At 68.9% G+C, this 57,671-nt stretch carries 47 protein-coding genes and 3 pseudogenes (1 of these 50 running past the window's edge); 28 read left to right on the top strand and 22 right to left on the bottom strand.

Features of this window, described 5'->3' with window-relative positions; translation table 11 throughout:
* Together ACFYMC_RS00825 and ACFYMC_RS00820 are read right to left on the bottom strand one after the other, a co-directional pair.
* Positions 1-1,614 carry the 5' portion of a phosphoribosyltransferase gene (locus tag ACFYMC_RS00825; RefSeq protein WP_388516716.1) on the bottom strand. It extends 882 nt beyond the left edge of the window, so the window shows 1,614 of its 2,496 coding nt (coding positions 1-1,614); its start codon is at positions 1,612-1,614; its stop codon lies beyond the left edge, outside the window.
* Entirely contained in the window at positions 1,611-2,774 is a 1,164-nt protein-coding gene (locus ACFYMC_RS00820) for an HpcH/HpaI aldolase/citrate lyase family protein (protein ID WP_388516713.1), read from the bottom strand. The genes ACFYMC_RS00825 and ACFYMC_RS00820 overlap by 4 nt, the downstream gene beginning before the upstream one ends.
* A 186-nt stretch (positions 2,775-2,960) precedes the next feature.
* Between ACFYMC_RS00820 and ACFYMC_RS00815 the strand changes: the two genes are divergently transcribed.
* The 3 genes and pseudogenes from ACFYMC_RS00815 to ACFYMC_RS00805 all read left to right on the top strand — a co-directional run bounded on the left by ACFYMC_RS00815 (position 2,961) and on the right by ACFYMC_RS00805 (position 5,081).
* Positions 2,961-3,737, top strand: a complete 777-nt coding sequence (locus tag ACFYMC_RS00815) for a TerD family protein (RefSeq protein ID WP_388516710.1) — start codon at positions 2,961-2,963, stop codon at positions 3,735-3,737.
* Between the two features lie 109 nt (positions 3,738-3,846).
* The gene (locus ACFYMC_RS00810) at positions 3,847-4,182 is read left to right on the top strand and encodes a hypothetical protein (RefSeq protein WP_388516707.1); all 336 of its coding nucleotides are present in this window, start codon (positions 3,847-3,849) and stop codon (positions 4,180-4,182) included.
* 8 nt (positions 4,183-4,190) lie between these two features.
* A pseudogene (locus tag ACFYMC_RS00805) lies at positions 4,191-5,081 on the top strand (IS5 family transposase).
* 60 nt (positions 5,082-5,141) lie between these two features.
* Here the strand turns inward: ACFYMC_RS00805 and ACFYMC_RS00800 are convergent.
* From ACFYMC_RS00800 to ACFYMC_RS00775, 6 genes are all read right to left on the bottom strand, one after another.
* Positions 5,142-5,882 (bottom strand): Tellurium resistance, encoded by a 741-nt coding sequence (locus ACFYMC_RS00800; protein WP_388516704.1) that lies wholly within the window; start codon positions 5,880-5,882, stop codon positions 5,142-5,144.
* Positions 5,883-6,002: 120 nt separating this feature from the next.
* Positions 6,003-7,139: a DUF475 domain-containing protein gene (locus ACFYMC_RS00795; protein WP_388516701.1), complete on the bottom strand. Its 1,137-nt coding sequence runs from the start codon at positions 7,137-7,139 to the stop codon at positions 6,003-6,005.
* A 51-nt stretch (positions 7,140-7,190) separates the two neighbouring features.
* Positions 7,191-7,766 (bottom strand): TerD family protein, encoded by a 576-nt coding sequence (locus ACFYMC_RS00790; protein ID WP_388516699.1) that lies wholly within the window; start codon positions 7,764-7,766, stop codon positions 7,191-7,193.
* Positions 7,767-7,924: 158 nt separating this feature from the next.
* Entirely contained in the window at positions 7,925-8,500 is a 576-nt protein-coding gene (locus ACFYMC_RS00785) for a TerD family protein (protein WP_388516696.1), read from the bottom strand.
* Between the two features lie 98 nt (positions 8,501-8,598).
* On the bottom strand, positions 8,599-9,057 hold the full coding sequence (locus ACFYMC_RS00780; RefSeq protein WP_388516693.1) for a peroxiredoxin: 459 nt from the start codon (positions 9,055-9,057) through the stop codon (positions 8,599-8,601).
* Positions 9,058-9,398: 341 nt separating this feature from the next.
* On the bottom strand, positions 9,399-9,839 hold the full coding sequence (locus tag ACFYMC_RS00775) for a DUF3052 domain-containing protein (RefSeq protein WP_388516690.1): 441 nt from the start codon (positions 9,837-9,839) through the stop codon (positions 9,399-9,401).
* 516 nt (positions 9,840-10,355) lie between these two features.
* Here ACFYMC_RS00775 and aceE point away from each other — a divergent pair.
* Both aceE and ACFYMC_RS00765 read left to right on the top strand, forming a co-directional pair.
* Positions 10,356-13,088, top strand: a complete 2,733-nt coding sequence (gene aceE, locus ACFYMC_RS00770; RefSeq protein WP_388516687.1) for a pyruvate dehydrogenase (acetyl-transferring), homodimeric type — start codon at positions 10,356-10,358, stop codon at positions 13,086-13,088.
* A 76-nt stretch (positions 13,089-13,164) separates the two neighbouring features.
* The gene (locus tag ACFYMC_RS00765) at positions 13,165-13,962 is read left to right on the top strand and encodes a potassium channel family protein (RefSeq protein WP_388516685.1); all 798 of its coding nucleotides are present in this window, start codon (positions 13,165-13,167) and stop codon (positions 13,960-13,962) included.
* Here ACFYMC_RS00765 and ACFYMC_RS00760 read toward each other — a convergent pair.
* Positions 13,959-14,393: a peptidase inhibitor family I36 protein gene (locus tag ACFYMC_RS00760; RefSeq protein ID WP_388517057.1), complete on the bottom strand. Its 435-nt coding sequence runs from the start codon at positions 14,391-14,393 to the stop codon at positions 13,959-13,961. The genes ACFYMC_RS00765 and ACFYMC_RS00760 overlap by 4 nt on opposite strands.
* Before the next feature lie 250 nt (positions 14,394-14,643).
* Positions 14,644-16,247, bottom strand: a pseudogene (locus ACFYMC_RS00755) (MFS transporter).
* A 90-nt stretch (positions 16,248-16,337) separates the two neighbouring features.
* Here ACFYMC_RS00755 and ACFYMC_RS00750 point away from each other — a divergent pair.
* From ACFYMC_RS00750 to ACFYMC_RS00740, 3 genes are all read left to right on the top strand, one after another.
* Complete coding sequence (locus ACFYMC_RS00750; protein WP_388517054.1) at positions 16,338-17,012, top strand: TetR/AcrR family transcriptional regulator; 675 nt, start codon at positions 16,338-16,340, stop codon at positions 17,010-17,012.
* A gap of 108 nt (positions 17,013-17,120) precedes the next feature.
* Positions 17,121-18,359, top strand: coding sequence for an alpha/beta hydrolase (locus tag ACFYMC_RS00745; protein ID WP_388516683.1), 1,239 nt, complete (start codon positions 17,121-17,123; stop codon positions 18,357-18,359).
* Between the two features lie 73 nt (positions 18,360-18,432).
* Positions 18,433-19,293 (top strand): DUF4429 domain-containing protein, encoded by an 861-nt coding sequence (locus ACFYMC_RS00740; protein ID WP_388516680.1) that lies wholly within the window; start codon positions 18,433-18,435, stop codon positions 19,291-19,293.
* A 20-nt stretch (positions 19,294-19,313) separates the two neighbouring features.
* Here ACFYMC_RS00740 and ACFYMC_RS00735 read toward each other — a convergent pair whose 3' ends face one another.
* Entirely contained in the window at positions 19,314-20,330 is a 1,017-nt protein-coding gene (locus tag ACFYMC_RS00735) for an aldo/keto reductase (RefSeq protein WP_388516678.1), read from the bottom strand.
* Positions 20,327-20,725 (bottom strand): MerR family transcriptional regulator, encoded by a 399-nt coding sequence (locus ACFYMC_RS00730; RefSeq protein ID WP_388516675.1) that lies wholly within the window; start codon positions 20,723-20,725, stop codon positions 20,327-20,329. The genes ACFYMC_RS00735 and ACFYMC_RS00730 overlap by 4 nt, the downstream gene beginning before the upstream one ends.
* 95 nt (positions 20,726-20,820) lie before the next feature.
* Here ACFYMC_RS00730 and ACFYMC_RS00725 point away from each other — a divergent pair, with 95 nt between their 5' ends.
* Both ACFYMC_RS00725 and ACFYMC_RS00720 read left to right on the top strand, forming a co-directional pair.
* Entirely contained in the window at positions 20,821-21,648 is an 828-nt protein-coding gene (locus ACFYMC_RS00725) for a serine hydrolase domain-containing protein (RefSeq protein WP_388516672.1), read from the top strand.
* A gap of 131 nt (positions 21,649-21,779) precedes the next feature.
* Positions 21,780-24,074, top strand: coding sequence for an N-acetylmuramoyl-L-alanine amidase (locus ACFYMC_RS00720; protein WP_388517051.1), 2,295 nt, complete (start codon positions 21,780-21,782; stop codon positions 24,072-24,074).
* 30 nt (positions 24,075-24,104) lie between these two features.
* Here the strand turns inward: ACFYMC_RS00720 and ACFYMC_RS00715 are convergent, their stop codons facing one another.
* On the bottom strand, positions 24,105-24,764 hold the full coding sequence (locus ACFYMC_RS00715) for a pirin family protein (RefSeq protein WP_388516668.1): 660 nt from the start codon (positions 24,762-24,764) through the stop codon (positions 24,105-24,107).
* A 60-nt stretch (positions 24,765-24,824) separates the two neighbouring features.
* Here ACFYMC_RS00715 and ACFYMC_RS00710 point away from each other — a divergent pair, with 60 nt between their 5' ends.
* From ACFYMC_RS00710 to fabF, 5 genes are all read left to right on the top strand, one after another.
* Positions 24,825-26,021 carry a PucR family transcriptional regulator gene (locus ACFYMC_RS00710; protein WP_388516665.1) on the top strand — a complete coding sequence of 399 codons (1,197 nt, stop codon included), beginning with the start codon at positions 24,825-24,827 and terminating at the stop codon, positions 26,019-26,021.
* Between the two features lie 89 nt (positions 26,022-26,110).
* A complete protein-coding gene (locus tag ACFYMC_RS00705) occupies positions 26,111-27,025 on the top strand; it encodes an ACP S-malonyltransferase (RefSeq protein WP_388516662.1) in 915 nt (304 codons plus the stop codon).
* 20 nt (positions 27,026-27,045) lie between these two features.
* On the top strand, positions 27,046-28,047 hold the full coding sequence (locus ACFYMC_RS00700; protein ID WP_388516660.1) for a ketoacyl-ACP synthase III: 1,002 nt from the start codon (positions 27,046-27,048) through the stop codon (positions 28,045-28,047).
* Between the two features lie 94 nt (positions 28,048-28,141).
* Complete coding sequence (locus ACFYMC_RS00695) at positions 28,142-28,390, top strand: acyl carrier protein (RefSeq protein WP_388516657.1); 249 nt, start codon at positions 28,142-28,144, stop codon at positions 28,388-28,390.
* A gap of 76 nt (positions 28,391-28,466) precedes the next feature.
* Entirely contained in the window at positions 28,467-29,729 is a 1,263-nt protein-coding gene (gene fabF / locus ACFYMC_RS00690; protein ID WP_388516654.1) for a beta-ketoacyl-ACP synthase II, read from the top strand.
* An 85-nt stretch (positions 29,730-29,814) separates the two neighbouring features.
* Here fabF and ACFYMC_RS00685 read toward each other — a convergent pair whose 3' ends face one another.
* Positions 29,815-30,309 carry a DUF3145 domain-containing protein gene (locus ACFYMC_RS00685; RefSeq protein WP_388516651.1) on the bottom strand — a complete coding sequence of 165 codons (495 nt, stop codon included), beginning with the start codon at positions 30,307-30,309 and terminating at the stop codon, positions 29,815-29,817.
* 313 nt (positions 30,310-30,622) lie between these two features.
* Between ACFYMC_RS00685 and ACFYMC_RS00680 the strand changes: the two genes are divergently transcribed.
* On the top strand, positions 30,623-31,549 hold the full coding sequence (locus ACFYMC_RS00680) for an SGNH/GDSL hydrolase family protein (protein WP_388516648.1): 927 nt from the start codon (positions 30,623-30,625) through the stop codon (positions 31,547-31,549).
* 41 nt (positions 31,550-31,590) lie between these two features.
* Here the strand turns inward: ACFYMC_RS00680 and ACFYMC_RS00675 are convergent, their stop codons facing one another.
* The 3 genes from ACFYMC_RS00675 to ACFYMC_RS00665 all read right to left on the bottom strand — a co-directional run bounded on the left by ACFYMC_RS00675 (position 31,591) and on the right by ACFYMC_RS00665 (position 34,021).
* A complete protein-coding gene (locus ACFYMC_RS00675; RefSeq protein WP_388516645.1) occupies positions 31,591-32,388 on the bottom strand; it encodes an EI24 domain-containing protein in 798 nt (265 codons plus the stop codon).
* A gap of 117 nt (positions 32,389-32,505) precedes the next feature.
* The gene (locus ACFYMC_RS00670) at positions 32,506-32,928 is read right to left on the bottom strand and encodes an organic hydroperoxide resistance protein (protein WP_388516642.1); all 423 of its coding nucleotides are present in this window, start codon (positions 32,926-32,928) and stop codon (positions 32,506-32,508) included.
* Positions 32,929-32,992: 64 nt separating this feature from the next.
* Positions 32,993-34,021, bottom strand: a complete 1,029-nt coding sequence (locus ACFYMC_RS00665; protein WP_388516639.1) for an NADP-dependent oxidoreductase — start codon at positions 34,019-34,021, stop codon at positions 32,993-32,995.
* A gap of 108 nt (positions 34,022-34,129) precedes the next feature.
* On the opposite strand from ACFYMC_RS00665, the gene ACFYMC_RS00660 reads away from it, so the two are divergent.
* The 4 genes from ACFYMC_RS00660 to ACFYMC_RS00645 all read left to right on the top strand — a co-directional run bounded on the left by ACFYMC_RS00660 (position 34,130) and on the right by ACFYMC_RS00645 (position 39,266).
* Complete coding sequence (locus ACFYMC_RS00660) at positions 34,130-34,549, top strand: MarR family winged helix-turn-helix transcriptional regulator (RefSeq protein WP_388516636.1); 420 nt, start codon at positions 34,130-34,132, stop codon at positions 34,547-34,549.
* 1,061 nt (positions 34,550-35,610) lie between these two features.
* Positions 35,611-36,195 (top strand): hypothetical protein, encoded by a 585-nt coding sequence (locus ACFYMC_RS00655; RefSeq protein ID WP_388516633.1) that lies wholly within the window; start codon positions 35,611-35,613, stop codon positions 36,193-36,195.
* 459 nt (positions 36,196-36,654) lie between these two features.
* A complete protein-coding gene (locus ACFYMC_RS00650) occupies positions 36,655-37,692 on the top strand; it encodes a rod shape-determining protein (RefSeq protein WP_388516630.1) in 1,038 nt (345 codons plus the stop codon).
* Entirely contained in the window at positions 37,689-39,266 is a 1,578-nt protein-coding gene (locus ACFYMC_RS00645) for a GAF domain-containing protein (RefSeq protein WP_388516628.1), read from the top strand. Before ACFYMC_RS00650 ends, ACFYMC_RS00645 begins: the two co-directional genes overlap by 4 nt.
* A 48-nt stretch (positions 39,267-39,314) precedes the next feature.
* Here the strand turns inward: ACFYMC_RS00645 and ACFYMC_RS00640 are convergent.
* Positions 39,315-39,729, bottom strand: a pseudogene (locus ACFYMC_RS00640) (Lrp/AsnC family transcriptional regulator); the annotation flags it as partial.
* Between the two features lie 68 nt (positions 39,730-39,797).
* On the opposite strand from ACFYMC_RS00640, the gene ACFYMC_RS00635 reads away from it, so the two are divergent.
* Genes ACFYMC_RS00635 through ACFYMC_RS00625 form a run of 3 tightly spaced genes read left to right on the top strand, consistent with a single transcriptional unit; the run spans position 39,798 to position 43,346 of the window.
* Entirely contained in the window at positions 39,798-40,454 is a 657-nt protein-coding gene (locus ACFYMC_RS00635) for a hypothetical protein (RefSeq protein WP_388516625.1), read from the top strand.
* A 17-nt stretch (positions 40,455-40,471) separates the two neighbouring features.
* Positions 40,472-41,947 (top strand): acyl-CoA synthetase, encoded by a 1,476-nt coding sequence (locus tag ACFYMC_RS00630; RefSeq protein WP_388516624.1) that lies wholly within the window; start codon positions 40,472-40,474, stop codon positions 41,945-41,947.
* Positions 41,940-43,346, top strand: a complete 1,407-nt coding sequence (locus tag ACFYMC_RS00625) for a carboxyl transferase domain-containing protein (RefSeq protein WP_388516621.1) — start codon at positions 41,940-41,942, stop codon at positions 43,344-43,346. Before ACFYMC_RS00630 ends, ACFYMC_RS00625 begins: the two co-directional genes overlap by 8 nt.
* A gap of 46 nt (positions 43,347-43,392) precedes the next feature.
* Here the strand turns inward: ACFYMC_RS00625 and ACFYMC_RS00620 are convergent, their stop codons facing one another.
* Entirely contained in the window at positions 43,393-44,616 is a 1,224-nt protein-coding gene (locus ACFYMC_RS00620; protein WP_388517048.1) for an MFS transporter, read from the bottom strand.
* A 364-nt stretch (positions 44,617-44,980) separates the two neighbouring features.
* On the opposite strand from ACFYMC_RS00620, the gene ACFYMC_RS00615 reads away from it, so the two are divergent.
* The 5 genes from ACFYMC_RS00615 (at position 44,981) to ACFYMC_RS00595 (ending at position 52,360) form a co-directional block, all read left to right on the top strand.
* Positions 44,981-46,144, top strand: coding sequence for a glutamate--cysteine ligase (locus ACFYMC_RS00615; RefSeq protein WP_388516618.1), 1,164 nt, complete (start codon positions 44,981-44,983; stop codon positions 46,142-46,144).
* A gap of 405 nt (positions 46,145-46,549) precedes the next feature.
* Positions 46,550-47,788 (top strand): cation:proton antiporter, encoded by a 1,239-nt coding sequence (locus tag ACFYMC_RS00610; RefSeq protein ID WP_388516616.1) that lies wholly within the window; start codon positions 46,550-46,552, stop codon positions 47,786-47,788.
* Positions 47,789-47,982: 194 nt separating this feature from the next.
* A complete protein-coding gene (locus tag ACFYMC_RS00605; RefSeq protein ID WP_388516613.1) occupies positions 47,983-48,864 on the top strand; it encodes a hypothetical protein in 882 nt (293 codons plus the stop codon).
* Complete coding sequence (locus ACFYMC_RS00600; RefSeq protein WP_388516611.1) at positions 48,861-49,970, top strand: hypothetical protein; 1,110 nt, start codon at positions 48,861-48,863, stop codon at positions 49,968-49,970. Before ACFYMC_RS00605 ends, ACFYMC_RS00600 begins: the two co-directional genes overlap by 4 nt.
* Before the next feature lie 83 nt (positions 49,971-50,053).
* Positions 50,054-52,360 carry a hypothetical protein gene (locus tag ACFYMC_RS00595; RefSeq protein ID WP_388516608.1) on the top strand — a complete coding sequence of 769 codons (2,307 nt, stop codon included), beginning with the start codon at positions 50,054-50,056 and terminating at the stop codon, positions 52,358-52,360.
* Here the strand turns inward: ACFYMC_RS00595 and ACFYMC_RS00590 are convergent.
* The 3 genes from ACFYMC_RS00590 to ACFYMC_RS00580 form a co-directional block, all read right to left on the bottom strand.
* Positions 52,338-53,336 (bottom strand): hypothetical protein, encoded by a 999-nt coding sequence (locus ACFYMC_RS00590; RefSeq protein WP_388516606.1) that lies wholly within the window; start codon positions 53,334-53,336, stop codon positions 52,338-52,340. The two genes, ACFYMC_RS00595 and ACFYMC_RS00590, sit on opposite strands and share 23 nt — an antisense overlap.
* 53 nt (positions 53,337-53,389) lie before the next feature.
* Positions 53,390-57,073: an FxSxx-COOH system tetratricopeptide repeat protein gene (fxsT, locus tag ACFYMC_RS00585; protein ID WP_388516603.1), complete on the bottom strand. Its 3,684-nt coding sequence runs from the start codon at positions 57,071-57,073 to the stop codon at positions 53,390-53,392.
* A 169-nt stretch (positions 57,074-57,242) separates the two neighbouring features.
* Positions 57,243-57,461 (bottom strand): hypothetical protein, encoded by a 219-nt coding sequence (locus tag ACFYMC_RS00580; protein WP_388516601.1) that lies wholly within the window; start codon positions 57,459-57,461, stop codon positions 57,243-57,245.
* Between the last annotated feature and the right edge of the window lie 210 nt (positions 57,462-57,671).

Here is a 57,671-nt window from a genome sequence, read left to right as displayed (position 1 = left end):
TTCGGTGACGATGCCGACGGCCCGCGCGACGCGAGCGGCGGAAGTGGTGAGCGCCTGCTGGTAGAGCTCCTGGTACTGGGCCGTTGGCTGGTACTCGACCGGGAGGGATTCCGCGTAGTGGGCGCCGCCGGCCTGAATGGCTTCCTCGCGCTCCTCGGTCGGCGCCTCCAACTCGACCTCGGAGAGGTCCTGGAGCAGCCAGCCGACGTCCTCGGCGGGGTACGAGGAGAAGGCGGGCCCGCGCAGGGGGGCGACCTCTCGGATGAGGCCGTGCGCAAGGGACATGGTCGGCTCCTGCGGTGTGGTCGGGGGCTGCGCCTGCGACCGGGGAACGTGGGCGGGGACGACAGCGAGGAGTACGCGCCCGGTGTGGGGTGCGAGTTGGGCGAGCAGGCCGCCCGGAGCGTGCAGGTTGGGGGTGTCCCCGGCGCTGTCGACCACCGCGACGACGGTGTCGAAGCCTGCTCCGGCCACGTTGTAGGCGTAGCGGTCGCCGGGGCCGTCGGCGGGATCGTCGTGCGCCGGGAACACCAGCCGTGTACGGATGGCGTATCCGGGGTCGTCCACGGCCAGGACGGGGGAACGGGTGGTGGTGGAGAAGCAGATCTCGGGGGCGGCACCGGTCCGCTCCAGCTCCATGGCGAGCCGCAACGGGGCGTACATCAGCTCTTCGTTGCCGAGGACGAGCACCCGTCCGGGGCGGGGTCCGAGTGCTCCGGCGAGTCGTGCCGCCAGGGTGGGCAACGTGGCTTCGAGGTGCGCCCGGTGTGCCGGGGTGAAGCCGTGGCGTCCACCGTCAGGCAGACCGTCGGGCCAGATCAACTCCACCCGTCCGGGCGGCGGACCGAGGGACGCCGGTCCGGGCGACGCTTCGCCGCGTGGTTCGTTTGCGGCAACCAGTTGCTGGCCGCGCTCCAGTACTCCTTCGGGAAGGGTCAGGGTGCCACTGGCGAGGCAGACCAGGTCGACCCGAGCGCCCAGTTCTGCGGCGAAGGTGGTCAGCCGCTCCCGATCGGCGGCGGAGCGCATGTCGACCAGGGCGACCACCACGTAGCGGTTCCTGGGGTGGCGTGAGTGGAGGTCGCGGATGGTGTTCAGGACGGTGCTGCCGGTGGAGAACTCGTCATCCACCAACACCAACGGACCGGGCCTGGAGAGCAGCTCGCGGTCCGCCGGCAGGAGCAGGTGTGAGGTGGCGTGGCTGTGTGCCTCTTCGAAGCCGCCGGCAGCGGACACCGTTGCGACCGGGCGACGGGTGGAGTGCAGGTAGGTGACGTCACCCAGGCCGTCGGCCACACAGTGACCGAGTCCGGTGGCGGTCTCGGCGTATCCCAGGACGAGGGAACGGCCTGCCTCATTCTCACCGAGCAGTTGCTTCACCCGGACTCCGAGGCGGTGGCCCGCCTGGTAGACCACGGTGGGCGACTGCGGCACGTGTTTGCCCAACACCTGTGAGACGAGCAGGTGGGCTCGTTTGGGGTTGCGACGCAGGGCCATGCCGAGGAGTTCGTTCAGATGCTCGTCTCCGCGCAGGGCGACGCCGAGTCGGCTGCTGACCCAGGATCCCGACCACACCACTTCGTTGATCGTCTTTCCTTCCGTGTTCTTTTTCACCCCGAGAGCCCGGCGTTGAGCAGGTCGACGAAGCCGACCTCTCGTCGGGCCACGCCGAAGACCTCCGCGCGCAGCAAGGTGCGCTCGGCCCAGGCCCGGTGGGGTTTGACCTCGTTCATCTTGTTCGTATACGCGGAACGCATGACTCCGCCGCCGCACCGCTCAGGGCTCAGGATGTCCATGGCATCGCTGTACTCCTCGTGGGACACCACGGAGAGTGCGTGTACGGGTATGACATGCGCCGGGTGGATGCAGGTCTTGCCCATGAGCCCGTTGGCCCGGTCCAGCTCGATCTCTCGGAGCAGGCCGTCGAGATCGTGCTTGATCAGGGCGGTGCGCAGTTCCTCGGCCTCACCCTCCAAGAACGGGCTACGCCGCAGTTGAGGCTTGAACATCCGCTCCTGACGCCGGAAGTACTCCCAGACCGGCCCGGTGACGGTGAAACCGGTGCCGTCGGCGCGGCTGAGGACGTTGACCACGTCGGCAATGACTCCGGCGACGATCTGTACGTCGTACGCCGTCATATCGGGGGTGCGACGCAGTCCGTACACGGAGCAGAAGTCGGTGACGCCGAGGCGCAGGGCGAGGACGCGGTCGCGGTAGCGGTTGATGGTCCGCGAAATACCGGCGAGGGTCTCGGCCCGGCTCTCCAGGTGCAGCAGCTCGGGCGACTCCAGGACGGGCATGGCGAGCAGCCGCTGCTCACTGGCGGCCTCCGCCTTGACCAGGGCCTCCAGGAAGGGCGTACCGCGCCCCTCGGTGAACTTCGGCAGTACGAACCCGGCCAGCTGCCGCACGGAGCTGCCGAGCCGGGTGGTCAGGTCGAGGATCTGTTCCGGCTCTCGGACCCGGACGAAGAGCAAGGGGAGCTCCCCACCGCTGGCGTCCAGGTCGGCGAACTGCCGCACCAGGTTGTCCTCGGCCTCGGCCACCTCACCGTCACTGATGGAGTCCTCCAGGCACAGGACCATGGAGACGACTCCGTTGGCCGCCTGCTTGACGACGTCCTCGGCGAGCCGCGGGCGCAGGGCGGGGCTGTAGAGGGTGGCCCCCAGTGCCACGGCGAGCGTGCGCAGGGGGGAGGCCGCGCTGAACTCGCTCGGCTCCCGGTGAAAGAGGTCCCTGCGGACAGTGGATGCGATATGCCCGAAGTGACGCATGTGGTTCCCTCGCGCTGACTTGGTGAGCCGACTGACGTGGCGGGTAATAGTACGTACGAATGAGTGTCAAGAGTTCCCCAAGCGTGTGAAATCCGGGTGACCCTCTTGCACCATGCCCAGGCCTCACCGCCCGGACAAGGCCCTACCGGCGGCCCGCATTGTTCCTCGCCACCCCGGGAGGGCAGGATGACCGGCATGACGCACGCGATGCAGAAGGGTTCCAACATCCCGGTGGCCGCCACCGCGGTCCGGGCCGTGCTCCGCTGGGGCCACGGTCCGCAGGTTCCGGACGTGGACGCCTCGGCGCTGTTGCTGGGTTCGGACGGCCGGGTGCGCTCGGATGAGGACTTCGTCTTCTACAACCAACCCCGCCATCCCTCGGGCACCGTTTGGCGGCTGGGCAAGAAGCGGCTCTCCGATTCAGTGACCGACGCCGTCCAGGCCGACCTCGTAGCGGTGAGCCCGGCTGTGAACAGGATCCTGGTCGTCGCCTCGGCTGAGGACGTTCCCTTCGAGCGCGTGCAGGACCTACGGATCCTGCTCTACGACGCCACGGTTGAGGGCGGCGCGGAACCGGTCGCCTCTTTCGAGGTCCGGCCCGAGACGGGCGCCGAGACCGCTCTCGTCTGCGGCGAGCTCTATCGGCGCGGTGAGGGATGGAAGTTCCGGGCGCTGGGCGAGGGCTACTCCAACGGCCTGGTAGGACTCGCCACCGACTACGGGATCTCGGTCGACGAGAGCGAGAGCGAAAGCCCGCAACCCGGCCATGCGCCGCCGACGGGCCAGGGGGTACCGTCCGGCCACCCCGCTCCGCCCACCCAGGCTCCCCCGACCGCGCCCCCCGCCTACGGCTATCCGCAGTCGGTCGCTCCGCCGCCCCCGGCGCCGCTCCCGATTCCCGCACCCGGTGGGGACCCGGAATTCCGGCTCCCCCTACAGGGCCCCCAGTTCCTCCGGGTCTAGGCAGTGTCTGACAATTGATCTTGTGCTCTTGTCTGGGCTGGGCTGGGGTGTGGCAAGCGTGGCCCCCTTGGCCGGGCCTGTCCTGCGAGTGCGATGGAGGTTGGCAGGCATGGGCTTGAACGAGTCAGGGATCCTGTGGTCAGGTCAGCTCGGCCGACTGTCCGCAGAGGTACGGGAAGTGGACGGTCAACGGATCCTGCGGATCGGAGACTGGTCCACCGTAGTGAATGCCCAGACGCAGATCCGCCACCGAAGCGGCCTGCTGAGCCACCGCCTCATCGTTTGCCAGCCCGCCCAGCCCTCGTTCGTGCACCGCTATCGGCTCCCCTGGTTGCTCCAGCTGGCCCCGGCTTGGGAGGCCACCTACGACCGGTGGTCGGCTGAAGCGGACGATCCGGGGCTGGCTCTGGTCGAACTTTTGAGCGGAACGGACGACTGGCGATAACTGGTCTCATGGCGGCTCGTGGTGAGCTGCGGGATGCGGCGTGGGCGCGGATAGAGCCGTTGCTGCCGGGTACGGATGGGCGGGGCAGGCCATGGCGAGAGCACCGACAGATGGTCAACGGGGTGCTGTGGCGGCTGCGGACCGGAGCTCCCTGGAGGGATCTGCCCGAACGGTACGTGCCCTGGCAGACCGTCTACGAGCGTTTCGCCCGCTGGGAGGCCGACGGCACCTGGGCACGACTACTGGAGCACGTCCAGGTCCGCGACGACGCCGTGGGCCGCATCGAGTGGATCGTCTCCATCGACTCCACCGTCAACCGGGCCCACCAACACGCCGCCGGCGCCCGCAAAAAGGGGAACCAGACGGGGGCAAACTGGAAGATCCGGGCCGCACGGCGGCGCGTGAGGCCCTCGGCCGGTCCCGAGGTGGACTGACCACCAAGGTCCACCTGGCGGTCAACGGACGCGGCCTGCCGCTAAGGCTCGTCCTCACCCCGGGCGACGCGGGTGACGCCACCGCGTTCGATACGGTGCTGGAGGCCACCCGCGTCCCACGGTGCGGCCGGGGGGCGACCGCGCACCCGGCCGGACCGGATCGTGGCGGACAAGGCCTATTCCCCAAGGGCGATCCGGGCCTGGTGTCGTCGCCGTGGCATCGCCGCAACCATTCCCGAGCGTGCGGATCAGGTGGCCAACCGGCTTCGCCGCGGCTCCCGGGGAGGGTAGCCGCCGCTCTTCGACACCGAGGCCTACCACGGGCGGAACGTGGTCGAGCGGTGCTTCAACCGCCTCAAGCAGTTCCGCGCGGTCGCCACCTGGTTCGACGAGCTCGGTGTCCGATATCGCGCTGGGCTCCTTCTGGCGTCCCTCGTTCCGTGGCTCCGCGAACCCGCCTCGTGACCATTGTCAGACACGCCCCAAGGCCCGCCCGCGCCTGACCGGGACGGCCACGGTGCCCGGTCAGGCCTTCGCGGACTTGTAACCCCTCCCCCACTGGAGCCCCCAGCCGTAGAGCCGGTCGAGCTCCGCCTGAAAGCCATAAACGAACTTCACCTCTCGTCGTACTATCAGCTCGCCCTTGATGTGCTCCAGCGACAGCACCGCGCAGGAACGCGCTTGCGGTGCCCGCTCGTCCAGCGCGATCTCGATCCGGGGGCCGTTCGACGGATAGAGAGTGACCAGCGCGTGCGTACGGTCGAAGGCTGGCGTCTGGTCGTAGATGTAGCAGAAGACAAGAAGTCGCTTTATCTCGTCCGCGTGGTCGAGGTTGACGAAGAGCGTCTCCCCGGAGGGGGCCCCGAAGCGGTCATCGCCGCTGAGCTTCACATAGGGCGGGGAATTGACGTCGCCGAGCAGGTTCCCCAGTGGCTGCACCACTCCCCGCTGACCGTTCTGCAGCTCGTACAGGCAGCCGAGGTCGAGGTCGACATTGACCATGCCCTGGGTGTGCGCCTGCACGATCTCGGGCTTGAACAGCTTGAAGGGATGCCGCAAGAGCTGCCCGCTCTGGCTCGGTTTCCCACCGATGTCTGAGGTCCTCATCTGCCAGGACAGGTTCACCCGCAGATTGCCGGTGACCGCCCCCTGTTTGGTCAACGACACCGTGGGGTGCCGTTTGGTCAACTCGATCGCGTTCGAGGAGGATCCCCCTGACTGGAACTCCGCCGCCCGGGAACCCATCAGACCATCGAAGAAGCCCATCCCCCACTACCCCCAGCCACTCAACGCGGAGGTCCCCCTCGGGACCACGACAACGGGGCGACCGCCGGGTTCGTGAAACCCTCGGCCGCCCCGCTAGAGCGTTCCGCTATTCGGCCCGGATCACACCCCGGACGGCACTTCCTCGTTCTCCTTGGAGCCACCGTCCTGTGCCTCGATGCGCCGGTTGCGCACCACCGAGGACCAGAACGACGCCGCGATCAGCACCACGCCGATCAGGCCGGTGATGATCTCACTGATCTCGTACTGGATGGTGATGAGCAAGATGGCCGCGAGGGCACCGATCGCGTAGTGCGCACCGTGCTCCAGGTAGACGTAGTCGTCGAGGGTCCCCTGGCGCACCAGGTAGACCGTGAGCGAGCGGACGTACATGGCTCCGATGCCGAGACCGAGCGCCATCCAGAAGATGTGATTGGTGATGGCGAAGGCGCCGATGACCCCGTCGAAGGAGAAGGACGCATCGAGGACCTCCAGGTACAGGAACAGGAAGAAGGCCGCCTTTCCCGCGAGGCCGACGGCGGAAACCTGCTTGCCCTCGCGACGCGCCTTCTCCTCCTCCTCGTGTTCACGCTCCTCGTCCTCTTCGAGCCGGTCTTCGAAGTAGGAGGACAGGCCGCCGACGATCAGGTAGGTGATCAGACCCGCCACGCCCGCGAGGAGTACGGTGGCCGACTTGTCCTGGTGACCAGTGCTGGTGTGGGCGTTCACCGCGACGGTCATCGCCGAGACCAGCAGCAGGATCAGCGCGATGCAGACCGACAGCATGTCGACCTTGCCGAGCTTGGCCAGCGGGCGCTCCAGCCACGCCAGCCACTTGTGGTCACGCTCCTCGAAGATGAAGTCCAGGAAGATCATCATCAGGAACATGCCGCCGAAGGCAGCGATGGCCGGATGGGCGTCCGTGACCAGCGCCTCGTAACGCTCGGGCTGGTCCAAGGCGAGGTTGACGGCCTCGATCGGGCCGACCTTGGCACTGATGGCGACGATGACGACGGGGAAGACCAGCCGCATTCCAAAGACCGCGATCAAGATGCCGACCGTCAGGAAGATCTTCTGCCAGAAGGCATTCATCTTCTTCAGGATTCCGGCGTTGACGACCGCATTGTCGAAGGACAGCGAGATTTCCAGAACCGACAGGATCAGAACGATCCCGAACGCCTCCCAGCCCCACTGCCACGCGGCGAAGGCGAGGCCGAGCGCCGTAATGGCAAACGACCAGCCGAACGTTCTCAAGAGCACTGGCAACCCCATCGTTGTGTACGGGTGTCTCCCCCCGCGCCGTGCGGGGCTTTACGAAACGTTGACCCCGAAGTCTAGAGCGATGCCCCGAAGCCCTGACGCGTACCCCTGCCCCACGGCCCGGAACTTCCATTCGCCGCCATAGCGGTACACCTCCCCGAAGATCATCGCGGTCTCGGTCGAGGCGTCCTCGCTCAGGTCGTAGCGTGCGAGCTCCGCGTCGTCGGCCTGGTTCACCACACGGATGAAGGCATTGGTGATCTGCCCGAACGTCTGGTTACGGGCGTCGGCATCATGGATGGAGACCGGGAACACGATCTTGTCCACTTCAGCCGGGACCAGGGACAGGTCGATCAGGATCGACTCGTCATCCCCCTCGCCCTCACCCGTGAGGTTGTCGCCGGTGTGCTCGACCGAGCCGTCGGGGCTCTTGAGGTTGTTGTAGAAGACGAAGTACGCGTCTCCGAGAACCCGACCTCCACTGCACAGCAAGGCACTGGCGTCGAGGTCGAAGTCTGCGCCCGTGGTCGAGCGTGCGTCCCAGCCGAGCCCGACCATCACCTTGGTGAGGTTGGGTGCGGCCTTGGAGAGGGAGACGTTGCCCCCCTTGGCGAGTGTGACGCCCATGTTCGTGTCCTCCCCGGACTAAGCGGCGGTGCCGCGGCGGTGCGGTGCAGCGTTGACGCTGTGCGCGATACAGCAGTGGTGCAGGTGACGCGCGTCCGGCGCCGCACACGGGGTGTACGGCGCCGGACGGTGCGGAGCGGTCCGCTCTGGGGCGTGACTCAGACGTTGACGCCGAAGTCCTGCGCGATGCCACGCAGGCCCGAGGCGTAGCCCTGACCAATGGCGCGGAACTTCCACTCCGCGCCGTTGCGGTACAGCTCGCCGAAGACCATGGCGGTCTCGGTCGAGGCGTCCTCGCTGAGGTCGTAGCGCGCGAGCTCGGCGTTGTCCGCCTGGTTCACCACACGGATGAACGCGTTGCGAACCTGGCCGAAGCTCTGCTGGCGCCCCTCGGCCTCGTAGATCGAGACCGGGAAGACGATCCGGTGGACATCGGCCGGCACCGCGGCGAGGTTCACCTTGATCTGCTCGTCGTCGCCCTCGCCCTCACCCGTGAGGTTGTCACCGGTGTGCTCGACCGAGCCGTCGGGGCTCTTCAGGTTGTTGAAGAAGACGAAGTTCGAGTCGTTGGCGACCTTGCCCTGGTCGTTGGTCAGCAGCGCGCTGGCATCGAGGTCGAAGTCAACCCCGGTGGTGGTGCGAGCGTCCCAGCCCAGACCGACGATGATCGCCGTCAGGTTGGGGGCGGCCTTGGTCAGCGAGACGTTGCCGCCCTTGCTGAGGCTGACTCCCACGGATCCTCCAGTGGTGTTCGAGGGGCGGGGCCCCGTCGTGCGTTCTACCGGATCAACGTTTTGATCCTAGTGACCGGTTCCCACCCTGACGCCCCAATTCACAGGTTGTCGAGGGCCTTGATGTACTCGTTCAGGTCACGGGCATCGGGTAGGCCCTTGATCACACTCCACCGCACGATGCCGTCCTTGTCGATGACGAAGGTGCCGCGCACGGCGCACCCCTTGTCCTCGACGAAGACCCCGTAGGCACGGGAGGCCTCCCCGTGCGGCCAGAAGTCAGAGAGCAGCGGGTAGTCCAGACCCTCCTGCTCGGCGAAGACACGGAGCGAGTGGATCGAGTCCGTGGAGACGGCCAGAAGCTGCACGTCCTCGTTGACGAACCGCGGCAACTGGTCACGGAGCGCGCACAGCTCACCGGTGCACACACCGGTGAAGGCGAAGGGGTAGAAGAGCAGCACGACGTTCTTCTCGCCACGGAAGTCGGACAGTCGCACGGTCCGGCCGTGGTTGTCCTTGAGCTCGAAGTCCGGGGCCTTGTCGCCGACCTCGATCGCCATGTCTCGTCATCCCTCTCAGCTGGGCAGTCCGAATGCCGTGCCCCACCCTATGGCCCAACATCCCCGCATGACACCCGGGGAACCCAAGGAGGGTCGGCAGTTCCGATCCGAGCGGCCATCCCCGGCCCAGGCGCCGCTACAGGACCTGCCGCGCAAGGCTCCCGAGCCCGATCGGCACGTAAGGCCCCGGGCATGCGAAGGGGTTGTGTAGCGGCGTGACGACGGCACGTGCCGGAAGCCTCCGTGGGACGGAGCGCCGACCGCCCCCGGGCCAGGAAGACGACAGGTCCCCACCGATCATGATCGACGGGGACCTGTTCGCGTACTGCCGGCGCTGCGGGTCAGCGCTTGCCGGGCTTGGCGGCCTTCGGGGTCACCAGCCGGCTGGCCGTCCAGTCCTTGCCCACGCTGACGGTCTTGGTCTGCGAAAGGCCGGCCGTCTGGGCGGCTTCGTTGATGTCGCTCGGCTCCACATGCCCGGCACGTCCGGTCTTGGGGGTCAGCAGCAGCACCTGCCCGCCGTCGTCGACCAGCTCGATGGCGTCGACCAGCGCGTCCGTCAGGTCGCCGTCGTCCTCTCGGAACCACAGCAGCACGGCATCGGCCACGTCGTCGTAGTCCTCGTCGACGAGATCGACGCCGATGTGCTCCTCGATGGCCTCACGGAAATCCTGATCGACGTCGTCGTCGTAGCCGATCTCCTGGACCACCTGCTCGGGCTGGAAACCCAGCCTGCCGGCCAGGGTGGTCCGCTCCTCCGCGTGGTCCGCGGTCGCGCTCACGGGTTGCCTCCTGCTCATGTTCGGTGATGTCTCGGGCCGCGCGCGTACGCGCAGCATTGGGCGTAGTCCACACGGGCGCGGCGGATCGCGCAAGTACCCGGCCGCCGAGACCGTCGAAACGGTGACGTTTACGGCCGTCTCGCCGCAACTCCCGGCATGCCTCTCCGCAGCCCCCGGTGACACATCCCACACCATTCAACCGGAATTATGGACTCTTCGGCGCCTTGGCGGACTTTCCCGCCGCACCGGGGGGTAGATGGACCCTACCGGGCTCGAACATCGCCGGGGCGTAAGGTTGCGATTTGACCGGACTCCACTCGGGCCCTGGTAGCGGCGCTCCGTAGAGATCGTTGTTACCCCTCGGTATAGGTGAAGATTCCGCCCTCGCGGTACACGATGGGAGGCGGCGTGAACCCCGGCACGACCGCTCACCGGCATGACGCACAACTGCATCCGACTGCGTGCGCCGTCCGCAATCGACCGCGGCGGTTCACGACCTGACAGCGAAGGAACAGCGTGGCTTCCGCATCCGATCGCAACCCGATCATTATTGGCGGCCTGCCGAGCCAGGTCCCGGACTTCGATCCGGAAGAGACCCAGGAATGGCTCGACTCCCTCGACGCCGCCGTCGACGAGCGGGGCCGTGAGCGTGCCCGTTACCTGATGTTGCGGCTCATCGAGCGCGCGCGTGAGAAGCGCGTGGCCGTCCCGGAGATGCGCAGCACCGACTACGTCAACACCATCGCCACCAGGGACGAGCCCTTCTTTCCCGGGAACGAAGAGATCGAACGCAAGGTGCTCAACGCCACCCGCTGGAACGCAGCGGTGATGGTCTCGCGAGCCCAGCGGCCCGGGATCGGCGTGGGCGGTCACATCGCGACCTTCGCTTCCTCCGCCTCTCTCTACGACGTCGGCTTCAACCACTTCTTCCGGGGCAAGGACGAAGGGGACGGCGGCGACCAGATCTTCTTCCAAGGCCACGCCTCTCCCGGCATCTACGCGAGGGCCTTCCTCCTAGACCGGCTCTCCGAGCAGCAGCTCGACGCCTTCCGTCAGGAGAAGTCCCGCGCGCCCTACGGGCTGTCCAGCTACCCGCACCCGCGGCTGATGCCGGACTTCTGGGAGTTCCCCACCGTCTCGATGGGTCTTGGCCCGCTCGGCGCGATCTACCAGGCCCGGATGAACCGCTACATGGAGGCGCGCGGTATCGCGGACACCTCCAAGTCACACGTGTGGGCGTATCTCGGCGATGGCGAGATGGACGAGCCCGAGTCGCTCGGACAGCTCTCGATCGCCGCCCGCGAGAGCCTGGACAACCTGACGTTCGTGGTCAATTGCAACCTCCAGCGGCTCGACGGCCCGGTGCGCGGCAATGGCAAGGTCATCCAGGAGCTGGAGTCACAGTTCCGAGGCGCCGGCTGGAACGTCATCAAACTGGTGTGGGACCGATCCTGGGACCCGCTGCTGGCCCAGGACCGCGACGGCATCTTGGTCAACCGGCTCAACAGCACCCCCGACGGTCAGTTCCAGACGTATGCGACGGAGACCGGCGCCTACATCCGGGAACACTTCTTCGGTGACGACCACCGCTTGCGATCCATGGTCGAGAACATGACCGACCAGCAGATCCTGCATCTGGGCCGTGGCGGCCACGACCACAAGAAGATCTACGCGGCCTACGCGGCAGCCAAGGCACACAAGGGCCAGCCCACGGTGATCCTGGCGCAGACGGTCAAGGGTTGGACCCTCGGTCCGAACTTCGAGGGACGCAACGCAACCCACCAGATGAAGAAGCTCACGGTCGACGACCTCAAGCGCTTCCGCGACCGGCTGCACCTCCCGATTAGCGACCAGCAGCTGGAGGCCGGGCCTCCCCCGTACTACCACCCAGGCCGCGACTCCGAAGAGATCCAGTACATGCACGACCGGCGCAAGTCGTTGGGGGGATACGTCCCCACCCGTGTCGTGCGGGCAGAGCCGCTGCGGCTTCCTGCCGACGAGACCTACGCCGCAGCGAAGAAGGGCTCAGGACAGCAGTCGATCGCCACCACGATGGCCTTCGTCCGTATCCTCAAGGACCTGATGCGGGACAAGGAGATCGGAAAGCGCTTTGTGCTGATTGCGCCGGACGAGTACCGCACCTTCGGCATGGACGCCTTCTTCCCGAGCGCCAAGATCTACAACCCGCTGGGGCAGCAGTACGAGGCGGTCGACCGTGATCTGCTACTGGCCTACAAGGAATCACCCACGGGCCAGATGCTGCATGACGGGATCTCCGAGGCTGGCTGTACAGCCTCGCTCATCGCCGCGGGTTCGGCCTACGCCACCCACGGCGAGCCCCTGATCCCGGTCTACGTCTTCTACTCGATGTTCGGTTTTCAGCGGACCGGTGACCAGTTCTGGCAGATGGCCGACCAGTTGGCACGCGGATTCGTCCTTGGCGCAACTGCCGGCCGAACCACCCTCACGGGCGAGGGTCTCCAGCACGCCGACGGGCATTCCCAGCTCCTTGCCTCGACCAACCCCGGCTGCATCGCCTACGACCCGGCCTTCGGTTACGAGATCGCGCACATCGTCAAGGACGGACTCCGCCGCATGTACGGCCCGGCCTCCGAGGACGTCTTCTACTACCTGACGGTGTACAACGAGCCGATCCAGCACCCCGCTGAGCCGGCGGACGCAGACGTGGACGGAATCCTCAAGGGCCTGTACCGCTTCCAGGCAGGAGAAGCCGGAGAGGTGCCCGCGCAGATCCTCGCTTCGGGAGTCGCGGTTCCCTGGGCCGTAGAGGCTCAGAGGATCCTCGCCGAAGAGTGGAACGTACGCGCCGACGTCTGGTCGGCGACCAGCTGGAACGAACTACGCAGAGAAGCCGTCGAGGTCGAGGAGCACAACCTGCTCCACCCAGAGGAAGAACAGCGCGTCCCCTATGTGACACGAAAGCTCTCCGGCGCCGGGGGGCCCTTCGTAGCCGTTTCGGACTGGATGCGCAGCGTGCCGGACCAGATCTCCCGCTGGGTCCCGGGGCCCTACACCTCCCTCGGTGCGGATGGTTTCGGTTTTGCTGACACTCGTGGCGCGGCGCGACGCTTCTTCCACATCGACGCCCAGTCGATCGTGCTGGCGGTGCTCAGCGAGCTCGCGAAAGAGGGCAAGGTCGACCGATCCGTGCTGAAGCAGGCCGTGGACCGCTATCAGCTGCTCGACGTGACGGCCGCCGACCCGGGCGCCGCTGGCGGCGACGCCTGATTCTTCAAGAGCTCGGGGGAACGGGGCGGTGGTCTGACGGGGACTGCCGCCCCGCCCATTGCCTACCATGCGGGGCATGAAAGACCTGCCCACTCAGCAACGCTGGGAGCGCCACAGTCAAACTCCGCTGCTCGCTCTCGCCATGGCCTTCACCATCGCCTACACCGTGCCGATCGTCTTCCCGGATGCCAGCCGCGTCGTACACAGGGCCTGCACGCTGACCGAGTGGGTCGTCTGGGGTGCCTTCGCGGTGGACTACCTCGTGCGCTTCACCTTGGCCCCCGCGCGTCGACGGTTCGTCCGCACCCATTGGCTCGACCTGCTTGCCGTGCTCCTGCCGATGATCCAGCCCCTGCGACTGTTGCGGCTGGTCTCCACCCTCCTGCTCGTGGGTCGCCGGGCGCGCATGGCACCACAGATACAGCTCACGACCTATGTGGCCGGTTCAGTGGTAGGTCTGATGATGTTCGGCTCACTCGCCGTGTTGAGCGTGGAGCGGGACGCCCCTGACGGCAACATCAAGACCTTGGGCGATGCGGTGTGGTGGTCCTTCACCACCATGACCACGGTGGGCTACGGCGACCTCGCCCCCAAGACAGGCCTGGGTCGGATACTCGCCGTCGGCCTGATGCTCTCTGGTATCGCTCTTCTCGGTGTGGTCACAGCGAACATCGCCGCGTGGTTCATCTCACGGTTCGAGCGCGACGATATGGAGGAGCGACGGCAGACCGCCGCGATCACGGCCTTGGTGGAGGAGGTCCAAGCCCTGCGTTGCGAAGTTGCGCGACTGTCCGGAGCGGAGGCACCGGGTCCTGTGGTTCCGCCGCAACCATCCTTGGTGGTCGACTCCGAGGGCTCAGGACCACCTCGCTAGTCCTCCCACACCTTGAAAGCCCTCACCTGATAGGGCGATTGGGGAAGCCAGACGCCGTCGCCTGGATAGGTCTGAAATTCGCCGGTCTCAGCGCACTCGGCTGACTGGTAGGTGGTCACCGACCGGCCGGTGCGATTGGCCAGCGCCTGGGCCGAGGTCCCCGGTGCCAGCGGTGTGCAGCTCTCCACATCGACCCCGCTGAGCTCATGGACCTGGCGTTTACCCCGGAACTCCGACTTCGCCCACAGGCACAGCTGGCCGGTGGCGCACTTGCCCAGTGCGGTCGCCGGCGTCGCGGCCTGCGCCGAGCCGGGGAGCAAGATGGCGGCGGCCAGGAAGAACGCAGCGCACGCCGCCGAAAGGAGGCTCGGAGTCCGGGCACTCGGCGCTGCGGACGGCCGGGACGTGCGCGGAGCGCCAGAGCGCGCCATGGGCGTGGAAGTGTCGTTACGCATCAGAGATCAACCCCCGCAGGAGAAGGACCCGCCCTTCGGTTCAGGTCGGATCGACTATCTCCACCCTGCACTGATTACTCAGCGTGACGATAGACCTTTCTGGCGACTTCACCCGAACAGGCGAAGCCTCCTCACGGCCCCACTCGGACGCCGCGTGCCATGACTCACCGAAGCGTCCGGCGCCCGCGCATGGAGCCCGTGCACCGCAGGCCCGTCCGGCTCCGCGTCACAGGTGCGCGCCCCCCGCTGCCACGGCGGCGTTCCTGCCGCTCTTGGTGAAACCGGCGACGGCCACCGCAACGGTCGCGACGACGCCCGCGACCGTGAAAGCCAGGCCCATGCCCGAGACGAACGTGTCGTGGGCCACCTTGGTGATCACTTCGGCCACCGCCTCGGGGGTACCCGGCGGCACCGGAGCAATACCGACCTGCACGCCGCCCTGGGCGAGTTCCCGCTGTTCGGGCGCCAGAGCCGGTAGACCCGCCCGCGCCCAGTTCGCGGTGAACACGCCGTCGACCCGGCTGGCCATGACGGCGCCGAGGACGGCTGTGCCAAGGCTTCCGCCAACCTGCATGGCGGCCTGCTGGAGCCCTCCGGCCACCCCGGAGAGTTCCAGGGGGGCGTTGCCGACGATGACCTCGGTGGCACCGACCATGACAGGGGCGAGCCCCAGGCCGAGACCCATGAACCACAACGACATGGTCAGCGTGCTGCTGCCGGCGGTCAGTTGCGCCATCCCGAACATGGAGGCAGCGGTGAGCACCATGCCCGCGACAAGGGGATCCGCGGCCCCATCCTGGTGATCAGGGCACCCGCAGCCGGGGACCCCACGATCATCATCGCCGTCAGCGGCAGCAGGTGCAGCCCGCTGTCGACCGGGCTCATGCCGTGCACGTTCTGCAGGTAGAAGGTGACGAAGAAGAGGCTCCCCATGAAGCCGAAAGCCATCAGGACCATCAGGACGGTGCCTGCCGACAGTGGCACGGAGCGGAACATGCCCAGCGGAACGAGCGGCTCGCGGACCTGGGTCTCCCAGACCGCGAAGAGCGCGAAGGCCAGCAGCGATCCACCTGCGAACAGCAGGGTACGGGCATCCCCCCAACCCCAGGCGGGGGCCTTGATGAGGGCCCAGACCAGGGCGAACATGCCGACGGAGAGCAGCAGTATGCCCAGGACGTCGAAGGATCTCGGGGCGTTCTCGGCGCGGTGGTCCTTAAGCACCAGGAGCCCGAAGGCCAGCGCGAGCACGCCCACCGGCACGTTGATGAAGAACACGGACTGCCAGCTGACATGTTCGACGAGGACGCCGCCGAGGATCGGGCCACCGGCGGTGGAGGCGCCGATGACCATGCCCCAGATCCCGATGGCCATGTTGAGCCTTTCGGCGGGGAAGGTCGCCCGCAGGAGACCGAGTGCCGCGGGCATCAACAGGGCGCCGAAGAGACCTTGGGCCACCCGGAAACCGACCACCAGGGCCACACTGTCGGACAGGCCGATGGCTCCGGACGCCAGGGCGAATCCGGCGATACCCACGAGGAAGGTCTGGCGGTGCCCGAAGCGGTCACCCAACTTCCCGGCGGTGATCAGAGCGACGGCGAGGGCCAACAGGTAGCCGTTGGTTATCCACTGGACGTCCGCGAGGGTGGCACCGAGGTCCTGCTGGATCGCGGGGTTGGCTATCGCCACGATCGTGCCGTCGAGGGCGACCATCATGACGCCGGCTGCCACGGCCCACAGCGTGAGCCAGGGATGTCCGCGGAACCTGTCCGGCTGGCCGGGGGCGGGTGGCTTGGGCAGCGCGTCGTCCGCGAGGGAGATCTGACTGGTCATGCGCAAGAAGATAGTGACAGCGACTGACACCAACAATCGGGTTCTCGGACCGGTAACGCGCCCGTCGCCCCCCGGTAGGGTGCCCCGGTGATGACCCAACGGCCGCCTTCTTTGTCCGCCATCCCCTCCGGCCTGCGCGAACGGAAGAAGCAGCGCACCCGTGACGCACTCCTGCGCGCGGCCCTAACCCTGTTCACCACCCAGGGATATGAGCAGACGACCGTCGATGAGATCGCCGAGTCCGTCCACGTCTCGCAGCGCACCTTCTTCCGGTACTTCGCCAACAAGGAAGAGGCCGCCTTCGAAGTGCAGGACCTCGTGGAGTCTCGGTTCGTCTCGGAGCTCAGCTCCCGCCCGGCCGCCGAGGGTCCACTGACCGCGATGCGCAATGCCGTCCTGTGCTCCTGGGACACGATCGGCGAGGCGATCACCGAACTGATCCCCGTGGAGCTGTACATGCGGACGTACCAGATGATCGAGTCGACGCCGGCCCTGCTGGCGGTCCACCTGCGACGCTCTGCCGAACTGGAGGAACGGATCGCCCGCATCGTCGCCGATCGCGAGGGTCTGGACGTCGACACCGACCCGCGCCCCCGAGTCGCAGTCGCCTCCTTCACTGGCGTCATGCGGGTGACAGGTCGACTCTGGGGCCAAGGCGCGGACTTCAGCGTCGAAGCGATCCGCCAGATGACCGCGGCCTACCTGGATCACCTCGGCCCGGCGCTGGCCGCGGACTGGCGGAAACCGAGCGGGCACGGATTGTAGCCGCCCGTGCGGGCAAATGACCGGAAAATCCAGGGAAGCCCCTGACCGGGCGTGAGGCTGGTCACGCACTGCTGCGACGCACCGTCAGGTCTCTTAGGGTGTCCGGCAGTGAATTCCATCGGCACCACACCCTCCAGCGCCCCCTCCGCCGCCTCGGCGGCCTCCCGTATCGGGCGCACCCTGCTCGCACTGGGCGTGGTCCTCGTCATGCTCGCCACCACCGGGTGGAGCGCCCTGCCGCACGACCGCTTCATGGACACCCCGCGTGAGGCAGCCCGAGCGGCCTGGGCTGCGGACCGCAGCAACGGCGGCCCTTTGCCGGGGCCCGGTAGCTCCGCCTCCGATGTCGCCCGCTTCTTCGCCACCCTCCCCCTCGGCGACCGACTGCGTCTGGTGACCCGGCATCCCCTGGTCGTCGGCAACCTCGACGGCGTCCCGATCGACCTGCGCTACCGAGCCAACCGCCGTGCCCTGGCCCTGGCCCACCGCGCGGAGTTGCGACGCACCCACGACCGCCGACTCACGCCCTCAGGCCTGCGTGAAGCGGTGCGCCGCACCCATCGCTTCGCTGCCCTGCAGAAGGTCAACAGGCAGGTACTCGCCTTCGACCCCACCGGAGGTGGGCGGGTCGCCGAGGTCTTCGGTGACCTCCAAAGCGCCGAGCGCGTGTCCGTGGTCGTGCCGGGTGTCGACACCGATGTGCTCTCCTTCGAGAAGAGCGCCCGCCGCTACACCGCCACGGCCGGCATGGCCAGCGCACTCTACGCGGCGGAACGCGCCGCGGCACCGAACCTACGGACCGCGGTCATCGCCTGGGCGGACTACACAGCTCCGGAGGGGATCGGCATGGACGCCGCCACCGGACGGCTCGCGACAGACGGGGCGCTGCGTTTGGAGTCCCTGCTGGGGGCACTTCCCGACCGGTCCACCACCGCACTGTTCTGCCACAGTTACGGCTCTGTGGTCTGCGGAGTAGCCGCGCACCACCTTCCCGCCCGGGTGACGGACCTGGTGGTGGCGGGCAGCCCCGGAATGCGCACACCAAGTGTCACCGCGCTGCGGACCCAGGCCCGGGTCTGGGCGGTGCGGTCGGCGGACGACTGGATCGCGGACGTGCCCTACCTGATGGTGGGCGGCCTGGGACACGGGGCCGATCCGGTGGAACCGGAATTCGGTGCCAGGGTGCTGTCCGCGGCCGGATCGCATGGGCACGCCGGCTATTTTGAGCCAGGAACGGAATCCGTCACCAACTTCGCCAGGATTGGCGTGGGTTCCTTTGAATCAGTGAGCTGTGCGGGCGCCGAAGACACCTGTCGCAGGGGAATTTACGGCCCAACGGGGCAGTGACACGGGTATCGCCGGAAAATCACCCCACGCATCCGGGGCGACGTTCGGGCCCTCGCCGCATACGATGAGCCACATGGGTGATGTGCTGGCCGGAAATCAAGCCGCCTGGGAGTTCCACTCGGACTCGGTGCTCATCCGCTTCGAACGAGGGATCCGCACACCACGACTGTGGAACGCGTTGGGCGAACGCCACGTCCCGTTCGATGCGTTGGCCGGGGTGTCGCTGACCCCTGGCCGCCGTCACAGCATCGTGCTGCACGCAGTCCCCCGTCAGGGAGCGGATCCGCTGATGGAGGCGGCAGCCGGGCAACTCAAGGACGACTGCGATCCCTACCGGCTGGTGTTGCCGGTCGAACGTGCCGGGGACGCCGAACTCGCGGTCGAGCGGCTGCGCTCTCGGATCGGACCGGAGGTCACCGAACCGGCCGCGCGATTCCTGGTCGACGCACCGCAGGGCCCGATGCAGTTCAAGGCGTACGACGCGAAGGCCACCTTCGACGGCACCGAGGTCCGCTTCCGCTGGTCACGGACGGGGGCCTCCACGGCGAAGTGGAAGGCCGGGGACCAGTGTTTCCCGCTGGTCGAACTCAGCGGGGTCGAGTGGCGCGCCCCCGGGGCACGAGGCGGACATCTGCGCTTGCTACGGCGGGCGGACGCGGGAGTACTACCCGTTTCGGCACCCGACCAGGACCCGGCAGCGGTGGTGATCGGCATGGGATGCCCGGTGCACGAGTCCCTGCCGTTCGCCGCCGCCGTGCTCCACGCGGTGCGTGAGCGCGGGCCCGCTGTCCCGGTCACGGCCGTACCGGCGGCCCGGCGGGATCCGGCGGACATCGCCGACCGGATCCGGCACCTGGGCGATCTGCACGGAGCCGGGCTGCTCACCGACGACGAGTTCACCTCGAAGAAGGCGCAGTTGCTCGCCGAACTCTGAGCCGCGCTACTCCCGGGGGCTCAGCGCTCGCGGTCCACGGCGGTGAAGGACATGTCCGCGTAGCGGTCGCCGGCTACCTGGGAGGCGAGTGGCTCCAGCAGGGCCAGTTCCTGTGGAGTGAGGACGATCCGGGTCGCAGCCGTGTTCTCCATCAGTCGGCTGCGCTTGCGGGTACCGGGGATCGGCACCACGGGCAGGCCGTGCACCTGCGCCCGCTGTTGCACCCACGCCAGGGCGATCTGCGCCGGAGTGGCTCCGTGGGCGCCGGCGACCTTGCGCACCTCTTCCAACAGTGCGGTGTTGGCCCGGGCGTTCTGGCCGGTGAAGCGCGGCTGGTACTGACGGAAGTCACTGTCGGAGAGATCCTTGCCGGCATCTGCGAAGGATCCCGTCAGGAATCCGCGCCCCAGCGGCGAGTACGGCACGAAGGCCACGCCGAGTTCCGCCGCGGCCCCGACCGCACTGTGCTCCACGTCACGACTGAACAGCGACCATTCGGACTGGAGGGCGGCGATCGGGTGCACCTCATGTGCCTCCCGCAGTTCAGGGCCGGTGACCTCGCTCAGACCCAGGTACCGCACCTTACCCTCGGTGACGAGTTCGGCCATGGCACCCACCGATTCGGCGAACGGCACCGAAGGGTCGCGCCGGTGCATGTAGTAGAGGTCGATGGTGTCGATGCCAAGCCGCCGCAGACTCCTCTCGACGGCCTCACGGATGTAGGCAGGGTCGTTTCGCACCGAGCGGGCGTGTGGGTCCTCGGTGCGCACCACGGCGTACTTGGTGGCCAGGACTACCTCGTCCCGGTGATCGGCGAGGAAGGGGGCCAGGAATTCCTCGTTGGCCCCGCGACCGTAGATGTCTGCTGTGTCGAAGAGCGTGACGCCCGCCTCCAGTGCGGCGTGGAGGGTGTCATGGGCGGCGCCGACGTCCGTCTGCCCGTAGAACTCGCTCATTCCCATGCAGCCGAGCCCCTGCACGCCGACCAACGGGCCGCCGGTACCGAGCTGCACCCGCGCGATCTTGCCTTCGGTCATGAGTTCTGCGCCTTTCCGGGTGCCTGTGCAGCACCGGTGTAGATGTCGATCTTGTAGTCGAGTACGGACAGCGTTTCCTGGAGTTCGGCTATCCGGGCCCGCACGTCCCGACGCGTGCTCTCCAGCAGTTCCCGGCGCTCACCAACGGTGTGGGCACCCTCGCGCACCAGTTCCGCGTAGCGCACCATGTCCGCCACCGGCATGCCGGTCATGCGCAGTTTCCCCACGAAACCGAGCCACTCCAGGTCCTTGTCGTGGAACCGGCGCTGTCCGGAGTGTGAGCGGTCCACCAGGGGCATCAGCCCGATCCGCTCGTACCAGCGCAGCGTGTGCGCACTCAGTCCGGTTATCTCCGCCACCTCGCTGATCGTGTACCGGGTCTGCGTCAGGCTCATGCCCTCCACGCTAAAACCCTTGAGTGCACTCCAAGCAAGCGCACCGGGCCGATGCACCCGGATGCGGCCGTGAAGGCGCCGGTAGGCTCAGCTCCATGGACAGCTTGCGGATCATCGACAACTGGCCGGTACCGATCGCAGCGGCAGCCGTCGTGCGTGCCGACGGCACGATCGTCGGCACCCACGGCCCGGTCGACCACCGGTTTCCGCTGGCTTCGGTGACGAAGCCCCTCACCGCCTACGCCGCACTCGTGGCGTACGAGGAGGGGGCGATCGAACTCGACGAGCCGGCCGGGCCCGAGGGTTCCACCGTTCGCCACCTGCTCGCCCACACCAGCGGTCTGGCCTTCGACGAGCACCGTGTGGTGGCTGCTCCAGGGGAGCGCCGCCTGTACTCCAACGCGGGGTTCGAGGAACTCGGCGACCACATCGCGAAGGCCTCTGGCATCCCCTTCGCCGAGTACCTCCGCGAGGCCGTCTTCGAACCCCTGGGCATGACCGCCACCGCCCTGGAGGGCTCTCCGGCCAGGGACGGCGTGTCCTGCGTGAGCGACCTCGTCCGTTTCGCCGCCGAACTCCAGGCACCCCGACTGCTCGACCCCCGGACGGTCGCCAGCGCCACCGAGGTCGTACACCCGGGGCTCAAGGGCGTACTTCCCGGGTACGGCCACCAGTCGCCCAACGACTGGGGGTTGGGTGTGGAGATCCGGGATGGCAAGTTCCCGCACTGGACGGGCGCTACCTCCTCCCCCCGCACGTTCGGCCACTTCGGCCAGTCCGGCACCTTCCTGTGGGTGGACCCGGAAGCACGGGCGGCCTGTGTGGCGTTGACGGACCGTGCTTTTGGTCCCTGGGCCGTTCAGGCGTGGCCGCCCTTCACCGACGCGGTGCTCGCCGAACTCAGGGTGCACGGCGGGGAGTGACGCACTTCACAGGCCCAACTGTGCCGGTCTGACTGGTTCCAACCGAAAAATCCAACATTCCGATCGCACTTGGGATAGCTAGATTCCCGTTCTCATCACAACTTGAGAGAACCAGGGTGTTCAGAGTGCGAATGCGCAAGATCTGGGTGACGGCCGCGGCCGTCACCGCAGGCGTCACGGGGGTGTTCGCCCTCCAGGGGGTCGCCGGCTCGGGCTCATTCCTCGACGGCGGGCCCACCCGCACGAGCTCCGGATCGGCGGGCTCCGCCAGTCCGAACAGACCGGTCAAGACGGCCCTGCGCACGGCAGCCCTGAAGGTCTCCGAAGATCACCCCGAGGCGAACTACCGGGACGACGACACCAAGCCCTTCAGCATGCTCGCGGTGTCCTGGGACGAGTACCGCGCCAAGGTGAACGGCTCCATCCAGGTGCGCACGAAGTCCCGCAAGAGCGGGCAGTGGTCACGGTGGCTCACCCTGGAGTCCTCAGGGGAGGCGGCATCCGACGGTCCGCGCCCCGGCCTGCGCGGCGCATCGGAGCCGGCGTGGGTCGGTCCTTCCAACGGGATCGAGGTGCGGGTGAGCGGCCAGGGGTCCGCGCTCCCCGCCGGCATGCGCCTGGACATGGTCGACCCCGGCACTTCCCAAGTGATCAGCGCCAAGCCCGCGGCCTTCGCACTGCCCGCGGCCAGCAGCGAGCCGTCCCAGCCCACCACGGTCACCGAGGACCCCGCCGCTCCCACCCCCGAAGCCCCGGAGCCGAGCCCCGAGGTGGCGACGGCCACGCCCACCCCGGACGCCGGCACGCCCACCTCGGACGCGACCACGCCCACGCCCGAGGTCAGCGAACCCGCACCCACACCCGAGCCCCCCACCGCGGCCCCCTCCCCCTCTCCCACCACCACCGCCGGACCGGTCTCCGGCGTGCCACGCCCCTCGATCGTCAGCCGCTCCCAGTGGGGCGCCGACGAGTCGATGAACGACGAGGACCCGGTCTACGGCCAGGAAGTCAAGGCGGTCTTCGTCCACCACACCGCGCAGACCAATGCGTACAGCTGTGCCGACTCCGCCGCGATCATGCGAGGCCTGCACACCCTGCACGTGAAGTCCAACGGCTGGAAGGACCTCGGCTACAACTTCATCGTCGACAAGTGCGGCACCGTCTTCGAGGGCCGCAAGGGCGGTGTGGATCGCCCCGTCACCGCCGCCCACACGCTCGGCTTCAACACCGACACCACCGGCATCGCCGTCATCGGCAGTTACACCACCGAGGACGCCGAAGCCGTCGCCAAGCAGGCAGTCGCCCATGTCGCGGCCTGGAAGCTCGGCCAGTACAAGTACGACCCCGAGGGCAGCACCACCTTGACCGCCGGCCTGAGCAACGGCAAGTTCAGCAACGGCCAGTCCGCGGTCTTCAAGCGCATCTCGGGGCACCGCGACGGCTTCGCCACCGAATGCCCCGGAACCGTCCTGTACGGACAACTGCCCGCGATCCGCACCATGGCGGGCGGAGCCGTCAACGGACTGATCGTCAGCTCCGTTCAGGGTGCCGGTAAGTCCGGCACCACCTACTACACCAAGGGCAAGATCACCGTCAGTTGGTCGACCACTACTCCGGCCGCCCTGATCAAGGGATACGAGCTGTTGGTCGACGGAGTCAAGGTCGCCGAAGCCGGCGCCGGCGCCGCCTCCGCCCAGACGACGCTCGACCTCGGCAGCCACAAGGTGGAGGTGCGGGCCACGAGTCAGTCCGGTGAGAGCGTGCGCTCTCCGGCCGTCACGGTCATCGCCGAGACCAATCCCCCGGAGTTCACCAGCAAGCCTTCGCTGGAGCTGCGCACCGGCACCGTGGAAACCACCGCCGTTCCCGTCCGACTTCGGTGGAAGGCGACCGACGCCGAGGCCCTGCGACAGGTACGGCTCACCAGCCCCTTGGTGAAGTACTACGCCCCGACGACGACCAGCGCCTCGCACACCGCCGCGTCCGCGAAGTCCACCCGGTGGTACATGCGGGCGTACGACCAAGCCGGCAACTACAGCCCGTCCAGCTCCGTGGCCGGCACCCCAGTGATCGTCCAGGAGTCCTCCGCGGTCAAGTCCGGCTCCTGGAGCACCCGTTCCAACAGCAGCTACCTGGGCGGTAAGTCCTATTCCAGCTCCTCCAAAGGAGCGAGCCTGACGTACACCTTCACCGGCCGCTCCGTGGCGCTGGTCTTCTCCCGGGCGAGCGACTCCGGGCAGGTCGACGTCTACTTCGACGGTGTGAAGACCAAGACGGTCGACCTGAAGTCCTCCACGGTGAAGTACCGGTACGCGTTCTACTCCAAGACCTGGAGCAGCAGCGCCAGCCACACGGTGAAGGTGGTGGTCACCGGGACCAGCGGACGCCCGACGATCACCACGGACGGAATCGTCTATCTGAAGTAGCGCCCGCAGCAACGGCGCCGGGTCTGCTGCTCAGGGCAGCGCCCACACCAACAGCTCCCCCGGGGACCGGCCCATGGCCACCGCCCGCGACCCTCCGGCGCCGGTGATCCGCGCCGAATCCCCGGGGCCGAGCTGCTCTCCGGCCAGGCCCACCTCGCCGCGCACCACGTGGACATACGTGCGTGGCGATGCCGGAAGCACGGCGCTTTGCCCCGGGGCGAGCCGGCGCACGTACAGGACGGACCCAGCTGCCGGCACGGCATAAGAGGCCCCGTCCGCGAGGCCACGCACGAGCTCGTAGTCCGGCTCGCCGCCCGGCTCCAGCGGCTCCAGCCAGATCTGCACGAAGCGCAGGGCCACGACCCCGTCGTTGCGTTCTACATGCCGCACACCGGTGGCGGAACTGAGACGTTGCAGGTCACCGGGGCGCACCACGCTGGCGTGACCGGCACTGTCTCGATGCGTCAGCTCGCCCTCGATCACCCAGGTGACGATCTCGGTATGGCTGTGCGGGTGTTCGTCGAAAGCCGCACCGGGTGCCAGGCGTTCCTCGTTGCAGGCCAGCACGGGACCGAAACGGAGGTTGTCGGGATCGTAGAAACCTCCGAAGGAGAACGCGTGCCGCGAGTCGATACCCGCCGACTCGTCCCCGCCCACGTATCGGTCCTCGGATCGCAGCACTTCCATCATGTGCGTCACCGTAACCCCCCGGGAGTCGGTATAGGCGTCCGGATAAGGCAGTCTTGTCCCGTGCCCCAACCCGAACGTGAGCATTCCCCAGCGCCCGCCCATCCGCATGCCGCGACCCTGCGCCGCCTGGAGAAGTCCTCCGGCCGGCTCGCGGCCAATGCCATCGCGCGGATGGACGAGACGCTGCCGTGGTACCGGGCCATGCCCCCGGAGAACCGGTCCTGGATCGGCCTGGTAGCCCAGGCCGGAATCGCGGCGTTCACCGAGTGGTTCCGGCATCCCGAAACCCCGCAAGCGATCTCCACGGACGTGTTCGGCACCGCTCCGCGGGAACTGACCCGAGCGATCACCCTGCGCCAGACCGTCGAGATGGTCCGCACCACGATCGAGGTCATGGAAGCGGCCATCGACGAGGTGGCGGCGCCCGGTGACGAGTCGATCCTGCGCGAGGCGTTGCTCGTGTACGCCCGGGAGATCGCCTTCGCCACCGCCCAGGTGTACGCGCAGGCCGCCGAGGCCCGCGGCGCCTGGGACGCCCGACTGGAATCCCTGGTCGTCAACGCGGTGCTCTCGGGCGAGGCCGACGAAGGCGCGCTGTCCAGAGCCGCTGCGCTGGGCTGGAACTCACCGGAACACGTGTGCGTCATCCTGGGCACCGCACCCGACGGGGACAGCGAGCTCACGGTGGAGGCGATCCGCCGGGCCGCGCGGCACGCGAAACTCCAGGTGCTCACCGGAGTGCTGGGCGACCGACTCGTGGTCATCGCGGGCGGCAGCGACAACCCCCTCCACGTGGCCAAGGGGCTGATCGGCCCGTTCGCGGCCGGCCCCGTCGTGGCCGGTCCGGTCGTGCCCGACCTGCTCAACGCCACCAAGTCGGCACAGGCCGCGGCTGCCGGGCTGCGGGCCTGCGCGGCCTGGCAGGACGCGCCACGGCCGGTGCTCGCGGACGATCTCCTGCCGGAGCGGGCCATTGCCGCGGACCCTGCCGCCAGGGAACAACTAGTGGAGGAGATCTACAGACCGCTGGAGGAGGCTGGTTCCGCCCTCCTGGAGACTCTGAGCGTCTACCTGGAGCAGGCCAGCAGCCTCGAAGGCGCCGCCCGGATGCTCTTCGTGCACCCGAACACCGTGCGCTACCGGCTCCGACGTGTGACGGACGTCACCGGATGGTCGCCATCGGATGTACGGTCCGCGTTCACCCTGCGGATCGCCCTGATCCTCGGGCGTCTGGCCGACGGGGATCTGCAGTCCTAAACTTTTGTCGGACATGCACAATTCCCCTGACCGTTCTTCGTCCCTGTCCCCACGGGCGGTGACGACCGTCCACAAGAGAGAGTGTGAGGGTGCTCGTACTCGTCGCTCCCGGCCAAGGCGCTCAGACGCCCGGCTTCCTGACTCCCTGGCTCGAACTGCCCGGCGCCGCCGACCGCCTCGCCGGTTGGTCCGAGGCCATCGGGCTGGACCTCGTTCGCTACGGCACGACCGCCGACGCAGACGAGATCCGTGACACCGCTGTGGCTCAGCCGCTGCTGGTCGCCGCGGGTCTGCTCTCGGCTTCCGCACTTCAAACGCCCGGCGCGTTCGGCGCTGTGGCCGGCCACAGCGTCGGTGAGATCACCGCCGCCGCCTACGCCGGCGTGCTCGGCGAGGCCGAGGCCTTGTCCTTCGTCCGCACCCGCGGACTGGGCATGGCCGATGCCGCCGCCGTCACCCAAACCGGCATGTCCGCCGTGCTCGGCGGGGACCGCGACAGCGTGGTCGCGCATCTGGAAGGCTTGGGGCTGACGCCGGCGAACATGAACGGCGGCGGCCAGATCGTGGCCGCAGGCACGGCGGAGCAACTCGCCGCGCTGAGTGAGAACAAGCCGGAGGGCGCCCGGGTCATCCCACTGAAGGTGGCCGGTGCCTTCCACACGCACCACATGGCCCCGGCGGTCGCGGCACTCGGCGAGGCAGCCGAGCGGCTTTCCGTCAGCGACCCGGTGCTGAACTACGTCTCCAACGCCGACGGCAAGGTCGTGACCACGGGCGCCGATGTCGTCGCCCGCCTGGTCAGCCAGGTCTCCAATCCGGTCCGCTGGGACCTGTGCATGGAGACCTTCGCTGAGCTCGGGGTCACGGCGATGATCGAGGTCTGCCCCGGCGGTACCCTCGCGGGTCTGGCCAAACGCGGTCTGCCCGGCGTGAAGACGCTGGCGCTGAAGACCCCGGAGGACCTCGACAAGGCGCGTGCGCTCATCGCCGAGCACACCGCCTGAGAGAAGGAGCCCACAAGAGCATGTCGAAGATCAAGCCTGCCAAGGGCTCCCCGTACGCAGGCATCCTGGGCGTCGGCGGCTACCGCCCGACCCGAGTGGTGCCCAATGAGGTGATCCTGGAGACGATCGACTCCTCCGACGAGTGGATCCGTTCACGTTCGGGCATCACGACCCGGCACTGGGCCTCTCCCGAGGAGACCGTGGCGGCCATGTCCGTCGAGGCCTCCGGCAAGGCCATCGCGGATGCCGGCATCGTGCCGGAGCAGATCGACGCAGTGATCGTCTCCACCGTCTCGCACTTCAAGCAGACTCCCGCGATCGCCACCGAGATCGCGGACCGGATCGGCGCCGGCAAACCCGCGGCGTTCGACATCTCGGCGGGCTGCGCCGGCTTCGGCTACGGCCTGACCCTGGCCAAGGGCCTGGTCGTCGAGGGTTCCGCCACGTACGTACTGGTCATCGGGGTGGAACGTCTTTCGGATCTGACGGACCTGGAGGACCGGGCGACGGCCTTCCTGTTCGGCGACGGCGCGGGCGCCGTGATCGTCGGTCCATCCAGCGTGCCGGCGATCGGCCCGACGGTCTGGGGATCCGAAGGCGACAAGTCCGAGACGATCAAGCAGACCGTGCCGTGGGACGAGTACCGTTCCGGTCCGGTGGAGAAGTTCCCGGCCATCACCCAGGAGGGTCAGGCGGTGTTCCGCTGGGCCGTCTTCGAGATGGCCAAGGTCGCCCAGCAGGCGCTCGACGCGGCCGGCATCACCTCGGACGACCTGGACGTCTTCATTCCGCACCAGGCGAACATGCGCATCATCGACTCGATGGTGAAGACTCTGAAGCTACCGGAGCACGTCACGGTCGCCCGTGACGTGGAGACCACCGGCAACACCTCGGCCGCCTCGATTCCGCTCGCCATGGAGCGGCTCTTGGCCACGGGTGCCGCCAAGAGCGGGGACACCGCTCTCGTCATCGGTTTCGGGGCCGGTCTCGTGTACGCCGCGACGGTCGTTACTCTCCCCTAGTCGCTCGCTTCCCGCGGACACCCTCCCGGGATCGGAGCGTCGCAACCACCGCACCACCACGCACCACCTCAGATACACATCCAAGGAGCGCCAGATGGCTTTCACCCAGGACGAAATCGTCGAGGGTCTCGCCGACATCGTGAACGAGATCGCCGGTATCCCCGCTGAGGACGTCCAGCTGGACAAGTCCTTCACCGACGACCTGGACGTCGACTCGCTGTCCATGGTCGAGGTCGTCGTCGCCGCCGAAGAGCGCTTCGACGTCAAGATCCCGGACGAGGACGTCAAGAACCTCAAGACGGTCGGCGACGCTGCCGACTACATCCTCAAGCACCAGGCCTGACCGCCGAGCGTTAGTCGCCACCCGGCGGTGACGCCGTGACAATTCAGCACCCTCGACACGTGGAGAAAGAATTCCTGTGAGCCCGACCAATCGCACTGTGGTCGTCACCGGTATCGGCGCCACCACTCCGCTGGGTGGCGACAGCGCTTCCACCTGGGACGGCCTCCTCGCGGGCCGTTCCGGGGTGAAGCCCCTGGAGGGCGAGCGCTTCGCCGAACTCCCGGTCCGCATCGCCGCTCAGGCGGCCGTCGACCCGGGCGACGTCCTTCCCCGGCCCGTCGCCCGCAAGCTGGACCGCTCGGCGCAGTTCGCGCTGATCGCGGCCAAGGAGGCTTGGACGGACGCCGGATACACCGCCCCCGCTGGTGAGGACAGCCAAGTCGCTCCCGAGCGTCTGGGCACCGTCATCGCCTCTGGGATCGGCGGTGTCACCACGCTGCTCGACCAGTACGACGTACTGAAGGACAAGGGCGTGCGTCGGGTCTCCCCGCACACCGTCCCCATGCTCATGCCCAACGGCCCCTCCGCCAACGTCGGCTTGGAGGTGAACGCCCAGGCGGGCGTCCACACCCCGGTCAGCGCCTGCGCCTCCGGTGCCGAGGCCATCGGCTATGCCGTCGAGATGATCCGCACCGGCCGGGCCGACGTGGTCGTCGCCGGAGGCACCGAAGCGGCCATCCACCCGCTGCCGATCGCCGCCTTCGCCAACATGATGGCGATGTCCAAGAACAACGAGGAGCCCACCAAGGCTTCTCGCCCCTACGACAAGGCCCGCGACGGTTTCGTCCTCGGCGAGGGCGCCGGCGTCGTGGTCCTGGAGTCCGCGGAGCACGCCGCCGCCCGTGGCGCGCGCGTCTACTGCGAGGTACTGGGTCAGGGGCTGTCCGCGGACAGCCACCACATCGCCCAGCCCGAGCCCACCGGCCGCGGTGTCGCGGCGGCGGTGCAGAACCTCCTGGACAACACCGGCCTCAACCCGGCCGAGGTGGTCCACCTCAACGCCCACGCCACCTCGACCCCGCAGGGCGACAGCGCGGAGGTTAAGGCTCTGCGCAAGGTGTTGGGAGATGACCTCGACCACGTCGCGATCTCCGCGACCAAGTCGATGACCGGTCACCTGCTCGGCGGTGCCGGTGGCATCGAGACCGTCGCCACCGTGCTGGCGCTGTACCACCGGCTGGCTCCCGCCACGATCAACATCGACGACCTCGACGAGGACATCGACGCAGACATCGTGGTCGGTGAACCGCGCAAGCTGCCTGAGGGCGACATCGTCGCGATCAACAACTCCTTCGGGTTCGGCGGCCACAACGTGGTACTGGCCTTCCGCAGCATCTGACTCAAACGACACGAAGGGGCCCCGGCCGGAACTGGAGAGTTCCGGGCGGGGCCCCTTCGTGGCCAGGTGCCGGGCCACCGGTCGTTCAGACCACCTGGTGGAGCCAGCGCACCGGGGCTCCCTCGCCCGCGTAGCGGAAGGGTTCCAATTCGTCGTCCCAGGGTTTGCCGAGCAGCTTGGAGATCTCCACCGACAGCTCGCTCTCGCCGCCGGCCGACCTCACGAGTGCGGCGCGCAACCGGTCTTCGGGCACCAGGATGTCCCCGTGCAGTCCGGTGACCGCGTGGAAGATGCCCAACGCCGGCGTGGCGCTGTAGCGCTCCCCCTCGGCCGTGGGGCACGGTTCGGCGGTCACCTCGAAGCGGAGCATGTGCCATCCGCGGAGTGCCGAGGCAAGTCGGGCAGCAGTGCCGGCCTCGGCCTGCCAGGAGAACTCGGCTCTCCAGGTACCGGGCGAGGCCGGCTGTCTGATCCAGTCGAGGTTGACCCGCCCTCCAAGCACACCCGCTACCGCCCATTCGACATGCGGGCAGAGCGCGCGGGGTGCGGAGTGCACGTACAGAACTCCACGTGTCGTCACCGGGACCTCCAGTGTGGGACGAGGTTCGCCTTCCCCAGCGGCCTTGCACCCGTGCCGCTCCCGAGGTCACCCATAGTAAACAGCATCGGGAGTGAATCTCCTGAAAAGGGACAGTTTGTGACGTGATGTAATTTAACGGAATATCCTGGCATCGTGCGGAGGGCCGCGCACTGTTCTGCCAAGGCAAAAGCTACCGTGCGCCGGGGGCGCAAGTGTGACGTACGGTCGGTCCACAGGCGTGCGGAAACCGAGCGGATCACCCTGCGGGGCGCCCGGGCAGCAGGAGCAGGCAACAAGTGGGAGGGCAGACCTCATGCGTGACGTCCCAGAGCGGTTCCGCGAGCGGAGCCGCCTCAAGGCATCCATAGCGGGCACCCTCCTCCTGGTCGGAGCCCTGACGGGGTGCCAGGCGAGCGGAGCCGACAACGCCGGAGCCCGCGCGAGCCGCACGGCCGTAGCTTCCACGCCCTCGGCGACACCGGCCTGGAACCCCGCCCCCGCATCTATCGCCGCTGTGGGTGACTCCATCACCCGTGGTTTCGACGCCTGTTCGGTACTGGCGGACTGCCCGGAAGCGTCCTGGGCCACCGGGGACGACCCTCAGGTGCGCAGCCTGGCCACCCGACTTCGGGAAGACACCGAAGCCGCAGCGGAAGGAGCGGAGAACCTCAGCTGGAACCTCGCCCGCACCGGCGCACGGGTGGCCGACCTCGCCGCACAGATGAACGCCGCCGCCCAATACCGTCCGGAGCTGGTGACCGTGATGATCGGGGCCAACGACGCCTGCCGCACATCGGTGGACGCGATGACTCCGGCACCCGAGTTCCAGGAAGCCTTCCGACGGGCACTGGTGGGACTGCGCGCCCAACTACCCAAAACCCAGGTCTACGTCTCCAGCGTGCCCGATCTGCGCCGACTCTGGGAGCAGGGGCGCGGAAGCGAGCTGAGCACCCGGGTGTGGAAGCTCGGCATCTGCCCGTCGATGCTGGCCGACCCGGAAGCGCATGACACGGCGGCGAACGCACGGCGGGCCGCTGTGCGCTCGCGAGTCATCGAGTACAACCGGGCGCTGCAGGAAGTGTGTGACCGCGACGAACTATGCCGTTACGACGGCGGGGCGGTATTCCGGTACCCCTTCACGACCGCACAGCTGAGCACATGGGACTGGTTCCACCCCGGCATCGACGGCCAGGCGCGCCTCGCCGAACTGGCACACCGCCAGATCACCACGGTCCGCTAGCCCTCCCGGTCTCCTCGGGACCGCTCGGGTGCCGCCCGGCCTCAGTTTTCGATCGGCTGCACCTGGGGCCTCTGCGATACGCCCTCGGCCTCCTCGGCCCCACCCGGCGGCAGCAGATCACGCACCATCAAGGTCGCGCCAGCCACCGCTCCGGGCATGAGGAACACCGCTACCAAGGGCACCAGGAAGGCCACCACCAGCGGCACCCCGAAGCCGAGTGCAAGCATCCGCCTTCCACGCAGCAGCGCCAAGCGCTCACGGAGTTCGACCCTGCGCCGCTGGAGGGCGACCGCACTCAACTCCTCAGCCAGGAAGAAACCCGAGACGCAGAAGCCGACCACGGGAATCACCGTCTGGCCGATCACGGGGAGGAAGCCGAGCCCGAAGAGGAGGATCCCGTAGAGCAGGACTCTCACGAGGACCCTCAAGCTGTCACGAGCCGAGATCCAAAGTTCCCGCCACAGGGGCAGGCCGGACTCGGGGACCTCGCCGCCCTCGGCACGGTCGACCTCTTCGGAGAGGGCCTCGTAGAAGGGCTGGCCGACCAGCAAGGTGACCGAGGTGAAGGTGATCACCGCGAGGAACAGACCCAGGCCGAAGACCAGAGCCGTCAGGAAACCTCGGAAGACGCCGAGCCAGGCACCAGCCCAGTCGTCGGCGAACGGGGTCGTCCAGGCCACGAAGTCATCGGCTCCGTATCCGAGACCGATGAGCGCGGCGAGGTACAGAGCCAGTGAGACCAGGGCCGGCAGCAGCCCCAGACCGAGGCGGCGACCGTGCTGGAACACCCATCGTTGTCCGGCCAGCTGGTACCGCACGCCCTCCATCAGATCTCGCATGGCGCGCAGCCTATCCGGGCCGCGAGAGGATCCGCGGGTCGCATCCGCGTGATGGGCTGCGACCCACGGCCACCCCGGAGGCAGAGCGGCCTCCGGGGCGTTTGGGCGAAGTCGAACTCAGACGGCCAGCTCGACCGTGATGTTGCCGGCCGTGGCCTTGGAGTACGGGCAGACCTGGTGGGCCTTCTCGATGAGGTCCTTGGCAGTCGCCGCGTCCACGTTCGGGATCCTGGCGGAGATCTTGACGATGAGGCCGAAACCTTCGTCGTTCTTACCGATGCCCACCTCGGCGGTCACCGTGGAGCCGGATATGTCCGCGCTCTCGTTGCGAGCGACGACACCGAGAGCACCCTGGAAGCAGGCGCTGTAGCCGGCCGCGAACAGTTGCTCCGGGTTGGTACCGGCACCACTGCCGCCCATCTCCTTGGGCGGGTTGACGACCACGTCGAGCTGGCCGTCATGGGTGGCGACGCGACCATCACGGCCGTTTTCCGCGGTGGCAACGGCGGTGTAGAGCACGTCGGACTGCTGGATGGACATGAAAGGAAATCCTCCTGGTGTGCGCCGCGACTCGCGCCCACGATCGCGACGGCCTGAGGTGAGCCTAGCGGGTGAAGGAAACGATCATCTTCCCGGTGTTCTCACCGCGGAGCATGCCCAGGAAGGCCGCCACACCGTTCTCTATGCCCTCCACGACCGTCTCGTCGTACTGCAGCTCTCCCGAGCGCAGCCATCCGGCCACGTCCTGGACGAAGGTCTGCTGGAGACCGGTGTGGTCACCGACGAGCACGCCTTGAAGACGCAGTCGCTTACCGATGACCAGGGCGAGGTTACGCGGACCGGCAGGCGGCTCGGTGTCGTTGTACTGCGCGATCGCGCCGCAGAGCGTGGCTCGGCCATGCACCTTCAGAGAGCCGATGGCGGCCTCAAGGTGGTCACCGCCGACGTTGTCGAAGTACACGTCGATGCCCTCGGGAGCGGCGGCCTTCAGCTGCTGCGCCACGGGGCCGTTCTTGTAGTTGAACGCGGCGTCGAAGCCGTACTTGCCGGTGAGCAGGGCGACCTTCTCGTCGGAACCGGCCGAGCCGATGACCCGGGAGGCGCCCTTGATCTTGGCGAACTGACCGACCAGGCTCCCGACGGCGCCCGCAGCACCCGAGACGAACACGGCGTCCCCCTCCTTGAAGGACGCGGTCTCGAAGAGCCCGGCGTAGGCGGTCAGGCCCGGCATACCCAGGATGCCCAGGTAGTAGGAGAGCGGCGCGAGCGAGCCGTCGACCTTGGTCGCGTGCGCGGCCTCCACTTCGGCGTACTCGCGCCAGCCGAGGCCGTGCAGGACGTGGTCGCCGACGTTGATCCCCTCGGCGGCGGAGGCGATGACCTCGCCGACCGCCCCGCCGTCCATCGGCTGGTCCAGCTGGAACGGAGGGATGTAGGACTTCACGTCGTTCATCCGGCCGCGCATGTAGGGGTCAACCGACATGTGGAGGTTGCGCACCAGGATCCGGCCCGGCGCGGGCTCGGTGACCGGAACCTCGCGCAGGGCGAAGTCGGCGGCGGTGGGCCAGCCCTGCGGGCGGGCGACCAGGTGCCACGCGCGACCGGTGGTGGGGATCTGGGTGCTGACGGACATAGCTGCGACCTCTCCTGCCGAGTGCTTGACTCACTCAATGGTTTCTTACCTGAAACAAGCATGGTCATGGATGTTTCAGGTTGTCAAGTAAATGGGTAGAGTAGGGCCATGACCCCGCACACCGACCCCCTGACCACCGAGGTCGTCGAACTCATCGGCTCCGTCGTGGCCCGCTACCACGAGGAGTACGAGCAGGCGGCAGCGAGCCACCAGCTCACTGGAGCCCAAGCCAGGGTGCTGGGGCTACTGGCGCTTCAGCCGACCCCCATGCGCCGCATAGCGATCCAGCTCAAGTGTGAGCCGTCCAACGTGACGGGGATAATCGACCGGCTTGAGGCGCGCGGACTGGTGGAGCGCCGGCCGGACCCCTCGGACCGCCGGGTGAAGGTGGCAGCGCCCACCGAGGAGGGGGTCCGCACCGCGGGGCTCCTGCGTGAGTCCCTGGACTTCGCGCGCGAGCCGCTCGCTGGACTGAGCGTTGCCGAGCGGGCCGTCCTGCGGGACCTACTCCAGCGGATGCTGGGTTGAGGGGAGGCTCGGGCGTCGCCACCTGGCACCTGAGCCGTCGCTCCCCCTCACAGACACCAAAGGAGGAAAGGTCGACAGGTCGGACTCGGCGCGGGCGCGGGAGCCGGCTCTGCGCTGGGCGTCGTCACGGCCACCCCCGTGGCGGAGGCCGTGACGGCAACCCCGGGATGCGGATCCTCGGTCCCGGGGTCCGCCGGGCCGGTCGGCGCCGCCAAGACCGTGGGCGCGAGGGAAGCCCGAGGTCGCGCCTGCGGCCCTGCTGTTTCGAAACCCTCCTCGCTGGCTACGGAGGGCGCCGTTGAATCCAGCGGTTCCTTCTTCCCAGGCTCGTTCTTCGTTCCTGCGCCGGTGCCTACCGCACCCGAGGTCGAGGGGGCCGTCACGGGGGCGCTGCTGACGGGGGCCTGATCGGCGGGCACCGCGGGCGAGGCGGCCTGCTCCGGGCCCAAGGCCCCAGCCGGCTTCTCGCTCAGCTTGGGCGCCGGGCGGCCCGCCGCCGTGGTGGGCTTCCCGGCCGCAGCATCGCTCGCGCCTTTCCGAGGCGGCTGCGCCCCGGCATCCTCCAGTCGTGCAGCGGTCGAGTCCCGGCCCGTCCCGCTGCCATCGGTGGCCAACTCGGCCGCGGTCAGCGTACCCCCGGCCGCGAGCAGCAACCCCGCTGCGAAGACGAGAGCGGTGCGGCGGCGCCTTCGGTGGCTGGCTCGACGGCGCACAGCCCGGACCGCCGTCGCCGCCGGCACGGTGGGGGTCGAATCCGCTTCCTGCCGGGCGGGCAACCCCGCGAGCCACAAGCTGGCCTCAAGAACAGCGGCGCGGTCACCGGTGGGATCCTGGGCAGGAGCCACCGCCGGTGGTCCCGGATCCACATCGCCGCGGTACGCCTCCTGAGTGCGCCTGCCGCAGCCGGCGCAGGCGAACGCACCGTTGAGATGCCGCCGGCACTCGTGGCAGTAGTTCATGAAGACCGCAGATTATGGGCCGGACGGCAACGGAGAGGTCCCGGAGCTGTAAGGATCCGGTGTGCAATTCCCCGGGACCTTCGCACGAAAGGCAAACACGGCATGGATGCCTCCCAGTTCCAGCTGGTCCTGCTGCGACGGATGGCGGACCACCAGCCAGGGCTCGCCGAGCAAGCCCGCCAGCGTCTCGGATTCAGCCCCGCCCAGTCCAGGGAGGTCAACAAAAGATGGCAGGCGATGGTCCGTTCTCCCAGAGCACGAGGAGCACTCGCCCGCTACCGCTCGGTACTCGGACCACCCGTGACCGTCGGGCCCCGCCGGCTGGGAGACGTGGACTGCCAGGCACTCCAGTGGGAACTCCCGCTGTGGCCGGAACTGCGCTTCGAGGTACTCGCCGGGCCGGGCGGCGAAGTCTGGAACGCCTGGCTGGTGCGCGCCCCCGGCAAGGTCGCTCCCGTGCTGCGCACGGTCGAGGATCTACGACCCTGGTCGTGCACGGTGGACGAGGTGGCTCAGAGCTTTGCACCGGTACAGCCCATGGAAGGCACTGCGCCGACCCGATGGCAACTCGCTTTCACCGGACCCGACAGCACCGGACGGGTCCGGCGTTACGTCGCGGAGTTCACCTGGGGGCTCCTGCAACGCCTCTCTCCTTCCGAGGAAGGCCCCTGCCCAGCGGCCCCCTGAGCGCACCGGTGATCGCTCTCGGCGGCCTCCCTGCATATCGGAGCGCCCACCGCTCGACCCCGGTCCACCGCATGGGCGGCGCACTCGACCCCGGCGCCTCCGCGTAGGCCCTGTGGGGTACGGCGCCTCAGCGCCTCGGGCCGGCACTCCGGGCACCGAGGCGCTGAGGCGCTGAGGCGCGCCCTGCCCGGCGGTCGATGAGGCGGTGAGGGCGGATGCCCGGTGCGCCGTGCGCACCGGGCATCTGATTGCTGGCGAGCCGTCACCACAGCGCCCTCACTACCTTGTTACGCGCGAGTAGCGATCGAATCCCCAGGGGCGACGTGCCCGCAGCTCACCCCCGTGCAGCACCCCCGACCGGCTCATCCCAACGCGCGCCACACCCCGCACCGGCCGGAGGATGCGAAAGTGACCGGCATCCGCCGGGTCGCCCAGCCAGCGCCACCGGGAGGATCTGCCGTGACCGTCAGTCTTGAGCAGTTGCGCCGCTGCCACGTCGCCGTCGACCTGGGAGCAGCCCGCACCCGTGTTTTCGTGAAGGGTACGGGGCTGGTTGTGGACGAGCCGAGCGTCGCGGCGGTGAACACCCGCACCGGGGCCCTGATCGCCGTGGGCAGCTTCGCCGAGCGCATGACCGGCCGTACCCCGGACTACATCCGGGTGATGCGCCCGGTCTCCGGCGGCACCGTGGTCGACATCGAGATGGCCCAGCGGATGCTGCGCCATCTGCTGGGCGAGAAGCTACGCCGAGCACTGCGCCGCAAGCCTCGGCTGCGGGCCGCCGCCTGTACTCCACACGACGCCGGCCCGCTGGCTCAGCGGGCCACCGTGGAGACGATGGTCGGTCTTGGTGCGCGTCGGGTGGAGCTGGTTGACACCTTGATCGCCGCAGCGGTGGGCTGTGGGTTGCCCGTGGAGCAGCCGACCGCGACGATGATCATGGTGTGCGGGGCTGCCGCCACGCAGGTCGCGGTACTTTCGCTCGGTTCGATCGTCACGGCCGAGCGCGTTCCGGTCGGGGGTGAGGCGGTCGATCACGCCGTGGTCCAGCACCTGCGCCACCAGCACGAGCTGATGCTCCCCAGCCAGGCGGTACGCCCCCTCCAGTTGGCGCTGCACGGCAACGGACTCACCGCCCAGGGGCCGGCCTCGACCTTGATCCACGGCCGGGACGTGGCAACCGGCCTCGCCCGCTCCGTGCACGTGGACACCGCCGCGGTGCGTGACGCCATCCACACCCCGCTGATGGCCGTCCTGGACGGGATCGGCAAAGTGCTGCGGACCTGCCCGCCCGACCTGGTGGCCGACCTCACCGACAAGGGGATCATGATGGTGGGTGGCAGCGCCCTCCTGCCCGGGCTGGACCAGATGCTGCGTGAGCGCACCGGGATGCCCGTGCACATCGCGGAGCGACCGGACGTGTGCGCCGTGCTCGGTCTCGGTGCGATGCTGGAAGGGAAGATCAGCCCCATGGTCCTGGCACCCTTGTCCGAATGAACCGGCCCGCGGAGTACGACGAAGACGCACCCCGGCTGCCGATGCTGCTGGAGGCAGTCCTCAGCGTGGGTTCGGACCTCGAACTACGCTCCACGCTCCAACACATCGTCGACTCTGCGGCCGAGCTGACCCGGGCTGAGTTCGGCGCCCTGGCCGTCGTCGACCCCGAGCGCATCCGGCTCACCTCGCTGTTCGCCTCCGGGCTGAGCGAGGAGGAACGCGCTGAGATGCCCACACTGCCCGATGGGCGCACTGGCCTGTTGGGGGCGCTCCTCAACGAGTCCCGGCCCATGGTCCTGGCCGACCTGTCCATCGATCCCAGCTCGGTCGGGTTGCCGTCCGACCGCCCCTCGCTGCACGGCTTCCTGGGGGTACCGATCCGGGTGCACTCCGAGGTCTTCGGTGCTCTCTACCTGACGGACAAGCGCACCGGCAGCTTCTGCGAGGACGATCTGGCGCTGCTGCGCGTCCTCGCCTCGCAGGCCGGTATAGCCATCGGCAACGCCCGGCTGTACGAGACGGCGCGCCGCCGCGAGCGCTGGATCGAAGGAGCGGCGGCCGTCACCACCACCCTGTTGACCGGACGCCCGGCCGCCGACGCCTTGATGTGCGTGGCCGAGCAGGCCCGACTACTCGCCGACGCGGCAGCCGGGGTGGTGCTCCAGCCCACCACTGACGGCGGCATGGAGATCGTCGCCGCTTCCACTCAGGCCGATCCCGGGGATCTGATCGGCACAGTGATCGCCGCCGGTAGCCCGGTGCTGGAACAGCTCCTCGGCGGTGAACCGGTCTTCGTCGAGGATTCGGCCACGGACCCGCGGATGACCACGCACGTGCGCAAGCGCTTCGGCCCCAGCATGTTGCTGCCCCTACAGAGCGGCGGCAAGCTCATCGGCACGCTCGCCCTGCCCCGGGAACGCAGCGGCACCCCCTATGACGCGGTGGACCGCCTGCTGGCCTCCCAGTTCGCCTCCCAGGCCGCCCTGGCACTGGTGCTGGCCGATGCACGACAGGACCGGGAGCAGTTGGCGGTCTACGAGGACCGCGACCGGATCGCCCGTGACCTCCACGATCTGGTGGTGCAGCGGCTCTTCGCAACGGAGATGATGCTCGACGCCACCCGGCGTAAGTCCGCATCGGCGCCCGTGAAGGACTGCGTGGAGGAGGAACTGGGCCGCGCCGTCGACGAGCTGGACTCGACGATCCAGGAGGTCCGTACGGCGATCTTCGCGCTCCAGCAACCGCCCGGGGACGCCCCCACGACCTTCCGGGGGCGCGTGCTGAGAGAAACCGGCGGCGCGGGGGTCCTGCTGGGCTTCCAACCCTCGGTGCGCTTCCGTGGCGCGGTGGACACGCTGCTCGCCGGCCCGGTGGCCGATGGCCTGCTCGGCGCGTTGCGGGGAGCCCTGGCCGCGGCGTACCGACGCACCGGTGTCACCTCGATCGACGTCCTGGTGGACGCGGAAGCCCAAGTGCCGGACGGAACACCAGCGGTGCATCTGAGGGTTTCCGACGACGGCCGACGCGAGGACGGTGGACGCGGCACGGCGGTGAACTGGTACGGAAAGCCGTGAGCGGCCACGAGAGACCCCCCGGGCCCAGTCGGGGCGGCCGTGGCTGACGGAACGCAGGGCGAGGCGGGTGTGCGAGTGCGCAAACCCCCGCGTCGCTCTTGAGGCGACGCGGAGTTGCGTCGAGCACCGCGGGGTCGGCGACCCGCGCGCACCAGATAGTCGTGCTCACCGGTGACGTGCACGACCTCGGTGATGCCGGGCAGCCGCAGCACCGCCCTTTCGAACTCTTCCCCCGTGATGCCCGGGCGCAGCGTGACATCGACGAAGACCAGCAGACCGGCCCCGCCGGCTTCAGCTGCCGGGTCGGTCAGGACGTGAAAGCTCGGATGACGCCCGCACGGCGCCTGCGGACCCGGTCGGCGGCGGCGTTGGCGCTGAGGCCGACCCGCACGCCCAGGTCCCGGTAGGAGATCCGGGCGTCCTCACGGAGGATGCTGAGGATTTCCCGGTCGAGGCGGTCCATACCGCGATTGTCGCAGTGGTCACCGATATTCGGCTGCGCTGAGCACTCAGGACCCGGAAAGTGACGCCATGCACGAGATGGCGACGACTGCACTGGCAGGGACCGTGGCAGGGCTGGGAGTGGCGATGCCGCTGGGTGCCATGGGGGTGCTCCTCGTCCAGGAGAGCATGCGTTCGCGTCGTCGGGCGGTCGCCGCAGCCACCGCCGTGGCCGTGGCCGATCTCGGCTACGCGGCACTGGCCACCGCGGTGGGCCCACTCGTGGCGGCCGTCCTGACCGGCATCGAGGCATGGGTGCGGCTGTTGGCCGCGTTGGTCCTGGGGGCCATCGCCTGCCACGGACTGTGGGCCTCGCGTGGCTCGGAACTGGCGGATCCGGTGGTCACTCTCACCGACCGGCGGCGGACGCCGACCGCCCGAGAGGGAGCCGAACCCTCCGCCCGGGTTTTCCTCCGCTACCTCGGGCTCACCGCCATCAACCCCACCACCGCCCTGTACTTCGCAGCGCTCACCACCGCACAAGGTGCCCGTCTGGGAAGCGGTGCGGCTGGTGTGCTGTTCGTCACCGCGGTGTTCCTGGCCTCGCTGGCCTGGCAGCAACTGCTGGTGGCCGCCGGCTCGTTCGCGGGTAGCAGGATTTCGCCCACGGCACGCGCCTGGACCTTCCGGGTCGGCTACGGGCTGGTCGCCCTCTACGCCGTGAAGATCGCCCTACCGTTCCCCTGAACCCGTAGGGTACGGCCGTGGCTACTGACTTCCCCGTGCTACTGCCCGCGCTGAGCGAGACCGGCCCTGCCGCCGACCGCCCGGCCCTGCGCTTCGGCGACCGGATGCTGACGTACCGCGAACTGGGCGCGTCCGCCGGAGCGCTCGCCCACCGCGTGCAGGGGGCAGGACGGGTCGCGGTGTGGGCCACACCCTCCTTGGAGACCGCCCTCGCCGTCACCGGAGCGCTCCTGGCAGGGGTTCCCCCCATCCCGCTGAACCCGAAGACCGGCGAACGCGAGTTGGCGCACATTCTCGACGACAGCGCGCCCTCGTTGGTGCTGGCCGCCACCGACGTGGAGCTCCCGCCCCGGTTGCAGGCCCTGGCCCGCGTCGACGTGCCTGTTCGGGCGGCGGGACCCGACCCGGCGGCCAGTCCGCCCGCTGAGCCGCCCCCCGAGTCAGCAGCCTTGATCGTCTACACCTCCGGCACCACCGGTCCACCCAAGGGCGCCGTCCTCCCGCGACGCGCCCTGGCAGCGACCCTGGACTCGTTGCAGGACGCCTGGCAGTGGACCTCACGGGACACGGTGGTACAGGCGCTTCCGCTCTTCCACGTCCACGGACTGATCCTCGGCGTCCTGGGCCCGCTGCGCCGGGGCGGATCGGTGCGACACCTGGTCCAGTTCACCCCGGCAGGGGTGGGCCGCGCACTCGACGAGGGCGCCACGATGTTCTTCGGCGTCCCCACGATGTACCACAGGCTGGCACAGGCCGTCACCGCAGAACCCGAGTTGGCCAGGGCTCTGGCACGGGCCCGGTTGTTGGTGTCGGGATCCGCCGCGCTCCCACTGGCGGATCACCGCAGACTGACCGAGGCCACCGGCCGTCCAGTGATCGAACGGTACGGGATGACCGAAACGCTGATGAACACGAGCGTGCGTGCACAGGGGCACACCCCACGCCCCGGCACGGTCGGCGTCCCACTCCCCGGCGTGGAGCTGCGGTTGGTGGACGAGTCGGGCGTCGAACTCGATACGTCCGACGGGCAGAGCATCGGAGAGATCCAGGTCCGTGGGCCCTCCCTCTTCTCCGGCTACCTGAACCGACCGGAGGCGACCGCGGCGGCCTTCGCTGAGGACGGCTGGTTCCGCACCGGCGACATGGCGGTACGAGAGACCGGGGGCCACATCCGCATCGTCGGCCGCAAGGCCACCGATTTGATCAAGAGCGGCGGGTACAAGATCGGGGCGGGTGAGATCGAGAACGCCCTGCTCGACCATCCGGAGGTCCGTGAGGCGGCCGTGACCGGTGAGCCGGATCCCGATCTCGGCGAAAGGATCGTCGCCTGGGTGGTGCCGGCGCATGTCGACGCCCCACCGGCCGCCACCGAGCTGATGAACCATGTCGCCGATCAGCTGGCACCGCACAAGCGGCCCCGTCAGATCCACTTCCGGGCATCTCTCCCCCGAAACGACCTCGGCAAGATCATGAAGCGGGACCTCCATGCCTGAGCGGAAGCCGACCACACGCCAATCAGCCCGCGCGGTGCTCGCCGCGGTCGCCGACGCAGGCAGTTTCAGCGAACTGAGCGTCCCGACACGACCCGGCGCCCCGGACGGCCCCCTCTCCTGGTCGGGCTACGACGGCTCCCGGGCCCGCGCCCGTGAACGCACCGGCGAGGACGAGTCGGTGGTGTGCGGGACGGCGCGCATCGCCGGACGCCCGGCGATGCTGGTCTCCTTCGAGTTCGGCTTCCTCGGCGGATCGCTGGGCGAGCGAACCGGGGACCGTCTTGAGGCCGCCTACACCCAAGCCCGTTCGCGTCGACTCCCGTTGGTCTCGCTCATCGCCACCGGGGGTTCACGGATGCAAGAGGGCATGCTGGCCCTCACCCAACTCCAGCGAGTGGCCCACCAGTCAGCGCTGACCCAAGCAGCAGGTCTGCCGCAACTGGCCGTACTGCGCGATCCGACGACCGGTGGCGGATGGGCCACCCTCGGTGCTGGGGCCGATGTGGTCCTAGCACTGCCCGGTGCCCAGGTGGGCTTCGCGGGTTCCAGGGTTCGGCCCGAGAACGCCGACCCGGCCGCCTACACGGCCGAGAGTCAGCTGGCCACCGGCCATGTGGATGCGGTCGTTGACCCCGGCGAGCTGGCCAAGACGCTGGGCGAATGGGTCCGGTTGCTGGCTCCGGCAGCGGGGGCCGCCGAGGTACCCAAGGAGCAGCTCGCACCGGCAGAACCACCGGGCGCCCTGGCCCGGACCGCGTTGCCGATCACCGGCTGGGACGCCGTCCAACAGGCGCGCAGCCCAAGGCGACCGCGCGCCGGGGCCTACCTCGACGCCTACTTCGATCTGCGCCTCGCGATCCGGGGCGACCGCGTCGGTAGCCACGATCCCGGCGTGCTGTGCGGGTTCGGACTCCGCCATGGGCGCACGATCGCCTACGCCGCCCAGTGCGGCACGGCCACCCGGCCGGCCGGATACCGCACCGCCGCCCGACTCATCCGCCTAGCCGATCGGCTTGGCATGCCCGTGCTGACCTTGATCGACACCCCGGGCGCGGCCAATGACGCACAAGCCGAGCACGCGGGTGCTGGTGCGGCGATCGCCGACGCCTTCGCCGCCATCGCTTCGGTCCGGGTACCGGTGACCACCCTGCTTATCGGTGAGGGCGGTTCGGGCGGTGCGCTGGCACTCGCCGCCCCCGGCAACACGTATGTCACCGCGGACAGCTACTTCTCCGTGATCGCCCCCGAGCTGGCAGCGGCGATCCTCAAACGCCCGGCGGGCCAAGCGCCCCAGACCGCCGACCAGTTGCGCCTGCGCCCGCAGGATCTGGTGGAACTCGGCCTCGCCCGGGCAGTGGTGGGACATCCGCAGCCGGCTCGGACCACGCCGCCGAGTTGACGCAGCGGGGGAGGTGGGCGCAGGCGCTCTTCGCCCGGTCGTGGCTTCAGGGCCGGGGATCGCGTGCGTCGTAGCCTGCGAAGCCGCGCCAGCGCAGGGCGAGCAGGCCCACGGCGAGGGCGCAGGACAGCCCGCCGCCGGTGATCGCAACGGCTGGCGAGGCCAATTCGGCCGCGGATCCCGCCAGGAAGTCGCCAAGCCTCGGTCCGCCGGCGACCACGACGATGAAGACGCCTTGGAGCCGCCCTCTCATCTCGTCGGGCGTCGCCACCTGGAGCATGGTGCTCCGGAATACCATGGAGACCGTGTCACAGGCACCCGCGAGCGCGAGGAACACCAACCCGAGCCACAGGTTCCGGGTCACTCCGAAGGTGGCGATGGCGAGCCCCCACATCGCCACCGACAGCAAGATCGCCAAGCCGTGTCGCCTGATGCGGCCCTGCCACCCGGAGAACACCCCGCCGGCGAGCGCGCCGACGGCGGGCGCCGCGACGAGCAGGCCGACCGTCTTGGCATCGCCTGCGAACCAGAGACCGGCGATCGCGGGGAAGAGGGCGCGCGGTTGGGCGAGCACCATGGCGCACAGGTCGCAGAAGAAGGTCATACGGACGTTGGGACGGCTACCGAGGAAGCGCAGCCCGTCCAGCACCGAAGCCCGCCCCCGCTTGTCACCGTCACGCTCCGGCCGCATCGCGGGCAGTCGCCACATGGCGTATAGGGCCGTGCTGAAGGCGAGGGCATCGATCAGATAGGCGGCCTGATACCCCCACCACCCCACGATCAGCCCCCCGAGCATCGGTCCGAACATGAAGCCCGAGGTGGTGGTCACCGAGGAAAGGGCGTTGGCCGCGGGAAGTTGGTCGGCCGGAAGCAGCCGCGGAATCATCGCCGAGCGGGCGGGGGAGTTCAACGCCTGGCAGGCCGCCTGGAGGGCGACCACCGCGTAGAGCAGCCACACGCGGTGGTAGTCGGCAAGCGCCGCCGCGGCGAGGGTGATCGAGAGCAGAGCCGCACCGGTCGAGCTGGCCAACCCCAGTGCCCGCCGGTCGATGGTGTCGGCGACGGCGCCGCCGTAGAGGCCGAAGACGATCAGCGGCACGAGGGAGAAGAGTCCGACGAGACCCACCGAGAAGCTGGAGCCGGTGATGTCGTAGACCTGGAGCGAGACCGCCAGGGCGGTCATGGCCTGCCCGATCCAGGAGATGGTCTGCCCCAACCACAGCCTTCGGTAGTCCGGGGAGGTGCGCAGCGGCGTCAGGTCGGCGAATATCCGGCGGTGTCCGGCGGGCTCGGCCGGGCCTCGCCCTGACCGTCGGCGCGAGGAGGTTGTATGAGGCACCCGGAATGTTATCCGGGAAGGCTCACGGGCTCCAACGGCTGCCGCTGAACGCGCATGCCGAACCCGTGGCACGCAGCGATGCAGACCACCTCTTCGAGGCTCCGGTCGCACCGCCTCGAAGCGCGCTGCACGTCACCGTCGGCTGCGCTCCGCTGGCGGGTCCCTTCACGAGGACCGAGCCCCCGCAGGCTGAAACCACGACGGCGATCACCCGCACAAATGACCGAATCGGCACGCGCATGCCCACCTCGTTCGGCTCATGATGAAAAGACTCGTATGTCCAGGGAGGCCAGTAGTGATCGAACCTGGCAAGAGCACCATCCGCCCCGGCTTGTCACGGCCCTTCGGGCTCACCCTCGGTGTGGAGGAGGAGTTCGTCCTCGTCGACGCACGCACCTGGCAGTTGTTCCCGGCAGCGCCGCAAGTGCTCGCCGCCTCCGGCGGGGAACGGCCCACGCTGCACGGCGAGGCCACCCGCTACCAGTTGGAGGTCTCCACCGCGGTGGTCGACACCGCGGCACAGCTGCGCAAGGAACTGCTTGCCCTACGACGTGAACTCGTCGAGGCGGCCAGCGCCAACGGCTGTCGACTGGTGGCAAGCCCCTCACCGGTCATGACGCTGCAGGAGCCGCTCCATCTGTGCGACGACGAACCCCGCCAGCGTGAACAGCTGCGCCGTTACGGGGCACTGACGGACAGCCTGATCAGCTGTGGGCGCCACATCCACGTCGGGACCCTCGATGTGGACACCGCCGTCCGCGCAGCCAACCGGATACGCCCTTGGATCCCCACGCTGATCGCCCTCGGCGCCAACTCACCCTTCTGGGACGGTCGAGACACCGGCCATGCCAGCTGGCGGACGCTCGCCTGGTCGGCCTGGCCATCAGCCGGCCTGCCCCCGCACTTCCGCTCCACGACGCACTACCGGCGTTGCGTGCGGACCCTCCTCGACTCCGGGGCCTCCCTGGACACCAAGATGGTCTACTGGGACCTTCGCCCCTCCGAGCGTTGGCCCACCCTGGAAATCCGGGCGCTCGACATGTCCGCAAGCGTCGATTCGGCCGTACTCCAGGCCACCCTGGGTCGGGCACTGGTGGCGACCGCGCTACGCGAACTGGCTGAGGACCTACCCACTCCGTTGGTGCGGGAAGACGTACTCCGGCTGGCTCGATGGCGTGCGGCACACGACGGGTTGGAAGGCTTCGGCCTCGACCCCTTCAGCGGGGCGGAGGTCCCGGCGGCCGTACTCGCGGAGAACCTGCTGGACCTGCTGGCCCCGGAGCTCGCAGCCACGGGCGACCTCGACGAAGCCGGTAGTGCGCTCACCGTGCTGCTGCGCGACGGGTCAGGGGCCCACCGCCAGCGCGCGGTCTTCCAACGGCGCGGCCAGTTGACCGACGTCATGCGCCATCTGGCGGACGAGACGGAAGGGGCCACCGCACTGCCCACCGCGGGCTGACCCGGTCCGCCCCCGACCAGGCGCTCCCGCCGGATGTCACCGGTCGGCGGGGGCGTCGCCCGGCCCACTTCCCGGTGACACCACCCACCCGGGCGGGGTGTCCAAGTCCCACCCGGGTGGACGGGTAACGCCACCAGATGGGATGGCTTGCGGGTTCGTTCGCACAGCGGGCCGGGCATCGTCTAGGAAGGGCGGGCAACTGCGGCGCCGCCGCCTCATGGCGCCGTACGCTCGAAGGAGTCGTCAACCTGGCCACAAGGGGCAGGTGTCCGGCTTCCGGCCGCACCTGGGGGACCCTACGATTCTCCTGCCCCACGGCGAAGAGCGCGCGGTGGCCGCGGCGTGCGCAGGCAGCACCCGGCCGTGCCGGTACACGTGCGGGCCCGGAACGGAGGGGGAAAAGCCGTGTTGAGACCGAGGCGTGCGCGTCTGAAACAGCTGACCGGTGCTGTTCCCGGCTTGCTCCTGGGCGGCTACCTCGCGCTGGCCATCGGCGTACTCCTCGGCCTTGTGGTGGACACCTCAGCCCTTGTCGAAACAAGCGGATACGTGTTCGGGGCAGCCCTGTTGCTCGCCATCGGCCTGTACGGGAGCACCTACGGGATCGATCTCAAGGCGCTGCGCGCCGACCTCAGGGGTGTGGTGGCGGCCGTCACCCTGGGTGTGGTCCTGAAGGCGGCAATGATCGCCGGCACGATGATGGCCGTCTTCCAAAGACCCGAGGCCCTCGTGCTCGGTCTCGCGGTGGCCCAGATCGACCCGCTCTCGGTGGCCGCCCTCGGCAAGAGCGGTCGGATGTCTCAGCGCGCCCGATCACTCCTGGAGGCGTGGGCCAGCTTCGACGACCCCATGACCGTGCTGCTGACGCTGTACCTGGCTGGATACGCCTACACGGCGGCGGGTCACAGCGGCTCCCCCACGGCCACGGGCGGTCAACTGACCGGCCTCGCCCTCAGCGCCCTGCTCCTGGTGTGCCTGCTCCCACTGTGGTGGCTCGGGCGACGGCTCGCGGCCCGGGTGCCCGAGACCCCTTCGACGCAACGGGCGAAGGGGGTGGTCGCGGTGCTGGTGGTTCTGGCGATGCTGTTGCTCGCTGCGGCACACCAACTGATGCTGGCCGTGGCACTGGCCGGCCTCGTCGTTCGTTCCAGAGCCTTGGGCAGGGCGCTCGACCGGGCGGTGGCAGGAGCCTTCATCGCGGCCTTCCTGGCCCTCGGCCTTCTCCTGGCACAAGGCGTCGCCTGGTGGCCGGGGTTGGTGCTGGGGGTGGCCGCCTTCGGTTCTCAGATGGTGGTGGCCTTCGCCGTGATGCCCCTGTTCGTCAGAGGGCTTGATCGCAGCGACCGCGTCGCGCTCGGGTTCGGTCAGCAGAACGGCATCACCGCCGTGCTGATCGCCCTCACCCTGGAACGCGACTTCCCCGCCACCATCGCCACCGTCGGCCCCGCCATCGTCACCGTCAACGTGCTGCACGGGGTCTCACAGGCCTTCCTGGCCCACCCATTACGTCTGCGACGACCCGCCGGCCCCAGGGTCCGCATGCCCCGCATCGGCGCGATCCGCTCCCGATGGGGCCAGCGCACCCCGGGGCAGCAGAGCGTCGAGGAGGAGGGCGCCGACGAACGCTCGACGGCCCGTAGGTGACGGAGCGGCGGGCAATCGTCGGGAACGGGACCCGAAGGGAACGCAGTTGTACCAACATACGAATCACCGGCACACCGTGGTGACCGGACGGGGAGAGGCGTATGAGGCAGGCAACGGGACACGTTCCTCGCGGAGTCGGGCGACCGGGCGGGCGCCCACCCAGCACCCGGGCTGGGCACAGGGCCCGGCCGCCCTTGCCGGGACTCCGCGGTCGTCGAGCACGTGGCCGCCCTGCCCTCGCGACCGCTGGCGCCGCGCTCGCGCTGCTGACTGCCGGCACTTACCCGACGTTCGCGGACTCCACCTCCTCCGGTTCAAGGGACATCCAGTTGGTGTACTGCCTGGACTCCGCGCACCGGGGGGACCTCGTAGCGGCTGCGGTGCGCCTGATGTTGCTGCGCCCGGACAGTGCCGCCGACCCGGGTGCTGCGGTCCATCTACGGTCCGGGGGGCACATGGCCTTGGAGACGTGGGCCGCACGGCGGGTTGAGGACTTCGGCCGTGCCTGCGAAGCACTGATGGCAGCCGATTCCCCACCGCCCGCCACCGCCACGGCCGACGGATCGGCAGAGGACGACTGGTTCACCGGCTTCCTCAAGGAGATTCCACTGCTGGCAGCCGGCGCCCTGCTCACTCTCGGCGGCCAACAATCCGAACGCCGGGTCTCGGAGATACGTCTGTTCAAGAGCCAGTTGGGAGCGGAGGAGAAGGTGTACCGGACCGCGGTGCGGGAGTATCTGACCAGGTACGAGCAGGACCCGCACACCGACCACCGAGCAGTACGCACGGCCCGAGAGACACTGGCGGCCACTTTGTCGCGGGCACCCGGGCCGTCGGTACGCCAGGCGGCGGCCCAGCAGGTCGCCGAGGGACTACCCCTGGGCCGGGCCCTATCGGGTAACCAGGCAGGCGCGCTCCTCGGCCCCGAGGCGCGAGCCGGCGAAGCAGAGCGAGCCAGTGCCTTGGTCGACCGCCGCCTGCGTCAGATCTCGGAGCTGAACCGCTCCTCCCTGTACTGGCTCTGGCTCACCGTTCGGACCAAACTGGCGCAGCGCGCGGCGGGAGGAGCCGCATGAGCACGCCCGTCGATGACAACCCCTTCGGGGTCTTCGTCCCCGGCAGCAGACACCACCTCCCTGGCCTGACGGTCTCACCGAAGGACGACCATCCCCTGGTGCCCTGGGCGGAGCAGAGCCACACTCGCCAGTGGGTGGACGTGGACCACAGCCGGGACCAGCTCGATCAGTTCGATCAGTGCCTGCGTCAACTGCCCGAGATGATTTTGCCGGGGGTGGCCTGGGGGCACCTGATCGTGGTGACCGGTCCGGTCGGGATGGGCAAGACGTCCCTGATCCACCACTGCATCCACCGGGCACGTGAATACCTCACCGGTCTCATGGACCACGCGGACCAGGTTTCCTCCACCATCCGTCCACCACAGCCGATCGTGGCGATGGCGGGTGGCTACGTCAATCACGGCAGCGACATCAGCTGGGACGACAAGGGCGACTTCGCCGACACGCAGCAGATCAACTCCGCGATCCGCGACAAGATAGTCAACACCCTCAGCCTGGAACTTCCCCATGTCACGCTCTCCGCCGCGCTCACCGGAGACGACGTGAACAAGGCGTTCATCGGGATCAGCGCGCTCCTTACCGAGCAGAACCGCATGCTGTTCGTGACGGTGCCCCATGTCGACTGGAGGGACCCGGGTGGCGAAGTACGCTCGAAGTTTCTCAAGACATGCCTGAGACACGCGAAGAGCCGGATCGTACTCTTCGTGGAGGTCAGCCACCAGGATCCACAGGCCGCGGGCGAGGTGGTCGCGGAGTTGCTTCCGCACCCCGCCGTCACCCATCTGTCATTGAGCGCTCTCGCGCCGGAGGACACCGTGAAGTTCACGCAGGCGGTTCGTGCCGAACACCCGGACCCCGAGGCTCCGCTGCCCGACCGGGCAGTGGAAGTCCCCTTCGTCCCCACCCAGGTGGGGGACACCTGGACCCGCTCCGACGTCCGTGAACTGCGCAAGGCGTGCTTTCAGATCGCCGAGAGCCAAAGAGGCTCCGGGGCAGGACTGCAGGTCACCGCCGACGACCTCGTGGTGCCCAGAGTGGATCCCGCGAGCCTGGGGCGTGTCGCCGCCACCCCGGGCCGAGCGCCCGGCCCCCGGCCCGGGTCCTGACCGGAGCCGGGCCGCCATCCCCCTTTTCCCCGCATCCGCCCGCCGCTCGCAACGCCGTAACCGGACACACGAGGAGTGCGATCGTGGCCACAGACCGTGGAAACCTCTGGCACGAGAACCCATTCCCGCTGAGCCCGGTCGTGCGCCTTGGTCCGTCGGCCGATCTCGGGGACCCGACGGTAAGGGCAGCCGACTCAGGCAACGCCCATATCCGCACCCCTCTCGTCGCGGACCTGGAAACCCTGGTCACGGACTACTTCGTCCCACCCGCCGCGGGAGGCCGCCGAGGGCGGGCCATCGCTTTGGTGGGCGAGTTCGGCCTGGGCAAGAGCCATGCCTTGCGGCGGGCCTACCAGTTGGTGAACACGCAGTACCACGATGCCGCGCTGTGGACCGTGGACGAACCGGCACAGGACATGGGCAGGCTCTACCGCGACCGGCTGCGCGGACCCGGCGACACCGCTGAGGGCCGTCAGGCGTTCGAGGAACTGGTGCGGGACTACTACGCGTACGTCACGGCCGGCTGGGTCGGCGCACAGGAGGACGATCCTCGCCGGGACACCCTGCGGGAGATCGCGGCCGGCCTGCGGGACCGATCGCTGGACCCGGACAAGGTGGTGTCAGCCCTTCGCTACGACCCGGAGGTGATCCACGCCGGTCTGCGCGGCACTCTCGGTGAGATCACCGAGCACCGTAGGTTCGCCACTGCTCTCGCGCTGCTGCTGGAGCCGCCCTTCCGGCGCATGGTGTGGCAGTGGCTGGGCGGTGAGGAGCCCGAGGTTCCGTTGCGTGAACGTGGCATCACCGAGGCGATCGGGCCCCCCGCACGGGGCCGCAGCACCACGGACGGCATCGACCGAGTCTTCGACGCCCTCGCGGTGTTGGGCTTCCTGCACGGACGGGTCGGCACCCCTTACGTACTGCTGCTGGACTCCCTGGAGAAGGTGCTCGACTGGCCGGAGGAGACCCGCCGCACGTTCATGGACGCCTTCGAGCGCCTCGTCAACATCTATACGAGTCACGGTGGTCTCCTGGTGTTCTGCACCTCGCCCAGAGGCTTGCAGGCACTGCGGGCGAGCGCTCACGACCGGGTGGTCCAACTCTGGGCCTCGGGCCTCGACGAGGAACGCACCCGGGAGCTCGTGGCGAAGTACCTGGCCGTGGGCGACGCGGTACCGGTCGACGGGGCGGACGGCTCCGATCGTCGGCCGACCGGCCCCTTCGAGGAGGAGTCACTTCGGCTGCTGCACGAACTGTCCGAGGGGGTGCCCCGGGTGGTGCTCAAGACCTGCCGCCAGGCCTGGCAGTTGAGTGAGGACCGCGACGGCCGGGTACACCGGATCTCGGGGGCGACGATGATCAGGGCCGTACGGGAACTCCACGAGCGGGTGGCCTACCGGCAGATCCTCAGGGAAGTACACGAAGCGCTGGACCTCGGGCAGCGACGCATCGCCCCCCGGGACCCGGTGCCCGCCCGGCTCTCACGCCCACCGGGCAGCACGGAGCACGTCCTGTACTGGCTCTCGCCGGCGCCGAACTCCTTCCTCGCGGTGGTCTACTCCCGATCCGTGCTCCTGGCTGACGACGCCGAGCGGATCGCCGCCCACGCCCACGCGCTACGCAGCGCCGTTCGCCCGGGGCAGTTCGAGATCCTGCTGGTAGTCAACGGGCTGGTGTCGCAGTCGATGCAGGACCGGCTCGGAAGGTCCATCGGATCCCGGCCCCTCGTGCACCACCAAGTCGGCTTCGCGCAGAGCGTACACAAGGCACTCCTCCAGTTGGAACGACGTCTGGTGGGCCAGCGGGAAGAGGGCGATCCCAGCGGACTCGGGGAGCGGGTCCGCCGCGAGCTGCTCGATCAACACGCGGCCTTCGTCAGCGAGATGCGTCAGAGCCTCGCCGCGCTGGCGCGGGAGATCCAGCCCGGACGAGTCGCCACCTCGCCCGGGACGAACACCGACTTCCTGGTGGCTGAGGGGGGTCTCGACTCCGGTCCACTGCCAGGCCCCGTCCACCGCCGGTTCCGCGATGCCTTCGCCGTACTGGAGACGGTGACCCGCCGGGTGGTCGGCCGGACCTCCAACCGGGGCACCGCGGCCACCTCGCAGGATCTGAACATCCTGGGCTGCGCCACCATGGTGAGCAAGCTGACCGAAGAGTTCCGCGAGGCCGTCACGGCTTGGGCCGGGACGGCACTTCCCGGAGCTCCGAGCGAGCACCAGCTCGGCGAACTGCGCCGCATCTGCCGGGAGTACGAGCACTCGGTCGAAGTGCTACCCGTGCACTTGCTGGGCGGAGCCGACCCTCGACACGCCCTGACACCGGCGCGCACGGTGGAAGGGCTGGCAGCGGAGGTGTGGGGAACCCTCAGCGGGGCGGCGGTTGCCTGACGCCCTCAAGGGCCCTCGCCAGCCCGCTCAACCGGCGCTCGGCCTCACCGACCCGCCTTTGGTCGAGGGTGACGCCGAGTAGGAACTCACGAGGCGAGGTCCACAGGACGCACACCGCCCCCTGCTGGACGTCGAGGACCAGCCGGTCCACGGGTGCGGAGACGATCAGCCCGAGCGCGTCGGTGAGCCGGACCAGATGTCCACGCAGGGTTCGGGAAAGGTCACGGTAGGCGGTGCGCCGGGCGCGCACGCTGACGTTGGTGAACCGCGGTCCGAGTGCGTCGCTTTCGAAGACATCGCCCACACAGACGAGCGTCCAGTCCCGGTAGTAGCCCGCGTAGTGGAGGTCCGTGGTGTTCACATGGGCCCGCCACAGGTCACGGAGCCGCTGCTCGTAGTCGGGGTCCTGGGCCGCGGCCGTGCCGAACTCGACGGAGGCCACGGCGCCGGCGTCCCGCGCGTTCGCTGCGGGGCGGGCGCTGCGATCACCACCGAGCAACTCGTCGGGCAGGGAGTACACCTCGTCCCGGATGCGGGTGATGAGGGCGTTCATGGCCTCGTCCATCGCCGGAGTACCCCCGGGGATGTCCGTCGCCGCGGCGACGAACTCTCCTGGAGTGGCCCGAGCCCCATACAGTCCGGCCCGCTCGTTCGCGACGACCGTACGCATCAACTCGCCGGTACCCAGCGGGTTCAGGACCGCACCGAGGTCCTGGGCGCACAGCAGGAGCCGGCTCCCCGGCAGCGCCTCGTCCCGCCGCTCGTCATCGGATTCGGTGACCAGGCTGATGAGCGGGACCCGTTCGGCACGGATGACGGCGAAGTCGAGGATCCCGTTGCTGTAGTGAGAGAGTGAACGGATCGCGGGCGTCATCGTGACCCCCCTCTCGCACAGCTCGGTGATCAGACCGTGCCGCCTGGCCGTCCAGTGGGACTCCTTCAGCGTTTCGATCTGCTGGGTTGCGGGAGCTGCCACGAGTGTTCACCTTTCCGTGAGGGACCGCTGGACCATCCGACGCCGCCGCGACGTCACACACCGGGCAGCTCCAGGTCGATGTCGTAACCGGAGGCCGGCGGGGGCCGTTCGGAGTCGAGCTCCGCGAGTCGATCGTGGTGGGCCCTGACGCGGCGGCCATCGGGGCGGTGAACGACACCCAGGTCACGTAGCCGGACGAGGGCGGCACGGGCGAGCGCAATCGCCTCTTCGGTGCGACCGTCGGCGGCGACGGTCGCGGCCAACGAGTTCTCTGCCGCGGCGACCCAGGGATGGGCCTGCCCCAGTTTGTGCGCGAGGACGTTGAAGGCGTTGCGGCCCACTTCCTCCGCCAACCGCAGCTCCCCCGTCGCCCTCAGGTAGACGCCGTGCCGCACCTGGCACAGCACGGTGTAGGGGTGGCCCGCTCCGAAAAGGCCCGCAAGGGTGCCCCCGCACTGCCGTGCGTGCAGCTCCGCCTCCTCGATCTTCCCAAGAACATGCAGGTCAGCGGCGTAGCTGAACTGACAGCGCAAGGTGTCGTAGCGATCGGGACCAAACCGTTCGGTGTAGTTCCGAAGTGCCCGCAGGTCTCGTTCATGGGCCAGTTCGTAGCCGTACTTGGGGTCCTTGACCGCGGGGAACCCGTCGGCCAGGCGCCGCTCGCTGATGGCCAGACCGACCTCGGCCCTCAGCCGGGTAACGTCCCAGGTGTCGGTGTGCCTGCGCAGCCACTGGCGCAGCAGGTCCCTTGCCTCACCATCACGACCGGTGCAGCGGTGGAGGTAGGCGAGGAGGTCGGCGGACTCCCAGGCGATCCGGTCGTCCTTGCCGCCGACGGCCTGCCGGTAGCGGAAGCGCTCCTGGATCCGGGTGAGCGCGTCGGCGACCCGGCCGGTGAGGGCTTCGGTCAGGGCGAGGTTGTGTTCCACCTGGATGGTGGCGGAGTGCTTCCAGCCGAGCAGCAGCACGAGCCCGTCCTGGGCCGGCCTGAGCTCCAGCAACGCGTCCTCGAAACGGCCGAGCGCCCGCAGGGTCGCGGCGTAGGAGTCGGCGGAGAGCAGAGTACGAGGATGGGTGATGCCGAGCAGCCTGCGGTGGCCGCGTAGTGCGTCCTGGGCGAGGCGGCGCGAGTCCTTGTACTCGCCGCGCAGCCGATGGGCGCGGGCCGTGAGGTTGAGCAACCGCAGGTACTCGGGGCTCTGCTCGTCCCCCTCCACGCGCCATTCACGTTCGGCCCGAGCCGCGATGTCGAGGACCCGGTCGAGGTCGGCCGCTTCGGCACGCTGGCTGAGGGCGTTGACGTGACGCAGCAGCGAGCGTCGAACCCGCGGACGGGGGTCCTTCCACAGGCGCAGGGAATACACCTCGCGCGCCCAGTCAGCCGGGAGGTCCTGGTTCGCCTGCGGGGCGAACTCGGCCAGTGCGCCGCGCAGCACCGACTCGATGCGCCGCCGGGTCGCGGGGTCCATCTCAGCCCGGATCAGGTCGCGCAACCCGTGGTGCTGGGCCAGCGGTTGGTCTTCGCGGTCGAAGTCCACTTCGAGGAGGCCGACTTGGGCGAGAGCCCAGAGGGCGACGCTCACCATGTCCTCTTCGGGCAACTGCACGCTGTCGGGGTGCCGGTGGGCTCCGGTGGCGAACGAGTGCACGGCGTCGTCATCACGGGCCAGCTCGGACAGGATGCGCCGGGAGCGCAGTAACTCCAGACCCATACCTCGACCGGTGAGCAGGGAAGCCGCCTTGAGAAGCCAATCCAGCGCATCCGGCTCGGCGCTCTCGGTACGCCATGCGGTGGCTCCCGGTGTGGACTGCACCACCCGCCGGGCGACCCGGACCATCACGGCGACCGGGGACACCGCCTCGGTGTGGCGCAGCATCGCGGTCTTCACCACCCGGTACTCCGTCAGCAGGTCCTCCACGGCGACGCGCACCGCGGTGTCGTTGTCCAGATGGTCGTCGCGGAGGTGCACCGCGACCCGCACAGCCAGGCAGTGCGCGGCGATGCGCAGCGCATGTGGGACGAAGTCAGTCACGCTGCCGACCTGCCGTGCCTGGTGCTCGGTGATCTCGTTGACCCGGTCGGCGAGCAGCGTGCGGCTCTCCGGGAAGGTCATGGTGGGAATCGCCAGACCAGTCAGCCCCGGCAGCGTGGATTGCGTTGCGGACGGCTGCCCGGGTCCGTCCTCCGACTCGGGAGGGACCCGGCTGGTGATCAGCACGTGGCCCCTCTCGTGCGGTACGGGCAACAGTCCGCGCAGGTCATTGAGATCGCTCACGCCGTCGTAGACGAGGAGCCAGCTGCTGGTTTCCTCGGGCCGCGACAGACGGCTCAGCAGATGACTCACGGTGTCGTCCTCGGCGGCCAGTTGGTCGCGTGGACCGTTCAGGCGCGCGGCGAGCCGGGACAGGGCGCGTTCGGCCCGCTCTCGCTCCCAGGAACGCACCCACCACACGATGTCGTATCCAGCTCCGTCGCGGTGGCAGAACTCGTGGGCGGCCTCGCTCTTGCCCCAGCCACTGGGCCCGTGTACCACCAGGGCGGCGCTGTCCTGGCCGGCGGTGAGCAGCTGCTCGCCGAGTTCGGCGAGCAGCTCGTCCCGGTCGATGTAACCGCCGCCCCGCGGGGTGACGTTGGTCGTTTCAGGCAGGCGCGGGAACCGTGCCGTGGCGGAGGCATCAGGCTCAGCGCTACCCAGAGCCAGTCCGGTGTAGAGCAGTCGCAGCGCCTCCTCCTCGGTGGTGCCGCGCAGGTCGATCCGTTCGTGGTGGGCGGCCTCGGCGTTCGGGAAGGGCTCGTCGACCAGGACGATGCGCACGTCGGTGTGGGAGAGCGCGCCGATCTGCGCGAGCAGCGTGTCGTCGGCGGGATCGGGCGACAGGAAGAGCAACGCCGCACCGCCCTCTGGGCGTTCACCCGAGTAGGTGTCTGCCCGACGGATCTGCGAGCGCACGCCCTTGGCGGCGAGCTGGTCACACAACCAGGCGGCCCAGGGTGCGTGCCGGGTGGAGTGGACGATCGTGGCTCCGGTGAGCCCTACCGTGCGGCGGGCGCGCAGCCAGTCGGCGAGCCGCTCGTAGTAGGGACGCAGTCCGGTGACGGTGCCGACGCCCTCCGCCTCGACCGCGAGACTTCGGCTGTCCTGGTACAGCGGGTTGTAGGGGACTTCGAGGAAGGGGATGTCCGCCCCCCCGAGTGACCAGGCGAGCGGGCCGAACCGGCGGCGCACCCGTTCGCGCGCATCGCGGAGCCGGTCGTGCACCCGGACGTCACTCTTGAGCCCTAGGGTGAGGAGCGGGAGGGGCCGGCCCGTCCGGTTGACGGTGAGGTCCTCGGCGAGTGCGGCTGCTCCGTCGATGGACCAGGCGGTCATGGCGAAGCAGATGACCAGAGCGCTCGCATGTCCGGCCAAGCGGGAGGGTTCAGCCGCATCGGGGGCGTCCGGCACCGGAGCTTCAATGAGGACGTGGTCGTAGCGCGCGGCGACCCGGTCGGCGGTGAGCTCGGACAGCGCCTCGGCGCCGGGTGCGGTGTGGGCGTGGACTCGGCCGGGCTCGGGTGGCGGAACCGGGCCCCTGACCGGCCCGTCGGCGCGGGCGTCCACGAGCAGCACGCTGCGATTGGCTTCGGCGAGGATGTCCGCGACATTGCGCAGCGTGGTGCTCAGACCGAGGTTCTCCGAGGTCGCGAGAAAGATGTTGAACGGACCTGTCGGATCAAGGGGATTGGCGTTTGGCATGACCTCTCCGCTCGGCGCGGCGCAGTAAGGACGGGCGGCAGTACGACGGACCGCAGTGCAGCAGCGGCCCCTTCAGGACCGCCCAAAAGGGAGCAGACAGGGACGTTCGGGGGGTGAGGGTATCGGGCCTGACCGGCACCGTCACGGCCTGCCGCCCGTGTTCCGCGGTTCATGCACTTTCTTTGTGTCCGGTGACGAAGGCCTCCCCCTCGTCGCCGCTTCGAAAAATCCGGCGCAGCGCTTCCCCGAGTACCGAATCCGGCAGTTTCGCCACGGCCTCGGGCGAGAGGGCGGCGATGTCGGGAACGACCGAGTCGACGTCGGATCCCGCTCCCCCGCTCCCCGCGCCACTCTCCTTGGCGGGTTCCGCTCCCTTGCCGGTCGCCATGGCGCCGCCCTCCCGTGGAATCTCGGCATCCGATGGGTCGCCGCGGCCCGTGGACCCCCGTCTGGGCCTCACGGGAAGTGCACGACGGACCGCAAATCCAGGGTAGCGCCGCCGCCCCCCGCCGCGGCAGCTGCCGACCAACGTCGCCTCCTCCAACCTCCCTGGACCGGGAGGCCCTTGTCTCATTCGTGATGTTGACGCCGATTGCAG

Origin of the sequence: Streptomyces sp. NPDC006879 (genome assembly GCF_042869595.1) — a bacterium.
Taxonomy (GTDB): domain Bacteria; phylum Actinomycetota; class Actinomycetes; order Streptomycetales; family Streptomycetaceae; genus Streptomyces.
This window is presented reverse-complemented; position numbering and strand designations above follow the sequence as displayed.

Coding starts and splice junctions, on each gene's coding strand:
- fxsT (WP_388516603.1), bottom strand. CDS start 57,073: ATGCCAAACGCCAATCCCCTTGATCCGACAGGTCCGTTCAACATCTTT.
- ACFYMC_RS00740 (WP_388516680.1), top strand. CDS start 18,433: ATGGGTGATGTGCTGGCCGGAAATCAAGCCGCCTGGGAGTTCCACTCG.
- ACFYMC_RS00820 (WP_388516713.1), bottom strand. CDS start 2,774: ATGCGTCACTTCGGGCATATCGCATCCACTGTCCGCAGGGACCTCTTT.
- ACFYMC_RS00635 (WP_388516625.1), top strand. CDS start 39,798: ATGCACGAGATGGCGACGACTGCACTGGCAGGGACCGTGGCAGGGCTG.
- ACFYMC_RS00810 (WP_388516707.1), top strand. CDS start 3,847: ATGGGCTTGAACGAGTCAGGGATCCTGTGGTCAGGTCAGCTCGGCCGA.
- ACFYMC_RS00815 (WP_388516710.1), top strand. CDS start 2,961: ATGACCGGCATGACGCACGCGATGCAGAAGGGTTCCAACATCCCGGTG.
- ACFYMC_RS00695 (WP_388516657.1), top strand. CDS start 28,142: ATGGCTTTCACCCAGGACGAAATCGTCGAGGGTCTCGCCGACATCGTG.
- ACFYMC_RS00600 (WP_388516611.1), top strand. CDS start 48,861: ATGAGCACGCCCGTCGATGACAACCCCTTCGGGGTCTTCGTCCCCGGC.
- ACFYMC_RS00670 (WP_388516642.1), bottom strand. CDS start 32,928: ATGTCCATCCAGCAGTCCGACGTGCTCTACACCGCCGTTGCCACCGCG.
- ACFYMC_RS00730 (WP_388516675.1), bottom strand. CDS start 20,725: ATGAGCCTGACGCAGACCCGGTACACGATCAGCGAGGTGGCGGAGATA.
- ACFYMC_RS00765 (WP_388516685.1), top strand. CDS start 13,165: ATGAAAGACCTGCCCACTCAGCAACGCTGGGAGCGCCACAGTCAAACT.
- ACFYMC_RS00750 (WP_388517054.1), top strand. CDS start 16,338: ATGACCCAACGGCCGCCTTCTTTGTCCGCCATCCCCTCCGGCCTGCGC.
- ACFYMC_RS00780 (WP_388516693.1), bottom strand. CDS start 9,057: ATGGCGATCGAGGTCGGCGACAAGGCCCCGGACTTCGAGCTCAAGGAC.
- ACFYMC_RS00700 (WP_388516660.1), top strand. CDS start 27,046: ATGTCGAAGATCAAGCCTGCCAAGGGCTCCCCGTACGCAGGCATCCTG.
- ACFYMC_RS00660 (WP_388516636.1), top strand. CDS start 34,130: ATGACCCCGCACACCGACCCCCTGACCACCGAGGTCGTCGAACTCATC.
- ACFYMC_RS00625 (WP_388516621.1), top strand. CDS start 41,940: ATGCCTGAGCGGAAGCCGACCACACGCCAATCAGCCCGCGCGGTGCTC.
- ACFYMC_RS00715 (WP_388516668.1), bottom strand. CDS start 24,764: ATGATGGAAGTGCTGCGATCCGAGGACCGATACGTGGGCGGGGACGAG.
- ACFYMC_RS00580 (WP_388516601.1), bottom strand. CDS start 57,461: ATGGCGACCGGCAAGGGAGCGGAACCCGCCAAGGAGAGTGGCGCGGGG.
- ACFYMC_RS00790 (WP_388516699.1), bottom strand. CDS start 7,766: ATGGGCGTCACACTCGCCAAGGGGGGCAACGTCTCCCTCTCCAAGGCC.
- ACFYMC_RS00675 (WP_388516645.1), bottom strand. CDS start 32,388: ATGCGAGATCTGATGGAGGGCGTGCGGTACCAGCTGGCCGGACAACGA.
- ACFYMC_RS00645 (WP_388516628.1), top strand. CDS start 37,689: ATGAACCGGCCCGCGGAGTACGACGAAGACGCACCCCGGCTGCCGATG.
- ACFYMC_RS00665 (WP_388516639.1), bottom strand. CDS start 34,021: ATGTCCGTCAGCACCCAGATCCCCACCACCGGTCGCGCGTGGCACCTG.
- ACFYMC_RS00725 (WP_388516672.1), top strand. CDS start 20,821: ATGGACAGCTTGCGGATCATCGACAACTGGCCGGTACCGATCGCAGCG.
- ACFYMC_RS00800 (WP_388516704.1), bottom strand. CDS start 5,882: ATGGGCTTCTTCGATGGTCTGATGGGTTCCCGGGCGGCGGAGTTCCAG.
- ACFYMC_RS00720 (WP_388517051.1), top strand. CDS start 21,780: ATGCGCAAGATCTGGGTGACGGCCGCGGCCGTCACCGCAGGCGTCACG.
- ACFYMC_RS00735 (WP_388516678.1), bottom strand. CDS start 20,330: ATGACCGAAGGCAAGATCGCGCGGGTGCAGCTCGGTACCGGCGGCCCG.
- ACFYMC_RS00760 (WP_388517057.1), bottom strand. CDS start 14,393: ATGGCGCGCTCTGGCGCTCCGCGCACGTCCCGGCCGTCCGCAGCGCCG.
- ACFYMC_RS00680 (WP_388516648.1), top strand. CDS start 30,623: ATGCGTGACGTCCCAGAGCGGTTCCGCGAGCGGAGCCGCCTCAAGGCA.
- ACFYMC_RS00655 (WP_388516633.1), top strand. CDS start 35,611: ATGGATGCCTCCCAGTTCCAGCTGGTCCTGCTGCGACGGATGGCGGAC.